Genomic DNA, 57671 nt, shown 5'->3' with positions numbered 1-57671 from the left:
TCGGCACCTACAGCCGAACCAGCAGCGGTCTTCTCGCCGGCGCGTTTCGCCTCAACCAGCGCGAGGAAGCCAGCGCCCGCCACGAGGCGCTGATGCAGCTCGAGCGCGTCGGGCTCGGCGACAAGCCTTTCGAGCTCGCCGGCAATCTTCCGCTCGGCAACCAGCGCATCCTGGAGATCGCGCGCGCCCTCGCCGCGGATCCCGCGCTGCTGGTACTGGACGAGCCGGCGGCCGGCCTGCGCCGCCAGGAAAAGGTGCGACTGGCGGAGCTGCTCCGCTCGCTGCGGGCGGATCACCTGACCATCCTGATCGTCGAGCACGACATGGAGTTCGTGATGTCGCTGGTCGACCGCATCGTGGTGCTCGATTTCGGCTCCAAGCTCTGCGAGGGCATCCCGAGCGCGATCCGCAGCGATGAACGGGTGCAAGAGGCCTATCTCGGAGGCGTCGCGTGAGCCGGATGTTCTCCATGACCGACGTGACCGTCTGCTACGACAACGTCGAGGCCGTCCGCAACGTGTCGCTGTCGGTCGACGAGGGACAGATCGTGACCGTGATCGGTCCGAACGGCGCCGGCAAGACCACGCTGCTGATGGCCGCCATCGGCCTGCTCGCATCGCGCGGCAGCATGGTATTTCGCGGCAGCGACATCCGGAAGATGTCGGTCGAGGATCGCGTCGAACACAGGCTCTGCCTCGTTCCGGAGAAGCGCGAGCTGTTCTCCGACATGTCGGTCGCCGACAACCTTCTGCTCGGCTCCTACAGCCTGCGCGACCGCTCGGGCGTCCAGAAGACACTGGACGAGGTCTATGATCGCTTTCCCCGCCTGAGGGAGCGGCAACGCCAGGCCGCCGGCACGCTCTCAGGCGGCGAGCGCCAGATGCTCGCGCTCGGGCGCGCTCTGATGGCAAAGCCTGCCCTGCTGATGCTCGACGAGCCCAGTCTCGGCCTTGCGCCGCTGATCGTGCGCGAGATCTTTCGCACCATCGCCTCGCTCCGCGACCTCGGCGTCTCGATCCTGCTGGTCGAGCAGAACGCCCGCGCCGCGCTCGAGACGGCCGATTACGGCTACGTGCTGGAGACCGGCGAGATCGTGCAGTCGGGCCCCGCCAAGGACCTGATTCACGATCCCCGGCTGATCACCGCCTATCTCGGCGGGCACTGACACCAAAATATCGAAAACAACCCCATGCACAGTCGCCGGCCGGTGCCGGGCGTTATTTCGCTTTTTACGAAATCACCTTGACACGTCGGGCAAATCAGGGGTGTACTGCCATCATCGCAGCGCAGGTCCGCTATCCGACCAGACGAGGGCGGCGTTGGTTTGCGAGCGGGTTCTCGAGCAGCACGGCGCGCAGCCATTCGCGGAAGCTGACGACCTCGGGACAATCTGCGGTGCCTTCAGGCGCAATCAGCCAATCCCCCAAACCGGATCCCTCGTTGAGCCGGTCGCAACGATAGCCCGGATGGTGGCCAAGGCCGCGGACGATCAGGAGGTCGACCTTGCCCTCGACCAACTCGTGCAAGCCCGCGGGCTGCAGCACCTGCAGACCGATTTCCAGATGCGCACTGCGAAACTCCGCCAATTTGAGGCGGCGCAGGTCGAAGCTGCCATGGACCCCCAATTGCAGCAGCACCGCAGCCGCCGGTTTCAATTGCGAGGTCGCGTCCGCGATATGGCGAAAGCCTTCGGAGATTCCCGGCAAATAGGCCTGCCCGGCCGCAGTCAGGATCAGTTGCTTATGCAGCCGCTCGAACAACTGCACGCCGAGACGCGCCTCCAGCGCTTTCACCTGCTGCCCCACGGCGGCAGGCGTCACGTGCAGCTCGTGCGCGGCCAGTTTGAAACTGAGATGCCGCGCGGCGGCCTCGAAGGCACGGAGCGCGTTGAGAGGTGGCAGGGCGTAGGTCATCGCGCGGGAGTTTGACACCGACAGGCGGTGGCCTTGCAATAGATTTTCTTGCGTTGAACCGCAGCAAACATGCTTTGCGCCGCGGCGACACCGCCGGATACGGTCAGGCCGCAATCCGGAGACACCCATGCCCGCAGCTCACATCGTCAGCCACAATCCCGCGACGGTCCACCCGCCCGCCGGCGGGTACTGCATGGGACTTGAACTGACGCAGCATCGCCGCCTGCTCTTCATCAGCGGCCAGGTGCCTGAGAGATGCGACGGAACCGTGCCCGAGGGCTTCGAGGCCCAATGCGAGCAGGCCTGGCGCAATGTCATCGAGGTGCTCGCCGCCGCCGGCCTTCGCGTCGAGCATCTGGTCAAGGTCACCACGTTCCTGACCGATCGGGATCAGCTCCTGGCCAACCGCACCATTCGTCGCAGGATGCTCGGGGAGCATCAGCCCGCGCTGACGGTCATGATCGCCGAGACCGTCGACAGCAAATGGTTGCTGGAGATCGAGGCGATCGCCGCCGCGTGAAACCAGCTTCCTCGACTTCGCAATGATCCACTGATTCAGGTGTCCAATGGCCGAGACCATCCATCCGTTCTATGAGCAGTATCGCGGCGCCATGGAGGCCGCCATGCGCTATCGCCTCGACCTCGCCGAAGCGATGTTGCGCGAGCGCGCGCATCTGACCGATGTCGATCGAATTCGACAGGAGGTGATGGACGAATTCCAGATCGTGCTCACCCAAATGCCCTATGTCGGAGGTGCGGCAAGTCGCATGAGTGATTTCTTCATGCGTCTCACCGGCTTCATGGCCATCAGCCGGGTGCTGCGGCGGCACGGCGTTCCGCCTCCGGTGATCGGCGAAATCGAACGGGAAACCTACAAGGCGCAATTGCTCGGGGAGCCCGAGGCGGAGCGCCTTGCCTCAGGGCGTCAATTCATGTCGTCCGAGAATCGGGCCTTGCTGCGCGAACAGGCGATAGACAGCGCGACAGAGAGCCATCAGAGGGAGTTTCCGGAAGATTTCGTCTACGATTTCGTCGAACCAGGCCCGGGCGACGAGTTTGAATTCGGCATCAATTACAGGGCTTGCGGCTTTTGCAAATTCGCGGCTCGCCATGGAGACAAGGAAATCCTGCCGAACATTTGCGGGCTTGATTTCGACGCCTATGCAACGCGCGGTATCCGCCTGGAAAGAACGCAGACATTGGCTGGCGGCGCGAGCCACTGCAATTTCCGATTCTCGCGGCTCCCGTCGGATTGAAGCGCAACGGTCTGGGTCTTTATCTCATCACGCGGCTGGCCGCACCACCCGCGTCAGCATCGGAAAATGCTTGTTGCCGCCCGCGAAGGGCGGAAACTGGACGAAGTCCGCGCGCATCCGCTTGATCACGTCGGAGCCCAGCGCGCGCGCAAGGGCCTGCGGGCTATCGAACATCAGCCTGTTGCGCTGCATGTACTCGACCCGCTGCGACGGCAGCCGGTCGACCCAATCGACCCGCGTGTAGATCTCGATCTGGCGGACGCCGGGGAAGGTCCGCATGATCGACGGATGATGCTCCAAATAATGCAAATTCCAGGCGTTCATGTCCTCGGCCCGTCCGGGATAATGCACGAGATAGCTGCACGGCGTCACCGTGCCGTCCGCATGCGTGGCGTCGTCGACCGGAAAGGCGCGCGTCATCATTGCCTGATGTGTCACGTCCAATCCGGCAAGGCTGGGCAGTCCGCGACCAGCCGCAAGACCTGCGAGCACGCCAGCGCTATCCATCGCGGCCTCGCACGCAAACAGGTTCGGAAACCGCAGCTGGAGCGCAAACACCGGCCCCGCCCCGTCGGCCTTGTAGGGATGATCGACCGATTGTTGCAGCGGCGTAAACAGCAGGCCCTCGGCCATCCCCGGGATCGACCCGACCATGGCGACCACAGCCGCAAGATCGTCCACATCAATTCGCCGCCCGCCTGTCGGATCGGAGAACGTCATGAACAGCGAGATCATGATGCCGCCGCCTCCTCGCCGGCTTGCAGATGCGACATGAGCGCCGCGCGAACGTCGTCGGGCCACGGGATCGCGTGATGGTCGATAAGCGACGTCGCGGCCAGGATCTGTTGCGCGCGCCAGCGCAGGCCATCCGCGCCCGTGACCACATGCGACAGATGCAGCGACGCCCGGCCGATCTTGACGATGTGCAGGCCGAACCTCAGGCGGTCGCCGAACTTCGACGGCCGTGAGAAATCACAGGTCAAATGCACCGTCGGCGTCCCGATCTTCCGGATCGTGATCAGCTCCGGCCAGGAGAACCCGATCGTCGACCAGAACTCCTCGACCACGCCGTTGAGGATGTTGAGGTAGGACGGAAAATAGGCGATCCCCGACGGATCGCAATCGCCGAACCTCAGCTCGCGATCGAACGAGAACGACGTCATCAGATCGCGACGACCGGGTGGCGGATGACGCCGACACCATCGACGCCGGCCTCGACCACGTCGCCGGGCCACAGCCATTCCTGCGGGCTCATGCCGGCACCGACGCCCTCAGGCGTTCCGGTCGCGATGATGTCGCCCGGTTCGAGCGTCATGCCCGACGAGATGTCGGCGATCAAAGCCGGAATGTCGAAGATCATGTATTTGGTGTTGGAGTCCTGCTTCATGACACCGTTCTTGGTCAGCCAGAGTCTGAGATCATGCGGATCGGGAATCTCATCCGCGGTCACGATGCAGGGGCCGAGCGGCGCGTAGGTGTCCATGCCCTTGGAGAAGATCCACTGCCCGGCGCGGCGATTGTCGCGCGCGGAGATGTCGATCATGACCGAATAGCCGAACACGTGATCCATCGCCTTCTCGACCTGGATGCGGGTCGCGGTCTTGCCGATGATGACGGCGAGCTCGACTTCCCAGTCGAGCTGCTGGGTCATGCCGGCATTGTGCTGGATCGCCACGCCCGGCCCGATCACCGAGGTCGGCGGCTTGGAGAACACGACCGGCTGCTTCGGCAGATCCTTGTCGGTGTCCAGGCTCTTGGCGGACTCCGCGACATGCGCACGGTAGTTCAGCCCGATGCCGAAGATGTTCTTGCGCGGGCGCGGGATCGGCGCCTGCAGCTTCACATCCTCGATCGGAACGGCCGCACCGGCCGGCAGGCTGCCGTTGGCGCTGTCCAGAGCCTGCTTCAACGCCGGCAACAACGTGACGGCGTTATCGATGAAGGACAGCATGTCGGCCGGCCAGGCGACGCCGCGTGACGCGCCGAGGCGCTCGACATCGACGACCAATCCGTTGACGACGACCCCAAGGCGGGCGCCGCCGGAGCCCAAGGTGTAGGTGACAAGACGCATGAAAGCTCGATCCGGTTATTCGGGTTGAATATTGCCGAGAAATGTCAGGCCGCGACCGGCTGATGGCCGGCATTGTCGCCATAGGCCTCTTCCCGGTAGAGGCCGAGCCCCTCGATGACGGGCAGATCGTTGAAGCAGAACAGGCAGGCGTCCTCGCTTTCCGAGGCGTTGCCGTGCTCATGCCAGACCCAGGACGGAACGCAGAAGATATCGCGCTCCTGCCACTCGAACCGCTGACCGCCGATCACGGAATAACCGTGCCCCTTGGCGACCTGGTAGACGAAGCTGCCGGTGTGGCGGTGCGACCTGGTCTTCTCGCCCGGGCGCAGCATCTGCATGCTGGCGCCGATGGTCTGCATCACATGGCCGCCGGTGACCGGATTGACGTAGTTCATCAGGATGCCGTCATAGGGCGATCCGTCGGTCGCGGCGGCATATTTCAGCAGCGACTCGTAGGTCGGCTCCCACTCATATTTGAACATCGGCGAATAGCCGTTCGACCACCGCGAGCCCGCCGGCCGAAGACCGGGATTGCCCCAGGTCTTGGTCATGTCGTCGACGGGGTAGCCGCACTCCTCTTGCTGGATCTTGGGGTGCACGACGAAGAAATTGGCCTCCAGCGCGTTGACGAGCGGAATGTCGAGCCCGTCCTGCCAGATGCAGACCGAACCGTTCGCCTCGACGCCATGCTCGTGCCAGGTGCCGTTCGGCGTCAGCACGAAGTCCCGCGCGCCGAGCGTCATCTTGTGGCCGTCGACGATGGTGTAGGCGCCCGCCCCTTCCATGATGAAGCGCAGGGCCGAAGCCGAATGCGCATGAGCCGATGCCACTTCACCGGGGTGCATGACCTGCAAGCCCGAATAGAGCCAGCCGACCGCGGCCGACACGTCGCGGCGACCGGGATTGTTGAGGTAGATCACCCGCCGGCCCGCCTTTTCGGGCGAGACCAGTTCCACGGAGCGCAGCACGTGCTCGCGCAGATCGCTGTAGCGCCAGAGCACCGGAACGGACGCCGACTGCGGCTGCCACGGCTCGATCTTGTTGGCGACCGTCCACAGCGCGCCCGCCTCGAACTTCTCGAGATCCTTGTAGTAGGCCTTGAGCTCCGGAGTGTCCTCGACATTGGCCCGGCCGATGATGTTCTCGCCCATGCTGTCCTCCAACTCCTGTCTCGTGACGTCCGGTTTCATGTAGTCCCGTCGCTATATCCACCGCTGTCGTCCTGGCGAAAGCCAGGACCCATAACCACCGCATTCGATTGTGAAGGGGATCGTGGCCCCGGATCGCTCGCCGATGACCAGTCGGGGTAATGGGTCCTGGCTTTCGCCAGGACGACGGTGAGGAGAGTTCGCGCTTCGTGGCGTTCCATCACTCCGTCCTGCCGGGAATTGACACGAAGTTCGCCTGCTCCGCGACATCAGCTGCCTGAGCTTCGCCTTCCGCAAGACCGAGCGGCGCCTGCGGACGGCGGTTGACCCTGAGATCGAAAATATCGAACCGGTTGTAGTGCCCGACGATGTCGTGCATCTGCTTCGGCTGGATGCAGCGCTCGAGATCGATGTCGGCATAGACGATGCCTTCATCGTCGATCAGCGGCTCGCCGACGAGACGGCCGTCCGGACCGATCACGCCGGAGAATGCGCTCGACTTGCGCTGCAGGCGCGCCCGCGCATCGGGCACGACGGTCTGCATCGCCGCAATGATCTCCTCCGACACGGTCGAGCAGGACACGATCGTGAAGATCTTTCCTTCGAAGGAATGGGCAATGGCGCGCAGCTTGATCGCTTCCGCCATGTCGTAGTCGGGCGGCGCGACGGGCAGCGAGATGTAGCTCGCGACGTGAACCAGCTCGCCCTGCCCGAGCAGCGCAAAGCGCGCGAGCGTGTTGGTGTTCTCGCCGCAGGCGAGCCCGCCGAGGCGCCCGATCTCGGTGTCATAGACGCGCAGGCTCGATCCGTCGCCGCCGGTCCAGGTCAGCTTCTCCGCCCAGGTCGGCACCAGCTTGCGGTGCTTGCCGAGCAGCGTTCCATCCGGGCCGATGAACACCAGCGTGTTGTAGATCGCGCCGAGCGACACCGGGCTGCGCTCGTTGACGCCAAGGACGACGTAGCATCCGGCATCGCGCGCGGCCTTGCGAACGATGTCGATCTCGGGGCCCGGCACCAGCACCGATGCCTTGACGAGCTTCTCGAACCAGGCGCTTCCGGTGACGGGATCGGTGATCCAGTTCCAATAGGGATAGCCGGGCACGAACACTTCAGGGAATGCGACCAGCCGCGCGCCGTTCGCCGCCGCCTCACGCACCAGTGAGGCGCCTTGTCGGCGGTGGCGCTTGCATTGAGATATACAGGTGAAGCCTGGACGGCGGCGGCTCTAAAGCGCGGCAGCTTCAGCATTGGCCCTACCCTGTCGCTGGCTTAGTCGCCGTCCGGAGCAGACGATCTACAAAGTCGGACGGCACTCGCAGCGTTGACTTACTTTACATGTAAACGTATGCTATCGCATATTTCTGGAGGGTGCAATGGCTGAACGGTCTTTTGCTCGTGAAGTCGAGGATCTCCGGCTCGGCGACGGCGACACCTTCCGCGGCGAAGGCATCCTCGCCATCACCAAGGCGCTGCTGCAATCCGGCGTCGCCTATGTCGGCGGCTATCAGGGCTCGCCGATCTCGCATCTGATGGACGTGCTTGCCGACGCCAAGGACGTGCTCGACGATCTCGGCGTCGTGTTCCAGAGCTCCGCCAACGAAGCGGCGGCCGCGGCGATGCTGTCGGCTTCAGTGATGTATCCGCTGCGCGGTGCGGTGGCGTGGAAGTCGACGGTCGGCACCAATGTTGCCTCCGACGCGCTGGCCAACCTCGCCTCCGGCGGCGTCACCGGCGGCACCATGATCATTGTCGGCGAGGATTACGGCGAAGGCTCCTCGATCATGCAGGAGCGCACCCATGCCTTTGCGATGAAATCGCAGATCTGGCTGCTCGATCCGCGCCCCGACCATGAATGCATCGTCAATCTGATCGAGAAGGGCTTTGAGCTCTCGGAAGTCTCGAACACCCCCGTCATGCTGGAGGTGCGCGTCCGCGCCTGCCACATGCATGGAAGCTTTGCCTGCAAGGACAATGTCAGGCCGGCGCACACCATCAAGGACGCGCTGAACAATCCGAAGCGCGACGTCGGCCGCATCGTGCTGCCGCCGGCGGCCTACGAGCATGAGCAGGAGAAGATCAAAACGCGGATGCCCGCGGCCATCAACTTCGTCCGGGACAACCGGCTGAATGAATGGATGGGACCGAAGCAGGGCAAGGTCGGCATCATCATGCAGGGCGGGATGTACAACAACGTCATCCGCGCGCTGCAGTATCTCGGGTTGTCGGATGCCTATGGCAACACCCAGATCCCGCTCTACGTCATGAACGTCACCTACCCCGTGATCGACACCGAGGTCGCGGAGTTCTGCCTTGACAAGGACGCCGTCCTGATCGTCGAGGAAGGCCAGCCGGAATATCTGGAGCAGGCGATCAATACGGTACTGCGCCGCAGGGATATCCAGGCCCGCGTCCACGGCAAGGACGTGCTGCCGATGGGCGGCGACTATACCGCGCAGGTGCTGCTCGGAGGCGTGCGCGAGTTCCTCGAGAAGACCGACCCGCGACTGCTCGGCAACCGGCCGCCGGCGCCGGACGCGAGCCCCGTGCTCAACCATCCCGAGGTCGAGAAGCTGAAGCACGTCGTGCCGGCGCGTCCGCCCGGTCTTTGCACCGGCTGTCCGGAGCGGCCGATCTTCGCCGCCATGAAGCTGGTCGAAAGCGAGCTCGGCGAACACCACGTCTCCGCCGACATCGGCTGTCATTTGTTCTCGATCCTGCCGCCGTTCAACATCGGCGCCACGACGATGGGTTTCGGCCTCGGCCCGGCCTCGACCTCGGCCTTCAACGTCAAGGCCGACAAGCGCTCGATCGCCGTGATGGGCGACGGCGGCTTCTGGCACAACGGGCTGACCAGCGGCATCGGCAACGCCGTCTTCAACAAGCATGACGGCGTCTTCGTCATCGTCGACAATTACTACACCTCGGCGACCGGCGGTCAGGACATCCTGTCGTCGCGCGCGGTCAGCAAGCGGCGCAACACCAACAACTCGATCGTACAGGCCGTGAAGGGCATCGGCGGGCAATGGGTCCGGCAGATCGACCGCACCTACGATGTCGGCCGGATGCGCGACACGCTGAAGGAAGCGCTGACCACCAAGGAGCAAGGCCCGAAGGTCATCGTCGCCTCCTCCGAATGCATGCTGAACAAGCAGCGCCGCGTGAAGCCGCAGATCAGCAAGGCGATCAAGGACGGCGTCCGCACCGTCAAGGAACGGTTCGGCGTCGACGAGGATGTCTGCACCGGCGACCACGCCTGCATCCGCCTCTCCGGCTGCCCGTCGCTCTCGGTCAAGCAGCTCGACGATCCCCTGCGCGACGATCCCGTCGCGGCGATCGACAATTCCTGCGTCGGCTGCGGCAATTGCGGCGAGGTCGCGGATGCAGCCGTGCTGTGTCCCTCGTTTTACCGCGCCGACGTCATTCACAATCCGACCGGCTGGGACAAGTTCAAGTCGGGGATCGCGATGGCCGTGATCGGCTGGCTGCAGCGGCGACGCGATCGCCGGCGGCCGGCGCTCGAGGCTTTGGCATGAGAATTTGGACATGAGAGACGAGACCGTCCAGTTGGCGCTTCCTGCCGCGGGTGATGCGACCGAACGGCCGATTTCGATCGCGATCGTCGCGATGGGTGGCCAGGGCGGCGGCGTCCTCACCGACTGGATCGTCCAGCTCGCCGAGAACCATGGCTGGGTCGCGCAGTCGACCTCGGTGCCCGGCGTCGCCCAGCGCACCGGCGCCACGATCTACTATATCGAGGCGATGCCGCCGCTCGATGGTCGCAAGCCGATCCTGTCGCTGATGCCGACGCCCGGCGACGTCGACGTGGTGATGGCGGCGGAATTCATGGAAGCCGGCCGCTCGATCCTGCGCGGCCTGGTGACGCCGGACCGCACCACGCTGATCGCATCCAATCACCGGACGTTTGCGATCGGCGAGAAGATCGCGCCGGGCAACGGCATCGCCGACCAGGGCGCGGTGACCGGCGCCATCGGAATTGCCGCCAAGACCGAGATCATCTTCGACATGAATGCGCTGGCGATCGCCAACGGCAGCGTGATCTCAGCCGCGATGTTCGGCGCACTCGCAGGCGCCGGCGTGCTGAGCTTCAGCCGCGACAGCTATCTCGACGTGATCCGCGCCGGCGAGAAAGGCGCGCAGGCCAGCATCCGCGCGTTCGACGCCGCGTTCGACCGGGTACAGTCGAAGTCTCCGGAGGTTGCGGCACCTCCGCCATCGGAGACGGCCACGACGCCCTCCTCGCCGGCTGTTCTGGATCCCCGTCTTGCCGGCCTCGCCGCCCGGCTGACGCAGGAATTGCCCGCGGCCGCGCAGGCCATCGGCCGCGCCGGGCTGAAGAAGGTGGTCGATTTCCAGGACGTCGCCTATGGCGGCGAATATCTCGACATCCTCGGCAGGCTCCACGCCGCCGATCGCAGCGCCAATGGCGCCGAGCGCAATTTTGCCTTCACCGAGGCCGCCGCAAAATATCTCGCCAACGCCATGACCTATGATGACGTCATCCGCGTGGCCGACCTCAAGACCCGATCGGCCCGCCGCGCCCGGATCGAGGGCGAGCTCGAGCTGTCCGAAGGCCAGGTGCTGCAGACCACCGAGTTCATGCATCCCCGCATGGAAGAGGTGATGGGCATGCTGCCGGCGGGATTTGCCCGCTGGCTTGGCGACAGGCCGGGCCTGGTCGGCTGGCTCGACCGCCGCGTCAACAAGGGACGACGGGTCAAGACCTACTCGCTGCCCTGGTTCGTCGCGCTCTATGCCGTCGGCGGACTGCGCGGCATGCGCCGCCGCTCGCTGCGCCATGCGATCGAGACGGCGCACCGGGACGAATGGCTCAAGGCCGCGACAGAGGCCGTGCAGGCGAATTATCAGTTGGGCGTCGAGATCCTGCAATGCCGGCGCCTGGTCAAAGGCTATTCCGACACCCACAGCCGCGGCCTGTCGAAATTCGACAAGACGCTGGCCGCGATCAAGCTGGTCGCGCCGCGCGAGGATGCCGCCGACTGGGCGCGCCGGCTGCGGGAAGCCGCGCTGAAGGACAGCGCCGGCAAGGAACTCGACGGCGTGATCCAGACCATCAAGAGCTTCGCATGACGTCGTCGGCCCTCAAGGAAAGCACGGCTCCCGCCTTCGGGCAGGTCGAAACCCGGCTGTGGCTGCAACTGCTGTCGCTGCATGGCGAGCTGTTTGCGTCGTTGAATTCCATGCTGAGCTCGGAGTTCGGCTTGTCGCTCGCCAAATTCGACGTGCTGGCGCAACTCGATCGTTACCCGGAAGGCCTCGCGCTCGGGCAGTTGTCGCAGAACCTGAAAGTGTCCGGCGGCAATGTCTCGGGCCTGGTGCAGCGCCTGCTGGCCGACGACCTCATCAGCAAGGCGATGTCGAGCGAAGACCGCCGCTCGTTCATCGTGCGCCTGACGCCGAAGGGCGCGGCCCTGTTCAGGAAGGCCGCCGACGTGCATAAGAGGCACCTGAGCGAACGGCTCGAAGGCATCCCAGCGCGGGAGCTGGAGGCGGCACTGTCGATGTTGCGGTCGCTCTCCTCGAAACTCGGCAGCGAAAGCAAGAAGCAGGGTCGCAAGACATAATGGCCAAAGACTCCAGGAGCAGATGGAAATCCGGTCCACCGCGGACGCGGGATCAGCTGCAGAGCTATATTCCCTATCTGTTCAACCGGCTCGCCAACCGCTGGAACCTGGATCAGAACCGCGATCTCAGCGAGCACAACATCAACAACGTCGTATTCCGGACGCTGTCGGTGCTGTTCATCTACAAGACCCTGACCGTCAACGAGATCGCCGTGCTGGCCGTCACCGAGCAGTCGACCGCGAGCCGCATGGTCGAGTCGATGGTGACATCGGGCCTCGTCAAGCGCGAGATCGCGGAAGAAGACCAGCGCCGCCGCGTCGTCGGCTTGACGGCGGAGGGCGAGGCCCTGCTGCGCAAGATCTGGCCGATCATGGAGAACAATTACGAACGCCTCACCGTCGGGATCGATCGACGAGATCGAGGTTTGCGCCCGCGTGCTGGCCAAGATGGTCGAGAACATCCGCCAGAACCAGATCTGATCCGCAGCGATCATGGGCTGAGGCCGGCTAGGCTGGTGCCGCCGCAGACATAGAGCACCTGGCCGGTGACGAAGTCCGAGCGCTCGTCGAGGAAGAAGCTGATCGCATGCGCGACGTCCTCGCGCGTGCCGAGCCGCCCGACCGGAACGTTGCGTGCCATCTTGTCCTGCTGCTCGGAGCCTTTCGGGACGATGCCCCAGAAATTGTCGGTCAGGATCGGGCCCGGCGCGACCACGTTGACCGTGATCCCGCTCGACGCCAGCTCCAGCGCCCAGGTCCGCGCCATGCCGTGCACGCCGGCCTTGGTCGCCGAATAGGCCGAGCGCGTGACCGCGCCCATCGCGGCGCGCGAGCTCACGAACACGATCCGCCCGAACCGCCGCGAGCGCATCCCGTCCATCGCGGCCTGGGTCAGCAGCATCGGCGCGCCCAGATGCAACTGCGCCAGCGTCAGGATGTCCTCCGGCTTCGCATCGGCCAGCAGGTTCGGCAGGATGATTCCGGCATTGTGCACGAGGCAGTCGACCGCGTGATCGCGGGTGATCTCCTCGGCGATGGCCCGCGTCTCCGCGAGGCTGGTCAGGTCCGCGCGATAGGCGGTGAGCAGATCATGGGTCCACGCAGGTTCCTCAAGCCCGACCGAAACCACCCGCTGTCCTTCGGCGACGAGCTTCTTCGCCAGCGCCTCGCCGATTCCCGAATTGCCTCCGGTGATCAATGTGGTGCGGGTCTGGCTCATGATCGGCTCCCTGCAAGCGGCACGGGTCACTCCTGCCGCCGCTTGAGGTCGCGAAGGTCGAAGAACGCGCCTTCACGCATCAGCTTCGCGACGACATCCTTCAATCCGCCGCGCTGGATCTTCTCGGTCGCGGTCAGCGGCAGTTGATCGACAAAGCAGATCCAGCCCGGCGCCTTGTAATAGGCCATCTGCTCCAGGCTCCAGCGCACGATCTCCTCGGCGAGCGCGCGGTCGGCCCCCGGCTGCTCCGCGATGATGACGGCCGCGACCTCATCGCCACGCACCTGGTCGGGAGTCGCTGCGACCGCGGCCTGCCGGATCGCGCCATGGCGGTTGAGCACGGACTCGACCTCGACCGCGGCGATGTTCTCGCCGGAGCGGCGGATCACGTTCTTCTTGCGGTCGACGAAATGCAGATCGCCATCGGCATCGCGCGAGACGATATCACCGGTATGCAGCCAGCCGTCCTTCCAAGCTTCAGTGGTGGCTTCCGGATTCTTCAGGTATTCCCTGAAGAAGCCGTAGCGGGGATCATCCCCTGCCCGCCGCACCAGCAGCTCGCCCGGCACGCCCGCCGCCGCATCGTTGCCGCCGTCGTCGACGATCCGAACCTCGACTTCGGGCGCCGGACGACCGAAACAGCTGGTGCCGACCTTGCGCGGCTCGGCATTGGCGGCGATCACGCCGCCGCTTCCGGTCTCGGTCATCGCCCAGGCCTCGAGCAGCGGGAAGCCGAAGCGCGCCTCGAACGGCGCGTGCAGCAGTTTGTCGACGCCGGCGCCGAAGCCGAACCGCACGGTGTGCGCACGATCTTCATCAGATGGCGGCGCGCTCATCAGCATCGAGGGCATGACGCCGAGATAATGCAGGCAGGTCGCGCGGCTGTCGCGCACCGATGCCCACCAGCTGCGCGGATGGAAGCGATCGAGCATCGTCAGGCAGCCGCCGACCGACATCATCGCCATCAGCGACACCGCCATCGCGTTCATGTGGAACAGCGGCAGCGGCGTGATCATGCGCTCGCCGTCGCGCCTCAGATCGATCAACCCGCCGACGTCGCGATACCAGTCTCCGGAATACAGGAAGTAGGTGTTGGTCAGCACGCAGCCCTTGGGCTGGCCTGTTGTCCCCGACGTATAGAGCAGCGCGCATTCGCTCGCACCGTCGCCGGCGCTCGCCGGCCGCGCGCCGCCGAACGGGGCCGGAACATCGCCGTCATCGGTCACAACCGGAATCGGCCGGCGGCCTGGCGCGCCGCCGTCTCGACCTCGTCGTGCCGCTTGGCGAGGACGAAGGCGGCATTCATCTCGGAATGCGCGATGATGTATTCGAGCTCGCTGACCCGCAGATCGGGGTTGATCGGCACCACGGAGACCCCGAGCGCGTTCAACGCGAACCACAGCTCGATGAAGACCGGCCGGTTCTGCAGCAGAAGCCCGACCCGATGGCCCGCACCATAGCCGCGGTCGGCAAACGCCGCGCGCCACCGCTCCACCCGCCCGAGCATGGCTTCGTACGTGATCTCCCCGGCGGCGATGCCGTAGATCCCGGCCGTCTCCGGCAGCACGTTGAGAAAGCCGGCTCCCCCCCGGCGGAGCGCGGTCTCGCGGAAGCGGGCATAGACTGTGGTCGCTGTGGTCAAGACGCACTCACATGAAAAGCTGGATATTGCCGAACGGCGCGTCGAAATTCACGAGATCGATGCGCTTGAGCTTGATCTTGAGGCCATCGCCGACCTGCACGAGATCGTGCGAGGCCCATCCTGAAAAGCGCTCCAGCGTGTCGCCGCGCGTTTCGGTGTAGATGAACGACGTCCGCGCCTTGAAGATGCCGGCCGCCGGATCGCAGGCAATGATCTGCGGCGCCTGCAGCAGATGATGGCAGCGGCTCTTCGGCTTCTGGCTGAAGGTGCGCTCGCCGGCCAGCCGCTCGATGCGCACCTTCATCAGCAGCAGGTCCTCGTACATCAGCGACGGCTGCAGCACCGGATCCTGCTGTTGCCATTCCAGCGGCATCCAGTAGCGCCCCTCCGGGTGAAACAGGTCGAGCCAGGCCTGCCACTGCATCGTGTCGAGCAGATCGGCTTCCCGATAGACGAAATCGGTGATGGTTTTTTCGCTGATCATTCCGCGGCCTCGACCGGCTCGACCATGTCCATGGTCATGAACTTGGCCCAGGCATGAAACTGGTTGCGCATCTGCCGTTCCGACGTGCCGTTGATGACCGCGGTGACATCAGCCTCCTCGCCGCTCTCATAGAGCCGGCGCAGATTGACCCACTGGTTGCCGTTGGTCTTCAACCCTTCCTGCGCCCGCTCATACATCTCGAGATCGTCGTGCCCGACGATCGAGGTCGGCGCATTGATGAAGCGGTTGTACATCAGCGCGCGCTCGTAGAGCTTGTCGGGCGCGCCGACCAGACGATAGACCCAGCTCTCCACCAGCGTCCTGTCCACCGCGATCGGGATGAAGTTGCGCAGGATCTGCACCGCGCCCTTCACCATGATGTTCGGGAAATAGACCGTGTTGTGCCGGACTTCGCCGAGAATCTCGTGGGCCCGCTTCTCGCCATAGGCCGCCACCATCCGGCCGAGATAGCCCTCGATATCAGAATAGTTGGAATGGATGGAATTGGCGACGCCGGTATGACCATGGCCGTTGGGCCAGATCCGGATGCCGCTCTGCTCGTAGAACTCGTACGGGCTCATGAACGGCCCATAGAGCTGCACCGCCATCGGCGTTTCCTTGGAGTCGCCCTGTTCGCGCTGCCAGACCTTGATGGCGGTGCCGGCCGAGCTCTCATGCGCCACCATCGGATGGCAGGTGTCGGTCTGGTTCTCGACCAGCATCTTCCAATTGCAGGTGTGCATGTAGCGGATCGGCGCGGCCTCGACGGCGAGCTTCCCCTCCGGCGAGCGGTCGACCATGTTGTCGATGGTCGAGAGGCTTTCGCCGAAATAGTCCTCGAAGCCGACGCCGGTTTCGCTCAGGCGCGCGAAAATGAAATCGCGGTAGACGACGACGTTCTTGATCCGCGACAGCCCATTGTTCGCTTGGGTGTCGGTGAATCCGGTGCCCTCGTAGCCCTTCTTCAGCGGGATCGCCAGCAGCGAGCCGTCGGTCTTGAACGACCAGGCGTGATAGGGGCAGCGGAAGAACTTTCCGGTGTTGCCGCACGGTTCGGAGGCGATCTTGACGCCTTTGTGCGGACAGCGATTGTAGAACAGGTGGATCGAGCCGTCGGTGTGGCGGCTCGCCACCACCGGCTGCCGGCCGACATTTGCGGTGATGAAGTCGCCGGCCTTCGCCAGCTGGCTGGCATGCCCGACATAGATCCAGCTGTTGGGAAACAGATGCTCCATCTCGAGATCGAAGATCTCGGGATCGACATAGACGTCGCGATGCACCTCGGCCTCGCGCACCAGCCCGCCGATCGCGCGGGGATTCTTTCCATATTTCGCCATGGCGCCTCTTGCCTCCGCTCAGAGATCCAACACCAGCCGTTCCGACTTCGCACGCGACACGCAGATCTGCATGACCTTGTTGGACGCCTTCTCCTCGTCGCTGAGAATGACGTCGCGATGATCGGGCACGCCGGCGATCACGCCGCACTGGCAGATGCCGCAATCACCGCGCTGGCAGTCGTAGAGCACGTCGAGCCCGGCCGATTCCAGCGCCTGGATGATACTCTGATCGGTCGCGACGTGATGACCTGCCCCGTCGACTTGAGTTCGACCTCGAACGGCTTGTTCGGCGACGTCGGCTGCTCCGCCTTGAACAGCTCGAAATGGATGCGGTCCGCCGGAATGCCCCTGGCGAGTGCCGCCGCCTTCACCGCGTCAATCAGGCCGGCCGGGCCGCAGACATAGACGTGAGCGTCCGCCGGCGCATCGCCGAGCACTGCTGCGATATCGAGGCGGGACTCGTCGCTGTCGTAATGAATCGCCAAACCGTCCGAGCAGATCGCCTGCAACTGCGGCAGGAACGCCAGCAACCCCGGCATCCGCCCGGCATAATGCAGGCGATATCGAGCCCCCTGCGCCTTCAGCTCGGCCGCCATCGACAGGATCGGCGTAACGCCGATGCCGCCGGCAACCAGCAACGCCGGCGCGGATCCCTCGTGAAGGCCGAAATTGTTGACCGGCGCGCTCGCCCGGATGACGTCGCCGACCTGAAGGGCATGCATGAACTGCGAACCGCCGGCCGACGTCTCCTCACGGAGCACCCCGAGCGCAACCGCGCCCTCGGGCAGATCAGGCAGCGCCATCAGGGAATACGGCCGGTCGCCCCCGCCCGGCAGCAGCACGCGAATATGCGCGCCCGCTTGCCAGTCCGGCACAGCACCGCCCTCCACGTCGAACACAACGCTGCGAATGACTGGCGTCTCCGCAACGACCGACTGCACTCTGAGCTTGAGCGGATGCGCGTCCATTCGGGCATCTCATATTATATGAATTTGCATATTTTTATACATGTAATAATTGGCTGTCAATCGTCGAAGCAACGGGATGTCGGTGTCGCAAAGGAAGGCCCGCGCCCGGGCCGGCGCGGGTCCTCCGCGGCGAGCGGAGCGCGCAATCCATTCGGCAGGCAAGACGCCGTCGATCGCTGGGTGGGAAAGACCGCGAGATGCGCACGACGCATGAGCACGGCTGTCCCGGTTGGTTCAGGCTGCAACGTCCGTGGGGTTGCTCAGCAACCGACATCGTCGGCGATCGCGAGCGATCGCCATTGATGCGTTAGCGTTCGAGCGGCAGCGATGACCTGCCTGCGGTGGCTTCCGCTAAAGGGACGCGCGATCGCTACGTGCCGCCTGGCCCGGCATACGAGACCGCGAGCGTCGCCAGGACGGTCCTGTTGCTGATCTCGAGCTTGCGGAAGATGTGATGCAGGTGAACCTTGATGGTACCGTCGGCCACTTTCAAACGGCGGCCAATCTCCTTGTTCGACAGGCCTTCCGACACCAGGTTCATGATCTGACGCTCGCGCTCCGTCAGCATCGCGAGATACTTCTCCGGCATCGCGGTTTGCGAACAGGAGATGGCCTCCTCCCCCGAGGGCGGCGGCAGCATCTTCTGGCCGTCCGCGACCTGACGTAATGTCTGGATCAGGGTCTCAGGCTCCTCGTCGTGGAGAATAACGCCGTACGCACCGGCCGCTGCCAGCATCGCCAGATCGCGATCCTCAATGGAGGTAGCCAGAAAGACGAAGCGCACGGCAGGCGCTCCGCAATTGCCAACGTCGATCGTTGCCTGCTCAAAGATATCAGGCATCGACATGTCCAAAATGGCTATGTCGGGCGCTAGACCCCTCACTGCGTCGAAACAACTCGCAGTATCATTGCAACGAGCGACAACCTTGAAATCACGTTCTGCTTCGAGCAGGCAATTCAGACCCAATAAAACAACTGGATATCTGCTAGCAATCACCACACGACTGAAATGCATTTACGACCGATCCTCAATCCCTCCAGTTCAGCTCGGCGCCCAATCGATTAATAAGCTACTCCAATCTTAAGCTTTTTCGTAAGGTTTTGTTGTCGCGGGGGACCCGTGAATTTACTGCCCTGAAGTGTGTCAATGGACACATTTCAGCAACGCATAATCGCAAGTCCAAAATCACTCACCCAGAGCGGGTGCCCATCGAAAGGTGCTTGGCGCGCGTCCCACGAGGTCCGCCGGCTCGTTCTGATGACGATCGACATTTGAAACGCCGAGCGTCATCTCCGGCAATGACTATAACCAAAGGTATATAGGGATATTGGGGATTAGCATCTAACATTCTTAAATATTTAGAGTGGGCTCAGACTTTTTCGACCTCAGATTCGCCCGTTCGATCGGACAAGTCCGAGGAAGCGTTTTGAATACGACTTCTTTTTTAGCTGGGTGATGAGCAACAAAATGAGCCGGCTTCAGCCGACCCGCCCATTGTTTCATTGTAGCGTCCGGGAGAGTTTCCATGAGACGACGATATCCTTTTGCTATTGTACTTGTTGGTGAAAATAGTCTTCGTAAAGAAGGTCTTGCAAGAATTCTGAACTCGGAGAGTTTTCAAGTCCTGACTTCGATATCCGACGCCGACGATTTGCTTGGCGTCGCCACGCCCCACAGGGCCGCAGCCAATCAGCCATTGCTGCTCCTCATTGTTCACACCGGCGACGATTTTCGCCCGACAATCGAGCAAATCGAGTCCTTCACACGCCGCCACGCCGATGGACGCGTAGCCGTCGTCGCGGATCAATATCGTGTGAGCGACCTGGCTGCCGCGCTTCGGGCAGGCGCCACGGGGTACTTCATCGACGTGATGAATTGTGACGCGTTCATCAAGTCCATCGAACTCGTCATGATGGGTGGCACGGTCTTTCCGCCGGCGTTCCTGACGTCCGCACTCGACGCCGAGGAACGCGACGCAGACGATGCACCCGTGCCTCATGACGACGATCCTGCTGCCGCGGAAGCGAACGACAGGCTCGCTCGGCAACTTTCGCCGCGGGAAATCTCGATTCTGCAGTGCCTGATCGAGGGCGATTCCAACAAGTGCATTGCCCGCAAGATCAACATTGCCGAAGCCACGGTGAAGGTTCACATCAAGGCGATCCTTCGCAAGATCAGGGTTCAGAATAGAACGCAGGCAGCGATCTGGGGCTTGCACCATCGCCCAGCGGCCTGGTCGAATGGCCACGGTTCGTCGCACCAGGCCACCGATGCCGAGCGGCCTCTCCCGCCGAAGCGAGAAATTCCCAAGGTCGCAAGAGCGAGCCGGCCGGCACCACTTGGCCCGATCGAGCACACGACGAACTATTTTGAAGTGCCCCTCACGAACGGCCACGGCCACAACGGCATGAGCTCGAAGATCGACGGGGCGATCCGGCTTCGCAAATAGCCGAAGCCTTCCCGTTTGATGTCCCGCCGGGTAATCCCGGCGGGATGTCGCGCGAACTGAAAGCCGCACAAACGGACGCGATGCGCGATGACCGATGCCGAGGTCCGCGCCAACGCAGCCGACGATCGCGCATCAACGTATCGGCCGCCGCCGCAGCTAACCGTGGGCGTTGATCGCTCGTCGCCGTCGACGAGCGATGCGGAGCGATTGCCCGAGAGAGGCAACCTCCTCAATGGCCCCGCGGACGGGCAGACCTTTGTCGCTGGCGTCTTTCGGCGAGCAACGACAGCAGACCGCCGAGCACCAGAGCAGCGAGGAACGTCAGCGCGAACAGCAGCGGACCGTTGGGACCGGAGGGGATCGTCACCGCCTCCGCGGGCAGCAGCGTTTGACCCGCAGCGAACCTGACCATGTCAGTCGCCGGCGTGCCGTCCTGGTTGTCGGACGCGACATCCTTCTCCGCGCCCTCCACCACCTCCTTCAGACGTTCGAGTTTGGCTTGAGCGCTGAGATAGGTGGGATGACGCGGACCCAACACGGCCGAAAGCCCGGCCAATTCCCGCTCGGCCGCAGCGTACGCCTCGGTCGTCTGCGCGCGCAGCCGCCCACGCAGATATTCGGACGCTACCCAATTCGCCAGGTTGGCCGCGCGCTCCGGGTTCGACGTGGTCACGGCGATCGCGATCAAATAGGACCGCGGATCGTTGGTAACGGTGATCTGTTTCATGAGGCGCGTGATCGCGAGTTCGCGCGGCGTTGAGGTGTGATGAGCCCAGACATGGGACAGCGCGCGCTCCAGGCGGCTCGGGCGCGTGTATTCGGGGTCCTGGTCGAGCCGCAATGCCGACACGACCGCGCTGGCGGTGCCGCGCGACCGGATGATGCGCGCCGAGCTGTCCACGACGGCAGTCGCATCGACGGCCGCTGTCGATTGCAGCCTCTCGCCGGCCATATTTTCGTTGCGAACAAAGTCGAGCTGAATGATGCTTCGCCGGTGTATCGCGGTGCCATAAACATGAACGCGACCAGGAAGGCTGCCAGTGCCAGCACGACGGTTCCCATGACGAGCCGTCGCTGCCTCCATACGACACCCAGCGTATCGCGCACGACCTGCTCATAATGCATACGTGGGGCGCTGATCGCACCTGTCTCGACAAACATGTCCTGATCTCCCGAACGGGAACGGGTCCCCGATCTTTGCGAGTGGCCAAAGCGGCCGGCCTGTAGCCGATGGCTCAGTGACGTCATCGTATGAAAATCCTGAAAGTGGCCCGGTTGAAAAGCGCGCCGACCAGCGCACGGGCCTGAAGGCGGTCGGCTACCCTGAGCAGATCCAGAAACAGGCGCTCGCCGTCGGATTGGTCGGCCGGTTCTATCCGGCCATCGCACCCGTCGGCCTTTCGGTCGACAAGGGCGCCGACTATATCGAGCAGACCCCGCTGATAGGAATGGCGCGAGACTGTGCAGCCGAGCAGCCGCGCCTCTCGCTTGCATCGGATTTGCGCCGGGGCAAAGCTGCGCGTAGCCGTCCTAAACATCGGCAAATCGGCTTCGGTGTCGCCGATCGCAATCGTCTCGGCGTCCGGTCCCAGGACCCGATCGCGCAGGGCCGCCAGGCCTGTCCCCTTGTCGACGTCCTTTGCCACCACGGTGGTATCGCTCGTGGTTTGACGGAAGCAAAGCCGGTCGAGCCGCAGCGTCGTGATCAGATCGCGCACGATCAGCGTTGGCAGCGGGACCGGAACGCCCTGCCCGACGGTAAAGCGGCGCATCCGCGATAGCAGGCTCTGGGGTTTCTTCTCGATCATGTAGGCCCGGATGGAATATCTGTGACGCTCGTCGAGAAATACGCCGGGAAGTTGCCGCAGCGCTCTCCTGAGCTCATCGAGCTGAACCAGCGTGTTCTGATCGATCAGCGGCAGCCCGTGTCCGGCAACGGCATCCCACAAATACGCGCCGCTTTCCGCCACGCCCCCGGCCAGCCCGTAGGCTTCACAATAGTCCTTGACCTCGTAGACCGACCGCGCCGTGTTGAGCGCGACCGAGCAGCCGTGCTTCGATAGCAGGGAGAGCGCCTCGATGCCGGCCGCCGTCGTGGACGGATAGCCGAAGATGCGTCGATCCAGGACGCCGTCGATGTCGAGGAAGACGAGCCGCGAGTGCCAGGACGCCGCTCGCGACGGCCGACACCGCGCACCGCAGAACTGAGCGGTCTGCACGGTCAGGAAATCCCACGCGCCGAGGAAGCGCCGGTGCTGCTCCTGTTGTTGCTTGCCGCACTGCACGACACTGAAGAGATTCTCCTGCGCGGTCTCCATTGCCCACAGTCCGGCGAGCAGCTTGTTGATGAAGAGCCGATCTGCAACCGACGTGTCGCCGGAATGCTCGACGTAACGGCGGAGCAATCGATCCTCCTCGTCGGGCGACAGCTCGAAGCTCAAGATGGCGTCCGCGAGGTCGTAAGCTGGGTCGACGCTGTTCAGCAAGGTCTTGCCGAGGCCATGCCCGTAATAGCCCGTCTTCAACAGACCTGTCCTGTCCCCGATCCACTTGCCAGCTTCCATGTTGCCATCGATCAGCGTGGGATACGGGCAATGCAATTGATAGAGGCGCTGCTGGATCAACGACCGCATCGGTACATCGAGCACGAAACTGCCATACGCGCGACCGAACGCCTCCGCCAGCAGCGTCCAACCGTTCTCGTGCACGGCCTTGCCCGCAACACGCGACTTCGGCAGGGCCATGAGACGGGTGCGCGCAGCAACGTAGCAGGCCATCCTGTCGATCCAGGAATCGCGATTCAGTCCGACATCCGTCGCAGCCTGCTTTTGCGGAAGCCACTCACTGTAGAGGATGCCGTCACGCAGCCCGAGGACCGGCGCAACGAACTCGGACAGCCGCTGCGCGACAAGGAACGCCGGGTAACCGAGGTATCCCAGCCCAACGCCCTTCGCCACGAAGTGACGGACCTCGCGATCGCCTTGCGCTGCCTGCAGCTGCACCTTGAATATCCGCTTCAGCGTCGCGCCGCGTTTGCCGCTCGCGCCGTGCTGCTGACTGCCATCGAGCTCCTCCGCCCACCAGCTATCAAGAATCTGGACGTCGGCGAACCCACGTGGCGCAAGATATTCGGCCAATCGTGCCTGAACGATCCGGGGATCAAGCAGCTGCTGCTTTCGCCAGCGCTCCGGCTCGAGCGTGATCACCAGGCCGTCAGGCAACATCGCGGCCCAGCCGGGCGTTGCCGGATGCGTCGGCACCAGCACCCTTATGCTGGAAAGGTCGAAGCCCGCCTGACGCGCGATATCGACAGCCAGAACGATCGTGCCTCCCGAATTCGGAGGGTCGTCTACAATGACGAGCGTGAAGCCCTTCCGGGCGTACTCCGACAACTGCCTGCGCTCCCGCTCGCTGGGTCCCTTTTTCGGTTGCACGGTGAGCGCGGCGATCCGGCTGTAACCTTCCGCCTTGAAGAAGGAGCACAGCAGCGCGGAAAAATAGGTGCCAGCCGTTCGCAAACCCAGGACGAGAACCGGCTGCGACCTGTCGGCGCTCTCCCGCATAAACTGCCGTCCCAGCTCGAACACATCGTCAGGTGTGAGATCGAGCCGATTGAATGCGGACGGTATGCCGAGGCGAGCGTCGCGCAGACCGGATGGGAGCCGCCGGCGCAACAACGCCGACAGCTTCCCGACGACCCCTGCGAACGGCGCCGCATCGCCGTCCGATCGCATCAGGTCGGCCAGGAGGATGTCGAGCCCGTTCTGCCACTCCTCGCTCCAGCGGCGAAGCTCGTTCTTGTGACGCAGCGGGATCTTCTGCGCGGCTCTGTCGGTGGTCCGTAACGCGAGCCGTCCGAGCCGGGTTTTTGCCAGCTGCGGGGGTAAGCGCAGCGTGTGGCCGCGCAGATATTCGTCGACGCCATTCAACAGTGAGCACGAAAGCAGATATATGTTTGTCGCAACGTCCCGCGCCTGCCACCCCGGTTCAACATCACCGAGCCGATCGAGCTCGGCGGCAAGTCGCTCGCTCGCTTCGCCGACCGTCAGATGAGGATCGAGGCACCAATCATAGGCGGAATAGAACTTGGTCTCGGCCGGCAGCGGGTCCAGCGCCACCGTCGATCGCCCGATTATCGCCTGCCTCTCCAGCATCAACATCGCTATTTCGGCTCCGATTCCCTGGAGGTTACGCCGCCGAACCCGCTTCGATTTCGGACAGATCGTGTCCGGCGTATTGATCGATCGCACGTGCATAGACCGCCATCAGCGCGTGGTAGTTGGCTTCGGCGGTGAAATACCGGTCAAACGTCTCTCGCGCAGCGCGGCGCATCTCAGTCAATACCGATGCCTCGGACCAGAGCGAGCGCACACATGCCGCGAGATCGTCCGCGTCGCCCGATGCAAAGCACACGCCGTTGTGCCCATCGACGATGTCCGCCATTGCGCCATGTCGGGGAACGATAACGGGCGTGCCCTTGGCGAACGCCTCGATCACGACGCGAGGGAGTGCCCCCTCGTAACATTGCGACGGCAGGATCAATGCCGCGGCGCCGCCGATCAGTTCGTAGACGTCCTCGTGGGCCACGCCGCGCAACCAGTCGATCGCCGCGTTACGCGCGGCCGCCTCGCGAACCAGCCCGTCAAGTGGACCGTCGCCCACGATCTTCAGCGGCACCTCCAGCCCTTGCCAGGCCTCCAGAAGCGCTTGAATGCCCTTTTCCTCGGAAAGCCGGCCGACATAGACGGCGTAGCCGCCATCGCCGACGCCGACGCGCGGCTCGGGAAAGAGGAAGTTGGGCTTGACCACGATCTTTTCCGCGGGAAGCCCCCCTTCGATGAACTTCCGGCGACTGAATGCACTCAGGGCGACGTACGCATCGACGGCGTGTCGCCAGGTCCCCAGCATGCGATGCGCCCCAAGCATCGTCGCGACGGTCGCGCTCGCCGCTGTGCTATGCCGGTAGCAGTTGTGCGCGACGCCACGCCACAACGTCGCCTTGCCGAGGCAATCCTCACAAGGCTTGCCATCGCGGAACAGCAGCGCATTGACGCAAACAAGACGGAAATTGTGCAGCGTCTGCACCACCGGAACGCCCTCGGCATGCGCGGCGTAATAGGCGGCCGGAGACATCAGTGGAAACGTGTTGTGGAAGTGAACGACCTGCGGCCGATGCGAACGGATCAATTGCCGCATCTCGGCTATGGTCTGCCGGCTCCAGATCGTGCGGCTCGCGAGCTGCAGGCGCCCCATGTCGTCGATCGAGTCGTTGGAGAGGCAATACTGCGTCACCTCGTGGCCGTGCGCCCTGAGCAGCGCGACCTCGGCGGCGACGCATTGGTCCTCGCCGCCGGCGAGCTTGTAGAAATTGTGCGCCACGAGAATGTTCATCGACGTCCTCCTGCAGCTGCAGCTTCCGCGGCGGGCACCGTCTGACCGGACGCCGCGACGGGCGGCATCGGCAAGCGGCAAAGCTGCCCGTTGCTGACGGCCGGCGCCTGCCGCGCGAATTGCCCCATCAGGCGCAAGACACTCTCCAGCCGCTGCCACTGGTCGAGCTCCTCCAACTCCCAGGAATGTCCCCAGAGATGGAAGACGCCACCGCGCGCGACGACCTGAGACAGCAGCGATTCCGCAAGCGCGGGCCAATCCGCCGTGCGGCCGTGGCGGATGTAGCGCCAGAGGTTGCCGAAGGCCATCCGCTTGATCACGTTCCTCGCCAGCGCGGCACGGCGGTGCGGAAACGCCTGGACGGTCGTCGGTATGTGCAACAGGCCGGCCAGCGATCGCGGAAAGTCGATCGCAAGAAGCTCGACGGTGCGCAGGCCGATATATCCCGCTCGCTGGACCATGTGCACATGCTCCTTGCGATAGCGGCCGATTGGCGGGCAGAAGCACTCGCAACGAACGCCCGTGCTGTCCTCGATCCAGGACTTGGAATCGGCGATCTCCCGCGAGGCCGTTTCCGTCGTCACGGACGTCAAATCGACATGGTTGAGCGTGTGTGCACCAATTTCGAAACTTTTGCTGAGCTCGCGCAGCTGCTTGGCGGACATGGTCGGTCGGTCGCTCGTCGTCGCCGGCACGTAGAAGGTGCCCTCCAGTCGATATTTCGAGAGCAACGCCGCCACGCGATGATCCAGCGGATGGCCGTCGTCCCAACTGGTCGTGATGTAGGCCGGAAACGTCATAGCCTGCCTCCGACCACACTCAGGCGATGGCGCATCCGCACGTTCGCCTGTGCGGTGGCGAGCATCCGATCGATGCGGGGCATCGCGATGCTTCGCTGAATCAGGCGGAAAAGCCCGCGCGGCGACCATCGCAGGTCGAGCAGATTGAGCTCGGCCCGTGCGAACGCGCGGATTTCCGCGATCAGCTCCGGCTCCCGCTCCGGTGCTTCCATCATGGTCAGGAAGGCCGACAACGCGTTTTCCGCGAACGTCCTCTTGCTCAGGGCCACACGCCGATCGATGGTACGAATGTCAGTCGCCACATCGCAAAGCAGGACACCCAGATCGTAGGCCGCTGGGTCACTTCGGTTGAGTACGGCGCCGGCGCAAACCGGCCTGTCGGCGTCGACGAGCGTGAGAATGCGATGCGCAGGATCGTAGAGGATGTTCTGAAGGCAGAGATCACCATGCGCACTGCCCGCGGCCCAGTGCGGCTGCAACACGGTGACGAGAACCCGAGCCATGGCCGCCAGCACCTCGGGAGGTTGATCGCTATGGGCGGCAAGGGACTTGTTGAGGTCGGTGCCGGCAGCCATGGTCATCACCAGGGCCGGCGGCGCTTCGGAAACGTGAAGCGGCAATGGCGCGCGTAGCGTCCAGTCATGAACCGTCCTGCCGTCGACCGAGCCGTGCAGCCGCACCTGGGCGTCGAACTGCCGCCTTGCCGTTTCGACCGCGGCCGGCTCGTCGGGATAGAGCTTGACCGCCAGATCGCGATATCCTTGCCAGACCGCATCGTCCCTGTGGGTACGGATGCCGTAGATCCGGCCCTGGAATCCCTGCCCGATCTGCCTGATGTCCCATTCGACAGCCGGGTTCGGTTCCGCCAGTTGTTGCAGGACCTGCACGATAGGAGCGCGGACGTGATCCGCAGGACCGGGCCGGGCCGCGATCGTCAGGAATGCGGCCCAGCGCGCCACCGAGCCCGCAACGCTGCCGGCCAATATCCCGTAAGCCGCTCCGATCAATCCCCATTCGACGGTAAATGCCCAGACCGCCGCCGCCGTGACGACCGCTCCGGCCGACGTCGCGAACACGACCGCACGCGGCCGTTCCATGCTTGCCATTGCGTTGGAGGCCGACGCCCCGGCGGCAGTCGCAAGCACTGCCAGCGCCAGGATCGTCACCACGCTACCGCGCCCGTCGTATCCATGATCGTGGTAGACCACGCTCATCAAGGTGTCGCCGCTGAAAAGAATCACGACCCAGAACAGCGACATGATGCCGACAAGCAGAAGCGCGTCGCGCGTTGCTTGACGGCGCAGTCGCTCGACGCCCCCCTCCTTGAAAGCAAGGACCGAGCGCGGCGTCAGCGTGTTGCGGAATGCGCTCAACAGCGGGTTGGCCAGAGACGCGATGCTGTTGCAAGCCGCAAAAATGCCGGTCTCGACGAGGCTGATCAACAGCGGCAGCACCCAGTAGCTGACATAGCTCTGGATCGTGACAGCCATCTGTCCGGCACACAGCCATTTGCCAAGTCGCCAGCTCTCCGCGGTCGCCTGCCGCACGCGGCCCGTCGGAACCGAGAAATTCCGTCGCGCCAGGTAGAACCAGACGATGCTTGTCAACGCGCAGGCGCTCCCCAGCGCGATGCAGGCACTGACAGCGGACATCCTGTCGGTCCATCCGAGCCAGGCCAGCAAAGGCAGTTGCACCGCCGCCACCCCGGCGTCCAGGATCAGCGCATTCGCCACATTCAAATGCGCAAATGCATAGGTTCGATTGAACTCCCGCTGCAATGCGAACGGAACGGTCAGCACCAGCGTGCAGACCAGCCAGGTCAGATCCTTCCCGGCCCAGAACCCGATCATCACGCCGGCCGCGATTGCCAGCACGACAATGGCGGCAACTGACAACCACGCGTTATGCAGCAGCGCGAGCCCGGCATGCTGCGCGGGGCTTCGCGACGGGCGGTGCCGCTGAATCGTATACGGCATCAGGATGAGGGCGTCCTGCACGGCCAGCACAAATCCCAGCACGGACAGCCCGATGGCGTAGATGCCGAGTTGGCTTGGCTGGGTAAAACGACCGACCAGCACCGTCGACAACAGGCTGGTGCCGCTCACGACCGCCTGGTCCGCCAACGCCAGGACGTGCGTTCCGAAGATGATGCGGGAGATCGCCGCCCACGCTGTGGCGCTCCGGCTTGCGGGTTCTTGCACAACGTGGGGCTTCGGATGCGGCAGCGGATTGCGGTCCACACCAAGCACCAGGGAACGGTCTTTCACTCGGATTTTCCGCATTCCAACCTTCGACTTACCCGCCTCACGCGACGGCATCGCACCGGTCGACTTTCGACTTCGCATGGCGTGTTGCAATAGCTCACCCGCCGCAAGGCAGGAGAATCCCGGGACGATGTAGGCGTAGCGCCGCCACAGACGCTTCGGCTCCGAGCACAGCCGGAACAGCCATTCGAGGCCGTGACGCTGCATCCACAGCGGCGCCTGACGCTTGGTTCCCGCGAGGAAGTCGAACGCCGCGCCGACGCCGACCATCACCGGCGCCTCGATCTGCTCGCGATGCGCCGCCATCCACCGCTCCTGCTTCGGCGTGCTCAGGCCGACCCAGACGATGTCCGGCCGCGCGGCGTTGATCATGTCAACGATTGCGCGGTCCTCCTCCGGCGTCAGTGCGCGAAACGGCGGCGAGAAGGTGCCCACCACCTGCAGTCCAGGAGCGGTACGAACCAGCGTTTCCTTCAGCTTCTCGGCGAGGCCGACATCTCCACCGTAGTAGAACTGGCGATAACCCCGCCTTGCGGAAAGCGCGGTCATCGCTCGCATCAGGTCCGGCCCATAGACCCGTTGCGTGCGCTTCTTGCCGACAAGGCGCAGGAAATACACGAGCGGCATGCGTCCGGGGTCACCATTCCGGCCTCATCGTGGATCTTGCGCAGCGACGGATCGCTCCGGCACTCCATCACGCCGTGCACCCCAGTGACGCAGACATATTCGCGGCGCCGCTCCTCGATCCAGCTCTCGAGCGTCGCGACGGCGTCGTCCATGGTAATCGCGCTCACGCCGACACCGAGCACGTCGCCACGATCAAGCGCTGATTCGGCCCTGGCGATCACTGGGGCATCTTCCACACGAGCTTGTCAGCCTCGCGCGGATCCGACAGCAGCTTGTCGAAATAGTCGATGGTCTTGCTCAGTCCTTCCGTCACACTCACGACCGGCGCCCAATGCAGAAGCTCGCGCGCGCGGGAAATGTCGGGCCGGCGCTGGCGCGGGTCGTCTTGCGGCAACGGGCGGAACTCGAGCCTGGAGCGCGATCCCGTCAGCGAGATGATGAGCTCGGCGAGCTGGCACATGGTCATCTCGGTCGGATTGCCGAGATTGACCGATCCTTCAATGTCCGTACTCGCGTTCATCAACCGTGTCAGGCCATCGATCAGATCGTCGACGTAGCAGAACGATCGTGTCTGCATTCCCGTCCCGAAAACCGTGATCGGCTCGCCTCTGAGCGCCTGCACGATGAAGCTGGACACGACGCGGCCGTCCTGCGGATGCATGTTCGGGCCGTAGGTGTTGAAGATGCGCGCAACGCGAATATCCAGCCGATGCTGCCGCCGGTAATCGTAGAACAGCGTCTCGGTGCAGCGCTTTGCCTCGTCGTAACAGGCGCGCGGTCCGGCGATGTTGACGATGCCGCAGTAATCCTCGGTCTGCGGGTGGACATCCGGATCGCCGTAGACCTCGCTGGTCGACGCCTGAAGGATACGGGCATGCAGCCGCTTGGCGAGGCCCAGCATATTGATCGCGCCGAGCACGCTCGTCTTCGTGGTCTGGATCGGGTCGCGCTGGTAGTGAATTGGCGATGCCGGGCACGCGAGGTTGTAGATCTCGTCGACCTCGACATAGAGCGGGAAAGTGACGTCGTGCCGCATGACCTCGAACGCCGGCTCGCCGAGAAGCGGCTCGATATTCCGACGCATCCCGGTGAAGAAATTGTCGACGCAAAGCACCTCGCATTCCTGCTTCAACAGTCGCGCACACAGATGTGAGCCGAGGAACCCAGCTCCCCCGGTGACCAGAACACGTCTTTTCACGCTGCGTCTCCGCCAGTTTGCATGTTCGCCGGACAGTCTCCGGCGTTGCTGATCTTGCGGGAGCGAAGAGGCTGCCAACAGTCGCGCTCATGGATAAGCCGCAACGAATAGGAGCTATCCGGCGCGAATCGAGGGGTACCACCAGCGAAGTACCGCCGACGCGCGTCTCATTAGCCCCTGTTTTTCCGCACTTGGCCCACGCAACCACTAGTCTTGACGGCGCCGGCCATGGAGCGTCTGCGCGCATCCAGCTGGCAACGCGTGGAGTTCTCCGTGGATAGTGATCACCGACCGATTGCTTCCGGCACCGGCCCGTCGACGCCGATCCGCCGCTTGCTGACATCGTTGGCGGCGGCGTGCGTTTCCGTCCTGTTGTGCTCCGGCGTTGCGCCGGCAGGCCAAACGACCTACCGCCTTGCGCCGGGTGATCGCATCACGGTGACCATCTTCGGGCAGCCTGAACTCTCGGGTGACGTCCTGATCGATGATGCCGGCACCATCAGCCTCCCCCTTGCCGCGGCGATCGAGGTCAAGGACCTGACCGTGTTTGAATGCCAGGAACGGATCAACGATCAGCTGCTGGCCGAAGGACTTCTTCGCACACGATCGGTCGGCGTGCGCATCGCCGAACTGCGGCCGCTCTATGTGCTGGGCGACGTGCGGCTGCCTGGTGCCTATCCATTCCGCTACGGCAGCACGACGCAGAGTGCAGTGGCACTCGCCGGAGGATACGGCCCCGTCGACGCACTGCGCCAGACCGCACTCTCCGACTATCTGTTAGCGGAAGAGCGCGTCCGCCAGCTCACCAACCAGAAGCGCACCATGCTCGTCCGTCAGGCTCGTCTCGAGGCGCAGCGCGACGGAAAGGACAGCTTCTCTCCGCCGGATCTCGGCAACGCGGCCAACGACAAGGAAACGCTCCGGATCATCGCAAGCGAGCAGGACATCTTCCGGGTCCAGTCTGCGATCCTGCAGGGCCAGATCGACCTGCTTCGGTCGCAGAAACCGCTGCTGAAGGAGCAGATCGAGGCCAACAGCGAACAGGGTAATGCCGGGAAGAAGCAGCTCGACCTGATCCGTCAGCAAATCGATCGATATGCCAACCTTCTCCGGCAAGGATTGGGGACACAGAACAACGACTTCAACTACCGCGTCCTCGAGGCAAACCAGGAAGCGGCAGTCTGGCGATCGCTTTCGGACGTCTCGCGGCTGCAGGTCGATGCGGGAAACGTGGATTTCAGGATCAAGGAGGTTGACGCGGCATTCAAGCGCCAAGTCGCGATCGATCTGCAGCTGACGCGCGATCAGCTCAACGACCTCGAGATCACGCTGCCGGCGGCCACCGCAGTCCGCGACGCCAGATGGCGGAACGTCGGCGGCAGCGCCGGTGCCAAGCATCTGATCAGCATCACGCGCATGCGCAATGGTCACGCCGTCGTCTCGGACGCCGACGAGACGACGCCCGTCGAGCCTGGAGACGTCATCGAGATCAAGAACGAGATGCCGGCCGGCATGACGTCGAACGACCAGGCCGCCGCGCAACCGCTTGGATCGCGATCCTCGGGGACTGAACAAGCCAACGGCCAGGACTCCACCAGTCCGATTGCCAGATAGCAGGTTGCGCCGCCATACGGACTGCCGCCGATGAATTGCGACTGCGCCTCCGGGAGCCATGACAACACCCGCCTCAACCGCGCGCGCCTTGGCTCCGAGGACAGCTACGTCCTCCTGGCATGTTGCGTTCTCACGGGTTATGCGCTGCTGGGAAACGTCTCTGCCTATTTTGGCCACCGGCCGATCCTCGTTGGTGAATTGACCTTCATCGCGGGATCGCTTGCTCTACTTCGGCCACGCCGCCTGATCGCCCTGCTCGCATCTGCTCCCTGCAACCTGCACACCAACCTATCGCGCGCCCTCGCCGGCCGGCGCATGCCGAGGCTCGCGGTCGGGCTGACGGCGTTGATCTGGCTCGTCTCGGCGCAGCCGGCGCTCTGCGGCCCCGTCGAGGAGCCGTGCCCGGCCGATGCCATTCCGATTCTGCCGGACCAACCGATCCAGCCCGCCGTCGATCGCGCCGAAATAGGTGCGGCGTTCTGTCTGAAGAACGGCATTCATCGCAGCCAAGCTGTCCGGCCGCGCAAAAACCAGCGCTTTTATGGAGAGGGCCGGACAATCCTGAATGGCAGCCGCGTTCTCACCGAGTTCAGCCGCGAAGGAACTTACTGGGTTGCCAGTGGCCAGACCCAGCAAGGACGCAGGGTGGGATCATGTGTCAAGTCGATGCCAGCTTGCAATCTGCCCGAGGCCGTCTTCGTCGACAACGTTCCGCTCACGCAGGTGCTGACGAAGAACGACGTCACTTCCGATCGCTTCTACTTCGACCATTCAGCCGGAAAGATATTCCTCGCCATTGACCCTTCGGCTCATACTATCGAAGTCACCGTCGCAGCGTTCGCATTCGACAGCACCGCACCCGGCATCCTGATCAAGAACCTCATCATCGAGAAATATGCCAGCGTCGGCCAGAAAGGTGCGGTCCAGGCCCAGGACGCTATCGGCTGGGTGGTCGAGAACTGCGAGCTTCGGCTGAACAGCGCGGCAGGGATCGCGGTCGGTTCCGGCACCCGGATCCGCGACTGCGAAGTTCACCACAACGGCCAGATCGGGATCACGGGCGTCGGCCACGACGTTGTGATCGAACGCAATCGCGTGTTCGAGAACAACACGCGCGAGTTCAATCCAAATTGGGAGGCCGGGGGCGTCAAGCTTGCAGTCAGCTCAAATGTCGTCATGCGCGACAATTTCGTCTACAACAATCGCGGCCCAGGCCTGTGGTGCGACATCGAGTGCCGCGACGTTCTCTACGAGGCAATGTCGCCGAAGGAAACAGCGAAGCCGGAATATTTCACGAGATCTCGTTCGCAGCGGTGATCCGCAATAACAAGCTTCGACACAACGGCCTCGGCAAGGGTGGGTTCTGGGGCAACAATCTCCTGATTGCCGCATCGCAAGGCGTCGATGTCTACGGCAACGAGCTGGTCGTAAGTCCCGGAAAGTGCGGCGTCATCCTTGTCGATCAGGGCCGCCGCACCAAATCGGGCGAGCTCTACAAGACCCGCGACAACCACATCCACGACAACGACACGACGTTCGAGGGTGCAGTTTGTGCCGGCGCCGCCTCCGACGTCGGACCTGACAACGCAAACGCCGATGTCATCGAGAACGGCAACAACCGGTTCGATCACAACATCTATCGCATCTCACGTGGCGGCGCGCCGGTCAGATTCGCATGGGGACGTGCCGTGCTCGATTGGGATCGATTGCAACACGCCGGGCTCGAACAACACGGTAGCCTCCTCGTCCATTGACAGGAATCGGACCGCGACTTGTACGCCGCGCGCATCGACTGTTGTTTAGTTGGCTTCTGCGATTTTGGACTACCACCACGTTTCAATCGGGACTTTGAAACGGTCCGGCTAAGGTTGGCATCCGACGTTGCTCAATCCCTTCCGCGACTGATGTAGCTCAGGCAGCTACCGAGAGAACATGGAGGCGCGACAATGCGAGGCAGGAAAACGGCGCTCGTCACGGGTGCCGGTGGGTTCATCGGCCACCATTTGGTCAAGTACCTATCGGGCACGGATACTTCGTCCGTGGCGCCGACATCAAGGCTCCCGAATACGAAGAGACCGCCGCCGACGAGTTCATGATTGCCGACTTGCGTGACCGCGCGGAGTGCCTGCGTGTCACGAAAAACATCGACGAGGTCTATCATCTTGCCGCCGACATGGGCGGCATCGGCTATATCAGCACGCAGCACGCAGAGATCACGCTCAACAACACCCTGATCGATGCGCATATGCTGCAGGCCGCACAGCTCAACGAGGTCAAGCGCTTCCTGTTTTCCTCGTCCGCCTGCGTCTACCCGCAGCATCTGCAGTTAAATCCGGACGTGGTTCCGCTGCGCGAGGACGATGCGTTTCCGGCCGATCCGGAAGAAGGATACGGGCTCGAAAAGCTCTATACCGAAAAGCTCTGCCAGTACTTCACCGAGGACTGGAACCTGCCCACGCGTGTCGTCCGCTTCCACAACGTCTACGGTCCGCTCGGAACCTATGACGGCGGTCGCGAGAAGGCACCCGCGGCTCTTTCGCGCAAGATTGCTGGTCTCCATAGCGGAGACGAATTGCAGATCTGGGGCGACGGCAAGCAGACACGCTCGTTCATGTACATCGATGATTGCGTCGAAGGCATCCATCGCATCATGCAGTCCGACTATTCCCGTCCACTAAACCTTGGCACCGACGAACTGGTGACGGTCGACGAACTGGTCGACATCATTGCCGCCATCGCCGGCAAGTCCGTGATCAAGCGTCACGACACATCGAAGCCGCAGGGCGTGCGCGGCCGCAACAGCGACAATTCGCGGTTAAGGACGGTCCTCGGCTGGGAACCAAGAACGACGCTGCGGCAAGGCCTCGTTCCCACCTACCGCTGGATCGAAGGGCGAGTTCTCGGCAAGCCGGATCTCTCCAACATCGCAGCCGCATAGCCGTGGACGTCCTCCGGCATTGGAGCCGGAGGACGCTTTCCATTCGATAGAACGGAAGCAAGTACCAGCATGACGGACCAGGGGCTGAACCTGCGCCAAGCGAGCCGCGCGGACCTGCACTCCGGCGACCAACGTGGCCTTGGGTTGGTCCGTCGAAATCACAACTGGATCGTGACAGCCTGGCTGATCAGTGGCGATCTTGCCGCCGCCCTGGACGCGGGCTGCTGTACCGGCTTGCTGGCACGAGCGGCCGGGCTGCCGGCGCCGCAGCATCTAGGGGTCGCAGTGCTCCTCGCCGTTTTCGCGTTCTTCGTAACCGGGCTCTACAACGGTCGGAGGCCAGAACCCTACCAGCGCTTCCGGCAGCGTGCCCTCGGCGTCGGCATCGTCGTGGCGGTGTGGAGCCTTGTCACGGTAGCGCACCGCGGCGGCGAGAGCATCGCCCATGTCATCTTCATCCAGACCGCCTATGCGGGCTGCCTCCTGGTGATCAGCCACTATGTGGAAGTCGCACTGCGAACTCTGCTGATAGATTTCGGCCTGTGGAATGCTCCAACCATCCTGGTCGGTCCGGTCAGCCAATACCGAGACGCTGCACGATATTCGCGGCAGAATTGGCTCCTCAAGCGAATGCTGGATCTCGTACTTGCTGTTCCGCTGGCGTTGCTCGCGCTGCCCGTCGTGACGCTGGCCGCGATATTGACCAAGTTGATCGACCCAGGTCCGGCTTTCTTTGCCCAAGAGCGCATCGGATACGGCGGAAAGCTGGTGAAGATGCACAAGTTGCGGACCATGTATGCCGACAGCAGTCGGCTGCTGGAGGAGCATCTCAATCGTGACCCGCATGCGCGCGCCGAGTGGCAACAGTTCTTCAAGCTGCGGAACGACCCGCGCATTCTGCCGATTATCGGCAACTTCCTGCGCCGCTCCAGCATCGATGAACTGCCGCAGCTCTGGAACGTCATCCGTGGCGACATGAGTCTGGTCGGCCCTCGCCCGCTCCCCGCTTACCATATCGAACAGCTCGATGAGGAGTTCCAGTCACTGCGCTCCACCGTTCTGCCGGGACTCACCGGACTGTGGCAGGTTTCGTCCCGCAGCGATGGTGACCTGCAAGTTCTGAGAGAGCAGGATCTCTCTTACATCCGCAATTCGTCATTCTGGCTGGATGTGTTCATCATGCTGCAGACCCTGCCGGCCGTGCTGGCAGCAAAGGGAGCTCGCTAGCCGTCCAGCCCATGCACCTGATCCGGCTTTGGAGCCATGAAGCGCATTCAACGCAGCGGACGGAAGAACTGTTTACGATGGTTGCCGCGTGACCGCCATGAATCACGGTCGAGGCGCGGCACGCGTTTCAGCCTGTTTGAGCCAGGCGACAGCCAGGAGGAAGGCCCGTGATCGTGAGCTATTGTCGCGTTGGTCCACGCGAACCCATCGAGCGACTTGACGCCCAGAAGCGCGACCTGGCCGCGCTCGGGGCGCAAGAGCACTTTTGCGAGAAGGCCAGCGTCTTCGGAAAGATGCCGGAGCTGGAGCGTGCGATCGAGGTCACCCGGAAAGGGGACGTGATAGCGATCACGAAACCCTATCGCGTGGCGCATTCGACCCGGGGCGTGCTGGCGCTCATCGAGCGGCTGGGCCGCAAGGGCGTCGGCCTTCGCATTCTCGGTACGCCGATTGACACGAGTACCACGACCGGACGGATGATCCTCGGGTCGGCGCCGCTTTGGTCGCTTGGCGCTTCCCCGCTGCGGTCCGTGCTATGGGATCTGAGCATCGGTAGGTGGCGCGGACGGTGACGGCCGCTTCCAGCGTGCGGCGAGACGCCACTTAAGATGCCGAAGCTTTGCACATCTATTTTGACAAGCTGCTCGGTGTATCCAGTCCTGGAGACGCTATTCGCTGCCCGGCGAATGCGGGTTCTCCCGCCCCAGGCCGATCAGACGACCACCGGAACTGTTTTCGCGGTCGCCAAGACGGCGGCTGCCGCGGGCCCCTCGATACGCAAGCTCGATGTACTGCCGTGCGACGCGAAAACCATCGAACTGTTGGGCCATTCGACGGGCGCCGGCCGACAGCCGTAACCAAAGAGCGTCGTCATTCAGGACGGATCGGAGCGCAATCGCCATCGCATCCGGGTCTGTATCGGTCACAAGCCCGTTCACGTCGTTCACGAGAACGTCCCGGCTGAGTCGTGAGGAACCGACAATAGGCGTTCCACTGGCGATCGCCTCCATGACAGTTGCAGACGCGACGGGGATCGCATAGCGCGTCGGGAAAGTTGCGACCCTGACCCGACCGTGCAGCATCCGCACGGTCTGCCCATCCGCGGACCCAAGGAGAGTAACGCGCCTGCGAAGCCGGTCTGGGAGAGCATCCACCGCGGCTTGTGTCGGTCGAGTGATATCGCCTGCAACGTAGAGGCCCACTGACGGATCGTCGAGCACACCGAATGCCTGGATCGTGGCGACGGGATCCTTGTAGGGCGAGGTCCCGGAATGAAGGATCGCCCGCTCGCGCCCGGCGAGGTCGCCCCCACGGTAAGCCTGAAGCTCAATGCATTTGGGGATCACGGCAAGCTCGCGCCGTGGCATGCCAAGATCGCGGACGAGTTCATCGCGAAGCTCCGTCGTCGTCGCGACCACGTAATCGCACCGTCTGGTGCTGAACCGCCGAATGCTCCGCCACAATGGAGCAAGCCGGCCGCTGCGAGGTTCGAGATCGTGGACAACCTGGACGATCGTGCCGCGGAGCGGGACCGGCACTGCTTCGCTATGGACAACAAGATCGGGCCTATAACGATCAATGATCCGCTTCGCGCCCAGCCAGGCCGCGGCGGAGGCAAGCCCCGTCAAGGGCGTGCGGCTCAGGGCAACGATCGGGAGATCGAGACGAGGACCCAGCAGGCGCCGGTACTCTTCATGGCTCTGGAGGCTTCCGACAACAATCGTCACCTCGTGATCAAGATCAGCCAGAGCTTGAGCAAGCGATACGATGAAAATATTGACGCCGTCGGGGCAGTCGAGAGCCTCGCGCCGAGTGAGGACAACACGCATACAACCTCTCCCTCTGTGATTTTGGATCACAGAACGCACAGGCGCAACCATCGACGGAGGGGTACTCCATACGCCCGGACCTCCTGCCCTGACGGAGCCATCTGGTGCGCGGCGGTGCTTGCGCTGCTCCGGCCGTTGAAATCATGCACTCGGCTAACTCACGGGGCATGGCCGGGAGGAAAGCCCGTCGCGTTGGCGCTTGGGGACGGCTCCGGTGACCACCCGAGCATGGAACCCGCAAACGGCGAACCTGGTACCCCCAGCGAAGTACTTCCGAAAGGCATTCCGGTAGCCCGTGTTTCTCGGCAACAGGGCGTACGCAACCACTAGTCTCGGGCTCTCGGGATCTCGGGCCGACAACATGACCAACGCGAGCCTGCGCCACGATGTATCGATCCTTCACGGGCCACGGCCGGATATCGACAATTCCCGCAAGCCGATCCCGCGCCGCGGCGTTTGCGCGGACGATCCTGCAAGGCGGGCGAGAACCGGTTCTGGCCGGATCGAGGTCCAGTTTCTCGCTGATCCCGGCTGGCGCCATCTGCGGCGGCGTCACGAGAATTCTTGCGTAGTGCGGATGTTGGAATCGGGAACGGCGGCCCACGGGCATACGAAGGGTGAACCACCAAGATGAATACTCCGATCTGTCCTCAATGCAGGCACCAGGGAGACGCTTGCGTGCACTGGCAGGCGCCCCGCTTCCTGCGCTGCCGTGAATGCGGCACGATATTCCGTGATCCCTATCCGGACGAGTCGGAGCTTGCGAGCTATTACCGCGAAGGATGGAAAGAACCTGACCGAAACCCCGTCGAAACCGGCGCTACGGATGAAGCTGTCGCCCGATGCCTCGTGGATTCACTGACAGATACGCTGGGCGTACGTGGACTCTCCGGCATGCGCATCCTGGATTTCGGTGCCGGCCGCGGCGCAATGACTTTCGAATTGATGAAGCGCGGCGCCAAGGTCGCCGCTGTTGAACCGTTCGGATATCAGTTCCTTGCCGAACGCGGCATTGCAGTTTACCGGGATCTTGCAGCTATCCCCGATGGATCGAGCTTCGACGGGATCGTATCCCTCGAGGTCATTGAGCACCTTCGTGACCCCAGCGCCGTGCTGGCAGGCTTGTACGAGCGCTTGTCACCGGGCGGCTGGCTCCTGATCACCACTCCGAATGCAGCTGGCTTTCCGGCACGGCTGATGGGTCAGCGTTGGCGCGAAGCGGCAAGGCCAGGCCATATCGTTTTCTTCACTCCCGCAGCGCTCGCCAGGATCCTGAAGAAGAATGGATTCAACCGCGTCCAGCGTCAGCGCTGGCATGTTCGGTACCCCGAGGCCTCTCCGTTACGTGCGCTTCTTCACGTCGGGATGCAGAAGCTCGCTGTCGACGGAGGTTTGCGTATGGTCGCCTACAGGCCGTAAGCAAGGGGGTGAATTCCTGAATTGTCATGACCAGCCCTCTCCCACGTTCACCATCTGCAGGTCTGGGCGACCGCTATACCCTCGCGCTCTGCTGCGCCTTGGCGGGATATGCGCTGATGGGAAAGGGTTTCGCCTATTGGGGCTATCGGCCGCTTTTCGTCGGCGAGATCGCTTTCCTCGCCGGGGTGTTTGTGCTGTTGCGGTCAGGTTGCCTGTTGGCCGTATTCGCATCCGGACCGAGCCTGGTCCTCGCGGTGGCCATGGGCTGGGCCTTGTTGCGCACATTTCCGTATCTTGACATCTACGGCTTCGACGCATTGCGCGACAGCGTGATCCTCGTCTATGGGGTCTTCTCCTTCGTCGTCGCAGCCCTTCTGATCGAAGACTTTCGCCGTATCGATACGGTCATTGGTTACTACCGGAAATTCCTGGATATCTACGTTCCTGTCGTCCCCATCCTGTTTCCGCTCAGCTTCTATTTTGCAGACTATATACCGGATGTGCCCGGCACCGACGTCGGCCTGATCTGGCTCGGCGCCGGCGAAGTCGCGACACACCTTGCAGGCGCGCCGTGTTCGTTCTCGCGGGCTTGCGCAAACCAACTCCGATCTGGACGGCCAGTCTCATCGCGGGAGTGGTTGTCATCAGCGCCGTTAGCCGTGCAGCCTTTCTGGCATTTGCCGTGCCAGTCACTCTGGCGGCGCTGGCGGTCGGTAAAGTGCGCCCGCTCCTCGCCGTCGTCGCGACCGGCGCAGTGCTCCTTGCCGCTTCCTATGCGATCGAGATGAGCATCTCCGGCTACCAGGAAGCCCGCGTCTCGACCGAACGGCGGATCAGCGTTGCGCAAATCGTCGAGAATATTTCCAGCATCGTCGGCCAGGGTGGCGCCCAGACCGAGGACACCACGCAATGGCGCGCGAATTGGTGGCGGACCATCGTCGACAAGACGGTGCATGGACCGTACTTCTGGACCGGCCGCGGATTTGGGGTGAACCTGGCTGTCGAGGACGGGCTTGCGAGAGCTAACAGCGAGCGGCCCCTGCGCAGTCCGCACAGCGCCCATATGACGATCCTGGCACGCGCGGGGGTGCCGGGGCTTGTGCTGTGGGTAGCTTTCCTCGCCGCTTGGTTTGGCACGCTGCTTCGCGCCATGGTGCAGGCCCACAGCCGAGGGCACACCGAATGGGCCGCACTGATGCTGTTTATCGCCTGCTACGTCTCATCCTGCATCATCAACGCTTCGTTCGACGTCGCGCTCGAGGCGCCGATGCAGGGGATCTGGTTCTGGTGCCTGATCGGCTTCGGTATCGGCACGACGATGCTCTACCGCTATCTGCTGGGGCAGGACGAATACGAAGTTGGAACCGGCGCTCTCAAGCATGCCCATGAATGACAATCTCAAGCGCTCTCCGAAGGGGTAACACCGATGAACCCAGTGGCGCGAAGACCTGTCCGCTAACATCGACCACGCACATGCACTCGTGGGGTTGAAGCAATGTCGGCGGAGACAGAGATTTTCGACTATATCATTGTCGGCGCCGGGGCCGCGGGGTGCATATTGGCCAATCGACTGGCCTCCACAGACGGCTGCACCGTTTGCCTGCTCGAAGCCGGCCCGCCGGACTACAGTGTCTTCCTGCGTGTCCCCGCCGGGGTCTATAAGGCCGCATCAATTCCCAAATTTGCATGGCAGTACGAAACGGAGCCGAACCCGGCAACGGCGAACCGTGCCATACCGATCCCGCAGGGCAAGACGCTCGGTGGTTCGACTGCCATCAACGGAATGAACTACAACCGGGGCCATCACGACGATTTCGATGGTTGGGCCCGACGCGGCAACCGGGGCTGGGGCTACGCCGACGTACTGCCGTACTTCAAGAAAACCGAACGAAGAATCGGGACCTGCGACACCACGTACCGAGGTGTCGAGGGAGCGCTGCCGATCACTGACTGCGATTGGAAACACCCGATTTGCGATTCATTTATTGAGGCTGCGCGCAACCTCGGACTCCCGCACAATTCCGACTACAACGGCGCAAGGCAGGCGGGTTTCGGATACTATCAGCGCTACATCGAGAACGGCTGGCGCGTAAGCGCCGCGCGGGCATTTCTGCGACCCGTTGCCAAGAAGAAGAACCTGGAGATTCGGACCAGGGCCCAGGCCACCGCCGTGCTGTTCGAGGGAAAGCGAGCGGTTGGTGTTCGGTACGCCCAAGGACCTGGCCAGCCCGCTCGCGAAGTGAAGGCGCGTCGCGAGGTGATCCTCACCGCCGGAGCTGTGAACACGCCGAGGCTGCTGCAGATTTCAGGGGTCGGCTCACCGGCATTGCTTGCAGGCCTCGGGGTTCCGGTGCTGCATGACCTGCCTGGCGTCGGCCAGAACCTGCAAGACCACTACATGATCCACTTCATCGTCCGGGTGAAGGGCAAGACGGTAAGCGGGCGCGGCCTGAATCTGCTTCGGGAAGGCACCAAATGGATCCTCGGTCGTCCGAGCGTTCTCGCTCTCAGCCCGTCGCTCGTGTACGGCTTCGCCAATTCGCGGGATCTCTCCTCCACGCCGGACGTTCAGATCGACGTTGCCATCGGGAATTATTCCAATCTCCGGGAGCGCTTTCCCGTCCTCAAGCCCGGTTTCTATCAGCTACGGCCGCACAGCACCGGGTTCGTCCACGCGAACTCGGCAGATCCCTTCCGTGCCCCAATCATTCAGCCCAACTTTCTCGTCGACGAAAGGGACCAGCGCGTTGCTGTCGACGGCATCAGGATGATGCGGCGGCTGCTCGCCGCCCCCGAGCTTCAGCCCTACTACTACGGAGAGGAATTGCCCGGTCCTTCGGTCACGGACGACGCCGAGTGCCTGCAATTTGCGCGGGAAGCCGGACTGACGTCGTATCATCCGTGCGGGACGTGCCAAATGGGCCCGCAGGACAACCCGGCGTCCGTCGTCGATGATCAGTTGCGTGTCCACGGTTTGGAGAACCTGCGGATAGCCGACGCTTCGATCATGCCCACCGTGCCCTCCGCCAACACGTCCGCGGCCGTCTTCATGATCGCAGAAAAGGCCGCGGACATGATACTGGGACGGCATTCGCCCGCAATGCATTCTGATCCCTCCGACCGAGTCCAGCGTCCTCAGCGCGCCTTGATGGCGTAGATCGCAATCCCGAGGCCCTGCTGGTCAAAAGGTGAATGGAGGACCTGTCCTTGAAGAGACGAATCCTCGTTGCTTCCGACTTTAACGCGAAAGATCGAGCCCACTTCGCATCGTCCTACGAGTTCTGCCGTATCGTCACCGAGTGCGATCATGCAGACCTCGTCGCGCCTGGTATCGACAACTACCTGACGAAATATCTCAGCGGCATTCTGCCATCCCATGACAACCAGAGCGTCCAGCGCGACTTCAACAGGCTGGTCAACGGTGTCCGCAAGGGGGTCGGACTGAAGAACGCGCCGACCGTTGAGCGGGTCGATCTCGACCAGAACTACGACGTCTTCTTCTTTGTGGCCTGGAGCCCGCAAAGTTTCGTTGAGCTCTCGCGCATCCGAAACTGGCGCAGTCGATGCAAGATCGCCGTCGCATATCTGATCGAGCTCTGGTCCAGCACACTCGAACAGGACCGCCAATACCTGAGACTGTTGGACCAGTTCGACCACGTGTTCCTGCTTCACAGCGCAAGCGTTGCGCGCCTTTCGGCGTACACGCGCACCCCCTGCTCCTTTCTGGCGACGGGCGTCGATTGCCTGATTGCCACACCGTATCCGTCGCCCCCCGAACGGGTCGTCGATATTTATTCGATGGGCAATCGTGCAGCGGGGCCACATCGCCAATTGCTGGCGCTGGCTGAACGCCGCAATCTCTTCTATCTCTATGACTCGCTCTCGAGCGGCAATTCCCAGGTCAAGGACTGGCGCGAGCATCGGCTGCTTCTTGCCAATACGATCAAGCGCACCCGTTACTTCATGGGCTTCAATCCCGCGGCAGTGGCGGGCGCAAACTCGCAAAAGGTCGCAGGTGAGCAGGTCCTGCCGTCACGTCTGTTCGAGGGCGCCGCCGGCGGCGCCGTCATCCTTGGAAACGCGCCGCAATGCGCCGAGTTCAGCGAATACTTCGATTGGCCGGATGCGGTGATCGAGGTATCTCCGCAGACAACCGACATCGCCGCCGTAATCGAGGAACTGGATGCGCAGCCGGAGCGGATAGCGCGCGTGCGCCGGACCAACGCCGTACGCAGCCTGCAGCGACACGATTGGGTCTACCGCTGGGAGCACATCCTGTCTGCTATCGGAATGGAGCCGCTTCCGCAGCTCCACGATCGCAAGTCCAAGCTCAGCGAGGTCGCGGCCGCCGCCATGTCGCCATTGCCGGCATGACGCACAGCCTGAGATGCCCGCACTTCCGGCCGTCGTAAGAAGCAGCGTAAATTTTCCGCTCGCGACCAATGATGTTTGTGGTCGCCATCCGGCCTACCCCCAAAGAGTGAATGTCGCGCGGCAAGAACTGGCGTCTAATGCATCCAGAGGTTTGAGCCATCGTTCACCTTGGAGAACCGGGCGTATGCGCACGATTCGATCTGAATCACCACATGTGCAGCCGGTGATCTCGACACCACCGGAGACGTCGGACGTCATCTCGATGCATTTCGAGAATGTGCGGCGTGTGTTGGCGGAAGTTCAGGTGCACGCAGTCCGGAGACTGGTCGATATTTTTCGCGAGGCTCGCGACCGGGGCGCCTTCATCTACATCGCGGGAAATGGCGGCAGTTCTTCGACCGCCTCTCACTGGGTAAATGACCTCGGCAAGGCGACCAAACGCTCGGGCTGCCGACCGCTGAAAGTCATGTGCTTGTCCGACAACGTGTCCTGGTTCTCGGCTCTGTCGAACGACGAAGGCTACGAGCGGGCATTCTCCGGCCAGCTCGAGAATTTCGCGACGCCGGGAGACGTGTTGGCCTGCATTTCCGCGAGCGGCAACTCCCCGAACCTGGTTCGCGCGGTCGAACTGGCTCGGGGGAAGAAGCTCACCACCGTAGCACTCCTTGGATTTGACGGCGGCGCGCTGAGAGGCCTGGTCGATGAGCCGGTGTGCGTCGAGACCGAGAAAGGCAAGTACGAGCTCGTCGAGGACGTCCATTCGGCGATCTGTCACGCGGTCACAAGGTGCCTCGTTGCCGACAGACCGGGTCTGAACTAATGGCCGCCCTCGACGGCACGTCTCGCCCAGCGCTGATCGAAGGCCGGATCTATGATCGGCCGACACAGGCGGTCATCCTTGCCGGTGGCCGCGGCACCCGAATGCAGCCGATCACGAATGATCGGCCCAAGCCGATGGTGCCGATTCTCGGGCGCCCTTTTCTGGAGTACCAGATCGAGCAATTGCGCGACCAGGGCTTTGAACGGGTCCTGCTCCTTCTCGGGTACTTGCCAGAGGTCGTACAGAGCCATTTCGGCGATGGTCGTGACTGGGGTGTGCACATCGAGTACTCGATAACGGAACCCGACCAATTGACCAGCAGCCGAGTTGCAACTGCTCGGCACATGATCGATCCCTGCTTCCTGCTGCTGTACTGCGACAACTACTGGCCGATGCAGATGGACCGGATGTGGGCGCGGTTCCGCGAGGCCGGGAAGCCCGGTTTGATCACCGTCTATAACAACAAGGATCGTTACTCCCGAGGCAGCGCCCTGCTCGACCACGACGGTCACGTAAGCGTATTCGATCGCTTGCGCACGACGCCCGGGCTTCAGCAAGTCGAAATCAGCTACGCGATCCTCACAGACCTCGCCCTCGCGCTGCTGCCCGAGCAGGACACGCTGCTCGAGGAGGCGCTCTATACACCGCTCGCTCAACAGGGGCGGCTCACCGCTTACGCGAGTGATCACCGCTATTACAGCGTCGGCTCGCTGGATCGGCTACCAGCGACGGAAGCTTTCATGCGACGCAAACCGACCGTGATCCTCGATCGCGACGGCGTGCTCAACCGCAAGCCGCCGCAAGCGCAGTACGTACGAAACTGGAATGAGTGGTCGTGGTGCCCCGGCTCGCTGGAAGCACTCCGGCTCCTGCACGAGCGCGGTTACCGCACGATCATCGCCTCGAACCAACCCGGCATCGGCCGCGGCGTCATGAGTGAAGCCGACCTCGAAGCCGTACATGACCGCATGAAGCGAGAGGTCTCGCAGGCGGGAGGACGGATCGACGCGATATACTACTGTCCGCACGGTTGGGAGGACGGCTGCGAGTGTCGCAAGCCGAAACCCGGTCTCCTCTACCAGGCCCAGCGTGACTTCCACCTCGACCTCACGCGCACGCTGTTCGTTGGTGACGACGAGCGCGACGCTGCCGCAGCGTCGGCAGCCGACTGTCCCTTCCGCCGCGTGACCGATGCCTGCTCGCTCCTCGACCTCACCCGACAAATGCTGAACGGAACCCCGGAATATGCCTGACAACAAGCGCATCCTGATCACCGGCAACAATGGCTATATCGGATCGGTCATGGCGCCCTGGCTCCAGCGCCAGGGATTCGACGTGGTCGGTCTCGACACCGGATATTTCTCTGCCTGCACACTCGTCCCCGACCTCGGTGAGGTCCCGACGATCCGTCAGGACCTGCGCGAGGTTACCGCCAAGGAGCTCGCCGGCTTCGACGCGGTGATTCATCTGGCCGCACTCAGCAACGATCCGATCGGCAATTTGAACGAAGCCTGGACGCGGGAGATCAACTCGCAGGGGACGATCCGGCTTGCGAAGCTGGCGAAGCAGGCGGGCGTCACGCGCTTCATCTTTTCATCCTCTTGCATCATGTACGGGACCTCCGAAGCGGCGGTCGTCGACGAGAATGCGCCGCTCGCGCCGCGCACCGAATATGCTCGCTCCAAGGTCGAAGCGGAGACGGCGTTGCGCGCCCTCGCCGACGATCGTTTCTCTCCGACGTATTGCCGCAACGGGACCGTCTACGGCCTGTCGCCGCGAATGCGGTTTGACACTGTCCTCAACGATTTCATGGGCAACGCCTTCACGACGGGCCGCATCGTGATCCAGAGCGACGGTACGCCCTGGCGGCCGGTCGTCCATGTCCAGGACGTTGCGCGCGCGTTTCAGGCGGTGCTCGAGGCTCCGTTGGAGACTGTCCATAACCAGGCCTTCAACGTCGGTGCTGACCAACTCAACCACCAGATCCGCGATCTTGGGCAGATTGCTGCGCAAAGCGTTCCCGGCTGCGAGCTCGCGAGCGTGCCGCAGCCCGGAGCTGATCAGCGCACCTACAAGGCGGATTTTGCCAAGTTCAAGCGAACCTTTCCGGAGTTCAGCTTCCGATGGACGGCAACGGACGGAGCCAGGGAGCTCTATACCGCGTTCCAAAGAATCGGCCTCAAGCATGGTGCGTTCAAGGACAAGCGCTTTACGCGTCTCAGCTGGTTACGACATTTGCTCGACAGCGGATCAGTCGACGAGTCGCTCAGGTGGACGGAGATCAGCGCCAACGTGAGTCGAATTCGAGCCTGAGTCTGGAACGGTTGGGAGGCCGAACGCAGTGGAAACTTTAACGACGCGGGAACGGGAACTCGGGCATACATCCGTCGTCCCTAACACGGAGCTGATCCGAGCCGCCAACGCCAGCTGGCGTCCGACCGATATCGTCATGACGCGGACCCCGCTGCGCGTCAGCTTTGCGGGAGGCGGCACGGATTTGCCGGAATTCTACGAGGTTGAGGAAGGCGCGGTACTGAGCGCGGCCGTCGACAAATACGTCTACGTCACCGTGAAGCGCCACAGCGACCTCTTCAACGAGCCGATCCGGCTCAACTACTCACGCACCGAGCAGGTCAATACGATCGAGGAGATCGACAACAACATCGCGCGTGAGTGTCTCAAGTTTCTCAACATCGAGCCTCCGATTTTCATCAGCACCGTTGCCGACATGCCAGCCTCCACCGGCATGGGCGGATCGAGCGCCTTCGCAGTGGGATTGCTCCACGCGCTCCATGCCTTCCGTGGCGAGCGCGTCACTGCCGGCCAGCTGGCCGAGGAGGCCTGCCATATCGAGATGGAGGTTCTCAAGGAGCCGATCGGAAAGCAGGACCAATACGCCGCAGCGTTCGGCGGCCTGAATCTGCTGCGGTTCGCGCGCGGCGGCCGCGTGACGGTCGAGCCGCAGCCGGCCCGAAACGGTTCCGTTGCCTATTTGTTCAGCAGCATCATGATGTTCTGGACCGGTCATCAGCGCCCTGCCGCCTCGGTGCTCACCGAGCAGAGAAGCAACACGTCGCGAAACCTGGACGTTCTGCGGCACATGCGCAACGACGCCTTCGAGTTTCGTTCCATCTTCTCCGGTCAAAACATCGAGCTCGAGCAGGTGGGCGGGGCCCTGCACCGCGGCTGGACGCTGAAGCGGGGTCTTGCTTCCAAGATCTCCACCTCCGAGATCGATCGCTACTACGCACGGGCCATCGAGGCAGGCGCCGAAGGTGGCAAGCTCTGCGGCGCCGGCGGTGGCGGCTTTCTCATGTTCATCGTGAAGCCGGAGAAGCGCGAGCGGGTGCGCCAGGCGCTCTCGGACCTCCCCCTGGTTTCGCTCGGGTACGAGGTGCACGGCTCGCGAGTGCTGTACCCGGTCGGGTGACGCTGGTCTTGGAGGATTAGATGATTTTCAAGACCACCGAGATCGAGGGCGCATGCACGGTAGAGCTCGAAAAGCGAGCCGACAGCCGTGGCTTTTTTGCTCGTGGCTGGTGCAGCCAGGAGTTCGAAGATCACGGCCTACCCAGCCGGATCGCCCAGATGAACATCTCCTTCAACCGCCAAAAGCACACGTTGCGCGGCTTCCACTACCAGGTCGCTCCCCATCAGGAGGACAAGCTTCTGCGCTGCGTTCGCGGCGCCGTGCACGACGTGATGCTCGATCTGAGGCCCGACTCGCCAACGTTCATGCATCACATCTCGGTCGAGCTAAGCGCTGAAAACTACCGCATGCTCCTCGTCCCGAAAGGATGCGCGAACGCCTTTTTGACCCTCGCGGACGAGACCGAGGTCACGTACCTCGTGTCCGAGTTCTACACGCCGGCCGCCGAGCGGGGTGTGCGCTGGAACGATCCGGCGTTTCGCATCAGGTGGCCCGCCGATCCCGCCGTCATCTCGGAGAAGGACTCCAGCTGGCCCGATTTTGTGGACGAGCGCCGGCTCGTCGCGACTGCCGATGAGAGGTAGACAGCATGTTCATCGTCGATCGCGAACTCGAGCGGCTGCAACGGAGCGGCACCCCGATCAGGGTGGGAATGGTGGGTGCCGGCTTCATGGCCAAAGGCATCGCGCGTCAGATGCTGCAGTATACCAAGGGCATCGAACTCGCGGCGATCTGCAACCGCCACCTCGACGAAGCCCGCAAGGCCTACGCCGAATCCGGCGAGAGCAACGTCACACAGGTAAGCCGCGTGGACGAACTGAATGACTGCATCGCCCGGGGCCGGCGCGCGATCACCGACGATCCAATGCTGCTTTGCAACGCTGATGGGATCGATGTGATTCTGGAGGTCACCGGCACGATCGAATTCGCGGCCGGTGTGGTGATGCAGGCGATCGCCCGAGCCAAGCACGTCGTCATGATGAACGCCGAACTCGACAGCACTCTCGGCCCCATCCTGAAGACTTATGCCGACCGCGCCGGCGTCGTCATCACCAACACGGAAGGTGACCAGCCGGGCGTCATCATGAATCTGTACCGGTGGGTGAAGGGATTGGGTATCAGGCCCGTTCTGTGCGGGAACATCAAAGGTCTGCACGACCCCTACCGCAATCCGACAACCCAGGAAGGGTTTGCCAAAAAATGGGGAATGAAGGCCCCGATGGTCACGTCCTTCGCTGACGGCACCAAGATATCCTTCGAGAATGCGATCGTTGCCAATGCAACGGGAATGCGGGTCGCGAGGCGCGGAATGCACGGACCGGTCGTGGAGGCCGGCACCCCGATCCAGGAAGCGGTCAACTGGTATCCGGTCGATGAGCTTCTCGAGGGTCCCGGCATCGTCGATTATTGTGTGGGAGCGATGCCGAACCCAGGCATATTCGTACTTGGGACAACGAACGATACGGTCGAGAAGCACTACCTGTCGCTCTACAAGATGGGAGCAGGCCCCCTCTATTGCTTCTACTGGCCCTATCATCTTTGTCACTTCGAAGTCCCGTTCACCGTTGCCCGCGCGGCGATCTTCGGGGATGCGACCATCACTCCGCTCGGCGCCCCACATGTCGATGTGGTTGCTGCGGCCAAGAGGAATCTCAGGGCTGGCGAGGTCCTCGACGGGCTTGGTCACTACATGACCTACGGCTTGTGCGAGAACGCGCAGGTCGTTCACGCCGAGCGCCTTCTTCCGATCGGTCTCGCCGAAGGTTGTCGTCTTCGGCGGAATGTCGCGCGAGACCAGGTGCTCGCATACGACGACGTCGAGATTCCGGCGGGCCGAATGTGCGATGCGCTTCGCCAGGAGCAAGACACTCTCTTCTTCGGCAGGCCGTCATTCATACGCCCCGAAGCTGCCTGAGCCGGGATCGGCTTCGCACGGTTCGGCCGCGCGTGATTTGAGCAGGACCGCCGCATCGACATGCGGCGGCACAGAGAAAAATAATCAAGTCAACTCAATACGTTACCGTGTCACTGCAGAACGCCGGAATCGGTCTCGCAGTCTGCCGGGATGCGCTATGCCGGACCAGTCCGGTTCCGCCGGTAGCGCGCAGGGCTGCCCGTATGCGGCGCTCCGCTGACAACGATCGCCTGTCGCAATTCGTGCGGCAGGCAACCAGGACCGCGAGCGAAAGTCGCGCCCAATTCGATCTCTTAGGTCAGCATCGAAATGATCGACTGCAGCTGATCGGATGCCGACGTCACGAGCCCGTCGAACGACGTCTGGCCGTGGGCTGCCGCCCGCAGGATGCATTCGGCAACGGCCGCCTTGAGGCCGAACACGGATTGATCGGCCGGCACGCTTGCCATCACCGTCTCTAGCGCATCGCGCATCGTCTGGATCAGTTCGGCGCTGAACTTCATGGCTATCCTCCGCACGCTCAGGATAGACCCGGCGCGCCATGCCACCACTCACAAGCCCGCGATTCCAAATTGCCTTTTCTTAATGCGATGACAGATCGGTGAACCGGCGCGGCGCTAGAGCTCCTTCTCGGCCAGCTTGCGGAAATCGTCAGGCACCGAACGAGCAACCTCCAGCGCCGCCGAACCGTATCCGATCGCATCCCAGCCAAAACGATCGCGGACCTTGTCGACGGCACGGTCCGCCGCCCAGCGCGCCATCCCTGCCCGGCTGCCGGCGCGCAGCGCTTCATCGGCCAGTCCAAGCGGAAGCTCGAGCGCAAGATCCCAATGCTCCTCGAGGTGCGACACCGAAATCGCCAGCAGCGAAATGAACTTCTCGTCCGGATGGTCGGCAAGGGCGGCGCGCACCAGACTCTCGGCGAGTCGGGCGAGGATCATCGTCGTGCACACCGGCGCATCGAGCGTCATCGAGCGCGTCACCGATTTCAGGTCGGCAAAGCGAACACGCACCGTCACGGTTCGTCCGGGCCGCGATTTCGCCCGTAGCCGCGTGGCGACGCGGTCGGCGAGATGAAGCAGCGTCGGCCGAATGACCCGCTCGATCGCGGGCTTTCGGCCGAGCGCCGGTTGCGCTTCTGCCGAGCGCGCGCGCCGATGCGGCTTGAGTTGTCGCGGATCGCGGTTCCAGGACAGCGCCGCAAGCTTCTCGCCCGCCGCAGGACCCAGCAACCGGGTCAGCGACTGCTCCGACAATCCAGCAAGCTGGCCGATCGTCGAGACGCCGATCGCGTCCAGCCGTGTCCGGGTGACCGGCCCTACCCCCCACATCAATTCAACCGGCAATTCGTGAAGGAAGCCGAGCTCGGCGTCGGGATCGACGACGACAAGTCCGTCGGGCTTGGCGACTTGCGAGGCGATCTTCGCGAGGTGCTTGGTGCGGGCGACGCCGACGGAAATCGCAAGGCCTAGTTCGGTGCGCACGCGCCGCCGGATCGCTGCGGCAATTTCAGCGGGCGCTCCGAACAGGTGCGTGCAGCCGGCAACGTCGGCAAACGCCTCGTCGATCGAGATGCGCTCGACGAGCGGCGTGAAGTCGCCGATCACCTTGATGGCCGCATCACCCAGCCGCTGGTAGTCGCTGAAGTGGCCGCCGACGAAAATGAGCTGCGGGCAGAGCCGACGAGCTTCCCGTCCCGACATGCCACCGTGCACCCCGAAGGCCTTGGCCTCATAGGACGCCGCGAGCACAACCCCGCCCCCGACGGCGATCGGCTTGCCTTGCAGCGACGGTTCAAGCAATTGCTCGACCGACGCGTAAAATGCGTCGAGGTCCGCGTGAAGGATGGTGGCTACGGCTGCCATCTCAACCCGTTCATCCCTGACCTGACCCAGACCGCCCGGGTTTGGACGCTACGACGGCCATAGGAACAAATCAAGAACATTGTCAAGCGGGTCAACCCGGAATTTGCCGCAAGCGCACATGGCCCCGGCGATGCCGCTCCGTCAACGGACGTTCGCATTGGCGCTGACCTTGGCTCGCGCGATATCGGAGCGAGTTGCCGCGGGGCGGTTGGCGGATCGCCCGGGCATCCCGCGCGACGACGCACGGTTCGCGTATCCCCGCCGCACCGGCGTGCAAGGGCCGGATGATTTGACCGACCGGCTTTTTCGGGTAGATATCCCGGAATGACCGACCCCTCTCATCAGGTGGACTTCCAGGCCGCTGCCTACCTTTACAAATGGCCCTCTCTCGGCAATTCCAGGCGAGAGGATCGCGCGCCGTATATGATCGTCAACGGAACGCTCGACCAATGCATTCGGGACTTCATGGGCAAGCCCGAGAAGACCCGACATCTCTACGAGATCCGGACCAAGTCGCAGCCTCCCCTCGTCCCCGATGTGCTGTCGCCCGAGCACGTGATCGAGCTCTCCAGGCTTCGCGAGTTTCTCTGAGTTCGCCGGTCGACCTGATCCTGGCGCTCTCATCCGCGGGCAGACTTATCCATCTGTCGTGCGCCTGAAGGCGGATTGTTTGCCCGCTGGCGAGCCGCTACAGTCGCCGGGCTCTCCGACTGACGGGCGTCCGCGACGGCATGTTTGATCCGCTTCGACCTCCACTGAGGTTCGCACGTCGCCGGCACGGCAGAGCAACGGCTGCGCGACCGCTTGATGGGACATCGAGGGGCGCCACATGAGATTCAACCTGGCGATCCTGAGCGTGCTGGCCGCAAGACCCGAGCAACGGATCCCGCTCGACGAGGTCAGCCGCGAAGTCAAACGCATGATCGCGGCGGGCGATGCGGCCACGAAGTTGAAGCGATCCTCCGAGCTTGGCGACGCTGACGTGTTCCAATCCGGATGGGCCGCGATCAATGAGACCGGGCTGCAGATCACGGAGTCCGGCCTTGCGCTATGGCACTCGCTCGAAGCGTCGCGCGTCGAACAGGAACGCATCGAGCAGGAGCTCGACGAGCCGGAGACCGGCGAACCGCAGGCCGAGCAATTGGAGATTGTTGCGGCCGACAGGCGCGATGCGAACGGCAATGCTGCGGTCGAGCAGCCCGGCGACATTGCCCGGCAACTGCCTCGCCTGATGGAAGAGCTTGCCGGTCGCGCGACCTCGAACGCAAGCCGCCCGACGGCGCCATCCGACCTGCCCGCACCCGCTTCGATGGTCCCCGAGCCGGCATTCGGCTCCATTCATCGGATCGATCGAAACGATTCCCGGTTGTCGCAGCTTGCCGCCTGGCTCGGCGCCAGCATGCCCAGGCTCGGCCGCGCGCGCAAACGGCGATCCGCGGTCGAAGGACCGGATCGACGCACCCAAAGCCGCGGCGGAATGACCGGGCTGGCCGTTGCGTGCCTCAGCCTGATTTCGGTCGTTGCGTGCGTTGCTGCCGCGATCGCACTCGGCCAGATCTCCTCGTTGAAGTCGGACAATGCCGCGCTGCGTCGGGAGCTGGTTCCATTGAGGGACCGTCTCGCAAGGCTCGAGCAGGACGCCGCGAAACGCGAAGCCGCCGAGCAGGACGCAGCGCAAGACAAGGCCGACGCGGAAAAGGCTGCCGACGCCGCCAACGAGCAGGCCGCGCTCAACCTCTCGCGCGAGGAAATTCAGCTGGTCAGGGAATACATCAAGGCTGCCCCTTCAATCGGCGCGGGGGCGCCGCCGATCAATGTCGGCGATCCCATCACCGGCGGAATGATTCCGCTGCCGTCTGCGCTGACGCAGAAAGTTCCGCGGCTCGTCGGCGCGCGATTTGCGACCCGCAACGGCGCCATCATCATCAGCACGCGAAACAGCCGCCGGATCGATGCCGTGCTGCTGGCGAACTGAGCATCGGCTCATGCTCGCATATGCAAGCAAAGCACTGGTCAACCCTGCCTATCGCTGGCGAAACGAATGGTTGAACGACATGATTAGCGGGCCGACAATGTACTCAAGCGCGGTGCGCTGGACGGTTGGTATCATAACCGTTGCTGGCATGCCCGGGTAAAGGTGAACATTAGGCATCGTCGAGAGCTCGTTCGAATCGACGCGCACGAATGCCGTATAGTACGGATTATTTGTTTTGGGATCCGTCAGCCGGTCCGCCGACACCTGAATAACATCGCCATGGACGATCGGCACGATGCGCTGCTTGTACGCTGTCAGATGCACTTCTGCCCGCGTGTTTGGATGCACGTCGCTGATGTCCTCCACCGCGACCTGTGCTTCGATCGTCAATCCATCCTGTTCCGGCACAATGTCCAGGATCTTGTCTCCTCGCTGAATGACTCCTCCAACCGAGAAGACATTGAGCCCGACCACTTGGCCGCTGTAGGGAGCACGAATTTCCATTCGACTCAGCACGGCTCTCGCATTCATCGCCTTCGGGATCACTTCCAATATCTTGGCCTGAGTATCGCGCAGATCTTTCGTGACCTCTGTCATCCGATCGTTGTCGAGCTGGGCCATTTGCTGCTCCTGCTCGGCAATTGCCTGACGCGCTTTCGCGATGTTGGCATTGGTATCGGCGATCTGGCCCTCCAGGCCGTACCCGGTGCGTTCCAGCTGCAGGATACGCGGGCGCGCAATCAGTCCACGATCAACCAGAGGCGCGATATCTTTCGCTTCGCGATGGACAGAGTGAATCTGGTCCGTAAATGCCTTGACCTGCGCCTCGGCACCGACGATCTGCGAGCCTAGCTGATTGATTTTCTCGCGAATGACGCTTCGCTGCCCGGCGATCGCCGCCAGCCGACTCTCGAGCTGGCTGACCTGCCCTTTCCAGACACTCTTGAAATAGGGATCCTGGGAATGAGCCTTCAGATCAGAGGGCATCACCAGCTCGGATCCGCGATCAAGCTCCGTCAGGAGGCGGACTTCCGTCGCACGGAGCACGACAAATTGCTGCGTCAAAACCTCGTATTCCGCGCGGGCCTGTGTCTCGTCGAGTACAATGAGCAGATCGCCGGCGCGAACCTTGTCCCCTTCCTTCACGTGCAGCTCTTTGATGATGCCACCGTCCAGATGCTGGACGCTCTTGCGATTGCCGTCGACCTTGACGACCGCATTCGCCACCACAGCACCATTGAGAGGCGCTGTTGCCGCCCAAGTGCCGAGGCCGCCGAAGAAGATCATGATGATGATCCAGCCGGCGAGTGCGACGTGCTTGATCGAATCGCTTGGGAGGCCACCGGCACTGCTCGACGCAACTGCGGTGTTTGTCGTTCGATACTTGAGAGTTGTGTCAAGAATGGCCATGGAAGAGAGCCTAGTTCCTGGCGCCTTGCACTGCGTGCATGGGCACGGGGCGGGTTAGCCGCGACATGATCTCGACACGAGGTCCGAACATCTCAACGGCTCCTTCCCGAAGCACAAGAATCTTGTCGACGACGCCAATGGTTGCCGGCCGGTGCGAGATAATGACGACAGTCGTTCCGGCCTTCTTCAGCTGGACGATGCAGTCCGCAAGCGCCGCATCGCCCTCAGCATCGAGATTCGAGCTCGGTTCATCCAGGACGACGAAACTGGGGTTGCCACAAACGGCGCGGGCAAGGCCGATGCGCTGGCGAAAGCCGCCGGACAGGATCGCTCCGCCGTCGCCGACCTCGGTGTCATAGCCGTCCCGAAGCCTCACAATCATCTCGTGAACACCTGCGAGCTGAGCCGCGAGAATGACCTCATTGTCCGCGGCTTCTCCAAACCGGCTGATGTTGGCCGCAACCGTATCCGCGAACAGTTCAATGTCCTGCGGCAAGTAGCCGACGTGGTCGCCAATGGACTTCTTCACCCAGCTCGAGACGTCCGCGCCGTCCAGGCGCACGGCGCCGGCCGACGGCGTCAGCACGCCGACCAAATGACGCGCCAAAGTCGACTTGCCCGCGCCAGACGGACCAATGATGCCAAGCACCTCGCCCGCTTCTATCGCGAAAGTCACGCCACGCAGGATGGGCTTGTAGGTTCCAGGGAGCACAAACGATACGGCTTCGACTGACAAGCTGCCCTTGGGCCACGGCAAGCTCAGCCCTGCCTCGGTGACTGGACTTGCGGAAAGCAGCTCCCGAATCCGCACGAATGCATCGCGCGCCGACACCAGGCTCCGCCAGGAGCCAACAATCTGCTCGACCGGCTGCAACGCGCGCCCCAACAGAATGCTTGCGGCAAACATCGAACCGATCGTCGTGACCCGCTCAATGACGAGATAAGCACCGAGACCCAGAATCAACGATTGCATGGCGAGCCGAAGGAATCGGATGAGGCTTTGAACGGCAGCGCCACGGTCGCTTGCGGCTACTTGGCGCTCCAGCATGCGGTCGCGGTCGCGGCGCCAACGCCGCAGCAGGCCCGCTGTCATGCCCATTGCACGCACGACTTCGGTGTTCCGCAGGCTCATTTCGGCGAAGTTGTAGCTGCGTGCCGCGGATTCGTTCGATTCGGTCAGCGGCAGCCTCACCAGCCATTCGCCGAGCAGCGCCATCAGCACGAGCGTGATCGAGCTGGCGAGTGCAAAGGCGCCAAGCCAGGGATGCAAGACGAAGATCACGGCGATATAGATCGGCGCCCACGGCAGATCGAAAATCGCGTGAATTCCAGCACCAGTCACGAACTGGCGAAACGTATCGAAGTCCCGCAGCGCCTGACTCCGCGAGCCGCCGGCGCCGCCGGAACGATCAATGGTTGCCGTCATCACCCGCGCGGCGATCCGCTGATCCAAGCGGATGCTGGCGCGGGACAATACCCGCGCGCGAACCGCGTCCAGTCCAGCGAGGGCCATGAAAGCCAGAAGCAGCGCGATAGTGAGCATCACCAGCGTGACCTCGCTGGCGCTCGAGATCACGCGGTCGTAGACCTGCAGCATATAAAGTGGACCTGCCAAATACAGCAGGTTGATCGCCAGGCTGAAGATCCCGGCCACCACAAAATAGCTCCGGCACGTCTGCACCAACAGTAGGAGCTCGTCTGGCCTTCTAAAACGGACGTTCACTCAATCCGACGGATACCCGCCCCTCTCGTCAATGTCCTCGTTACCAGGAAGCGCTCGCGCTCGGGCTCCGAGGCACCTGCGTTCGAATACCTGCAATGGCGAGGCGGCCCATGCGCATATGGACCGCCGAGCGCTGCAGCACCAAATCATCGCCCCATCCCGTATGGGCTCGATGCCATTTCAAGACCCGTTTCACATCAGGTGCAGATACCCGTCTGGGGTGTTCGGCGTCACGCCCAAGAGACCAAAATAGTTTCCCTCGTCGACAACCGAGGTCACAAACGCCTTCTGCGAGTCGACGACCATGTTGTTCGACGTGGAGTCTGTCGTTGCATTCATTGCCGCAAAGATTTCGCTGCCGGATGGTATGCCAGGAGCCCCGGTCTGCCAGGCGGCACTGCTCGCCTTCACCGTCGTGCTAAACCCGTCTTTCCCGGGCTCGCTCGAATTGTTGTAGTTGATTTGTGAACGAGAAGTAGCCGTTGGCATCAGTCACCACATCGATCGTATCGATGGTACCGTTGCCGTCCACATCACCCTTCAGTTCGATGGTAATATTCGCCATCGGCGTGTCCGATCCGTCGAACACACCATCGGCGTTGAGGTCATTGAACTTGAACCCGTGGATCGAGCCGTTCACATAGTCGGCGAAGTTCAGCCCGGTCTGGTCGTGACCCGAGGTGCCGACGATGGTGTAGCCGGCCTTACCCAGGCTCTGCACGTAACCTGATGGGTTGACCTCGTAGACCTTGTCGCCGGCC

The 57671-nt window shown here is 63.0% G+C and carries 52 protein-coding genes and 3 pseudogenes (1 of these 55 running past the window's edge); 29 read left to right on the top strand and 26 right to left on the bottom strand.

Features of this window, described 5'->3' with window-relative positions:
• A protein-coding gene (locus ALC15_RS21350) for a branched-chain amino acid ABC transporter ATP-binding protein/permease (RefSeq protein WP_050628958.1) crosses the window boundary here: on the top strand, positions 1-455 show its final stretch. 1315 nt of this gene lie to the left of the window's left edge; only the last 455 of its 1770 coding nucleotides appear in the window; its start codon lies off the left edge, out of view; the stop codon is at positions 453-455.
• Complete coding sequence (locus tag ALC15_RS21345; protein WP_050628957.1) at positions 452-1165, top strand: ABC transporter ATP-binding protein; 714 nt, start codon at positions 452-454, stop codon at positions 1163-1165. The genes ALC15_RS21350 and ALC15_RS21345 overlap by 4 nt, the downstream gene beginning before the upstream one ends.
• Positions 1166-1295: 130 nt before the next feature.
• Here ALC15_RS21345 and ALC15_RS21340 read toward each other — a convergent pair whose 3' ends face one another.
• The gene (locus ALC15_RS21340; RefSeq protein ID WP_050628956.1) at positions 1296-1913 is read right to left on the bottom strand and encodes a LysR family transcriptional regulator; all 618 of its coding nucleotides are present in this window, start codon (positions 1911-1913) and stop codon (positions 1296-1298) included.
• Between the two features lie 127 nt (positions 1914-2040).
• On the opposite strand from ALC15_RS21340, the gene ALC15_RS21335 reads away from it, so the two are divergent.
• Positions 2041-2433: a RidA family protein gene (locus tag ALC15_RS21335; RefSeq protein ID WP_050628955.1), complete on the top strand. Its 393-nt coding sequence runs from the start codon at positions 2041-2043 to the stop codon at positions 2431-2433.
• Positions 2434-2479: 46 nt separating this feature from the next.
• On the top strand, positions 2480-3169 hold the full coding sequence (locus tag ALC15_RS21330) for an L-2-amino-thiazoline-4-carboxylic acid hydrolase (RefSeq protein WP_050628954.1): 690 nt from the start codon (positions 2480-2482) through the stop codon (positions 3167-3169).
• A 27-nt stretch (positions 3170-3196) separates the two neighbouring features.
• On the opposite strand, the gene ALC15_RS21325 is transcribed toward ALC15_RS21330, so the two are convergent.
• From ALC15_RS21325 to ALC15_RS21305, 5 genes are all read right to left on the bottom strand, one after another.
• Complete coding sequence (locus ALC15_RS21325) at positions 3197-3904, bottom strand: EthD family reductase (RefSeq protein WP_050628953.1); 708 nt, start codon at positions 3902-3904, stop codon at positions 3197-3199.
• On the bottom strand, positions 3901-4332 hold the full coding sequence (locus ALC15_RS21320; protein ID WP_050628952.1) for an acyl-CoA thioesterase: 432 nt from the start codon (positions 4330-4332) through the stop codon (positions 3901-3903). The genes ALC15_RS21325 and ALC15_RS21320 overlap by 4 nt, the downstream gene beginning before the upstream one ends.
• Positions 4332-5240: a fumarylacetoacetate hydrolase family protein gene (locus ALC15_RS21315; protein ID WP_050628951.1), complete on the bottom strand. Its 909-nt coding sequence runs from the start codon at positions 5238-5240 to the stop codon at positions 4332-4334. Before ALC15_RS21315 ends, ALC15_RS21320 begins: the two co-directional genes overlap by 1 nt.
• A gap of 44 nt (positions 5241-5284) precedes the next feature.
• Positions 5285-6391: a cupin domain-containing protein gene (locus tag ALC15_RS21310; RefSeq protein ID WP_050629009.1), complete on the bottom strand. Its 1107-nt coding sequence runs from the start codon at positions 6389-6391 to the stop codon at positions 5285-5287.
• Between the two features lie 217 nt (positions 6392-6608).
• A complete protein-coding gene (locus ALC15_RS21305; RefSeq protein WP_244486191.1) occupies positions 6609-7544 on the bottom strand; it encodes a carbon-nitrogen hydrolase family protein in 936 nt (311 codons plus the stop codon).
• Positions 7545-7761: 217 nt separating this feature from the next.
• Here ALC15_RS21305 and ALC15_RS21300 point away from each other — a divergent pair, with 217 nt between their 5' ends.
• The 4 genes from ALC15_RS21300 to ALC15_RS21285 are packed head-to-tail and all read left to right on the top strand — an operon-like array spanning position 7762 to position 12524.
• The gene (locus ALC15_RS21300) at positions 7762-9921 is read left to right on the top strand and encodes a thiamine pyrophosphate-dependent enzyme (RefSeq protein ID WP_050628950.1); all 2160 of its coding nucleotides are present in this window, start codon (positions 7762-7764) and stop codon (positions 9919-9921) included.
• Between the two features lie 10 nt (positions 9922-9931).
• Positions 9932-11497 carry an indolepyruvate oxidoreductase subunit beta family protein gene (locus tag ALC15_RS21295; protein ID WP_050629008.1) on the top strand — a complete coding sequence of 522 codons (1566 nt, stop codon included), beginning with the start codon at positions 9932-9934 and terminating at the stop codon, positions 11495-11497.
• Positions 11494-11991 (top strand): MarR family winged helix-turn-helix transcriptional regulator, encoded by a 498-nt coding sequence (locus tag ALC15_RS21290; RefSeq protein ID WP_050628949.1) that lies wholly within the window; start codon positions 11494-11496, stop codon positions 11989-11991. Before ALC15_RS21295 ends, ALC15_RS21290 begins: the two co-directional genes overlap by 4 nt.
• Positions 11991-12524, top strand: coding sequence for a MarR family winged helix-turn-helix transcriptional regulator (locus ALC15_RS21285; protein ID WP_244486190.1), 534 nt, complete (start codon positions 11991-11993; stop codon positions 12522-12524). The genes ALC15_RS21290 and ALC15_RS21285 overlap by 1 nt, the downstream gene beginning before the upstream one ends.
• Here the strand turns inward: ALC15_RS21285 and ALC15_RS21280 are convergent.
• From ALC15_RS21280 to ALC15_RS21255, 7 genes and pseudogenes are all read right to left on the bottom strand, one after another.
• Positions 12482-13210, bottom strand: a complete 729-nt coding sequence (locus ALC15_RS21280; protein ID WP_050629007.1) for an SDR family NAD(P)-dependent oxidoreductase — start codon at positions 13208-13210, stop codon at positions 12482-12484. The genes ALC15_RS21285 and ALC15_RS21280 overlap by 43 nt on opposite strands.
• A gap of 26 nt (positions 13211-13236) precedes the next feature.
• Positions 13237-14852: pseudogene (locus ALC15_RS21275) on the bottom strand (ATP-dependent acyl-CoA ligase).
• 7 nt (positions 14853-14859) lie between these two features.
• On the bottom strand, positions 14860-15336 hold the full coding sequence (locus ALC15_RS21270; protein WP_050628948.1) for an aromatic-ring-hydroxylating dioxygenase subunit beta: 477 nt from the start codon (positions 15334-15336) through the stop codon (positions 14860-14862).
• Positions 15333-16673: an aromatic ring-hydroxylating dioxygenase subunit alpha gene (locus tag ALC15_RS21265; protein ID WP_050628947.1), complete on the bottom strand. Its 1341-nt coding sequence runs from the start codon at positions 16671-16673 to the stop codon at positions 15333-15335. The genes ALC15_RS21270 and ALC15_RS21265 overlap by 4 nt, the downstream gene beginning before the upstream one ends.
• 18 nt (positions 16674-16691) lie before the next feature.
• Positions 16692-16883, bottom strand: coding sequence for a 2Fe-2S iron-sulfur cluster-binding protein (locus ALC15_RS46390; protein WP_347336308.1), 192 nt, complete (start codon positions 16881-16883; stop codon positions 16692-16694).
• Complete coding sequence (locus tag ALC15_RS21260) at positions 16811-17641, bottom strand: ferredoxin reductase (RefSeq protein ID WP_244486188.1); 831 nt, start codon at positions 17639-17641, stop codon at positions 16811-16813. Before ALC15_RS21260 ends, ALC15_RS46390 begins: the two co-directional genes overlap by 73 nt.
• Before the next feature lie 370 nt (positions 17642-18011).
• Positions 18012-18482, bottom strand: a complete 471-nt coding sequence (locus tag ALC15_RS21255) for a LuxR C-terminal-related transcriptional regulator (protein WP_244486187.1) — start codon at positions 18480-18482, stop codon at positions 18012-18014.
• 685 nt (positions 18483-19167) lie between these two features.
• Here ALC15_RS21255 and ALC15_RS21250 point away from each other — a divergent pair.
• Entirely contained in the window at positions 19168-20091 is a 924-nt protein-coding gene (locus tag ALC15_RS21250) for a LuxR C-terminal-related transcriptional regulator (RefSeq protein WP_050628945.1), read from the top strand.
• Positions 20092-20320: 229 nt separating this feature from the next.
• Here the strand turns inward: ALC15_RS21250 and ALC15_RS21245 are convergent, their stop codons facing one another.
• The 6 genes and pseudogenes from ALC15_RS21245 to ALC15_RS21220 form a co-directional block, all read right to left on the bottom strand.
• The gene (locus ALC15_RS21245; protein WP_094193999.1) at positions 20321-21175 is read right to left on the bottom strand and encodes a hypothetical protein; all 855 of its coding nucleotides are present in this window, start codon (positions 21173-21175) and stop codon (positions 20321-20323) included.
• Positions 21176-21335: 160 nt separating this feature from the next.
• Positions 21336-24251, bottom strand: a complete 2916-nt coding sequence (locus ALC15_RS21240) for an HAD hydrolase family protein (RefSeq protein WP_050628943.1) — start codon at positions 24249-24251, stop codon at positions 21336-21338.
• 28 nt (positions 24252-24279) lie between these two features.
• Entirely contained in the window at positions 24280-25470 is a 1191-nt protein-coding gene (locus ALC15_RS21235; protein WP_210168597.1) for a glycosyltransferase family 4 protein, read from the bottom strand.
• An 8-nt stretch (positions 25471-25478) separates the two neighbouring features.
• Positions 25479-26282 carry a polysaccharide deacetylase family protein gene (locus ALC15_RS21230; RefSeq protein WP_050628941.1) on the bottom strand — a complete coding sequence of 268 codons (804 nt, stop codon included), beginning with the start codon at positions 26280-26282 and terminating at the stop codon, positions 25479-25481.
• Positions 26279-29325, bottom strand: a pseudogene (locus tag ALC15_RS41170) (WecB/TagA/CpsF family glycosyltransferase). Before ALC15_RS41170 ends, ALC15_RS21230 begins: the two are co-directional and overlap by 4 nt.
• Positions 29326-29390: 65 nt before the next feature.
• Positions 29391-30371 (bottom strand): UDP-glucuronic acid decarboxylase family protein, encoded by a 981-nt coding sequence (locus tag ALC15_RS21220; protein WP_050628940.1) that lies wholly within the window; start codon positions 30369-30371, stop codon positions 29391-29393.
• Between the two features lie 273 nt (positions 30372-30644).
• Between ALC15_RS21220 and ALC15_RS21215 the strand changes: the two genes are divergently transcribed.
• The 6 genes and pseudogenes from ALC15_RS21215 to ALC15_RS21190 all read left to right on the top strand — a co-directional run bounded on the left by ALC15_RS21215 (position 30645) and on the right by ALC15_RS21190 (position 36722).
• Positions 30645-31985 (top strand): polysaccharide biosynthesis/export family protein, encoded by a 1341-nt coding sequence (locus ALC15_RS21215; protein ID WP_157860926.1) that lies wholly within the window; start codon positions 30645-30647, stop codon positions 31983-31985.
• A gap of 30 nt (positions 31986-32015) precedes the next feature.
• Positions 32016-33302, top strand: a complete 1287-nt coding sequence (locus ALC15_RS21210; RefSeq protein WP_050628938.1) for a right-handed parallel beta-helix repeat-containing protein — start codon at positions 32016-32018, stop codon at positions 33300-33302.
• Positions 33299-33739 carry a hypothetical protein gene (locus ALC15_RS21205; RefSeq protein ID WP_050628937.1) on the top strand — a complete coding sequence of 147 codons (441 nt, stop codon included), beginning with the start codon at positions 33299-33301 and terminating at the stop codon, positions 33737-33739. The genes ALC15_RS21210 and ALC15_RS21205 overlap by 4 nt, the downstream gene beginning before the upstream one ends.
• Before the next feature lie 192 nt (positions 33740-33931).
• A pseudogene (locus ALC15_RS21200) lies at positions 33932-34923 on the top strand (NAD-dependent epimerase/dehydratase family protein).
• A 69-nt stretch (positions 34924-34992) separates the two neighbouring features.
• A complete protein-coding gene (locus ALC15_RS21195) occupies positions 34993-36150 on the top strand; it encodes a sugar transferase (protein ID WP_050628935.1) in 1158 nt (385 codons plus the stop codon).
• Between the two features lie 167 nt (positions 36151-36317).
• On the top strand, positions 36318-36722 hold the full coding sequence (locus tag ALC15_RS21190) for a recombinase family protein (protein ID WP_050628934.1): 405 nt from the start codon (positions 36318-36320) through the stop codon (positions 36720-36722).
• Between the two features lie 96 nt (positions 36723-36818).
• Here ALC15_RS21190 and ALC15_RS21185 read toward each other — a convergent pair whose 3' ends face one another.
• A complete protein-coding gene (locus ALC15_RS21185; RefSeq protein WP_050628933.1) occupies positions 36819-37979 on the bottom strand; it encodes a glycosyltransferase family 4 protein in 1161 nt (386 codons plus the stop codon).
• A gap of 678 nt (positions 37980-38657) precedes the next feature.
• Between ALC15_RS21185 and ALC15_RS21180 the strand changes: the two genes are divergently transcribed.
• The 11 genes from ALC15_RS21180 to ALC15_RS21130 all read left to right on the top strand — a co-directional run bounded on the left by ALC15_RS21180 (position 38658) and on the right by ALC15_RS21130 (position 49937).
• Positions 38658-39398 (top strand): class I SAM-dependent methyltransferase, encoded by a 741-nt coding sequence (locus ALC15_RS21180; RefSeq protein WP_157860925.1) that lies wholly within the window; start codon positions 38658-38660, stop codon positions 39396-39398.
• A 116-nt stretch (positions 39399-39514) separates the two neighbouring features.
• Positions 39515-40186, top strand: coding sequence for a hypothetical protein (locus ALC15_RS46380; RefSeq protein WP_244486185.1), 672 nt, complete (start codon positions 39515-39517; stop codon positions 40184-40186).
• Positions 40069-40791, top strand: coding sequence for an O-antigen ligase family protein (locus ALC15_RS21170; RefSeq protein ID WP_244486198.1), 723 nt, complete (start codon positions 40069-40071; stop codon positions 40789-40791). The genes ALC15_RS46380 and ALC15_RS21170 overlap by 118 nt, the downstream gene beginning before the upstream one ends.
• A gap of 102 nt (positions 40792-40893) precedes the next feature.
• Complete coding sequence (locus ALC15_RS21165; RefSeq protein ID WP_050628929.1) at positions 40894-42555, top strand: GMC family oxidoreductase; 1662 nt, start codon at positions 40894-40896, stop codon at positions 42553-42555.
• Between the two features lie 50 nt (positions 42556-42605).
• Entirely contained in the window at positions 42606-43772 is a 1167-nt protein-coding gene (locus ALC15_RS21160; protein ID WP_157860924.1) for a glycosyltransferase, read from the top strand.
• Positions 43773-43956: 184 nt separating this feature from the next.
• Positions 43957-44592, top strand: a complete 636-nt coding sequence (locus ALC15_RS21155) for a D-sedoheptulose-7-phosphate isomerase (protein ID WP_157860923.1) — start codon at positions 43957-43959, stop codon at positions 44590-44592.
• Entirely contained in the window at positions 44592-45845 is a 1254-nt protein-coding gene (locus tag ALC15_RS21150) for an HAD-IIIA family hydrolase (RefSeq protein ID WP_050628926.1), read from the top strand. The genes ALC15_RS21155 and ALC15_RS21150 overlap by 1 nt, the downstream gene beginning before the upstream one ends.
• Positions 45838-46905: an NAD-dependent epimerase/dehydratase family protein gene (locus ALC15_RS21145; RefSeq protein ID WP_050628925.1), complete on the top strand. Its 1068-nt coding sequence runs from the start codon at positions 45838-45840 to the stop codon at positions 46903-46905. The genes ALC15_RS21150 and ALC15_RS21145 overlap by 8 nt, the downstream gene beginning before the upstream one ends.
• 184 nt (positions 46906-47089) lie before the next feature.
• The gene (locus tag ALC15_RS21140; protein ID WP_158226490.1) at positions 47090-48022 is read left to right on the top strand and encodes a GHMP family kinase ATP-binding protein; all 933 of its coding nucleotides are present in this window, start codon (positions 47090-47092) and stop codon (positions 48020-48022) included.
• Between the two features lie 20 nt (positions 48023-48042).
• Positions 48043-48606, top strand: a complete 564-nt coding sequence (rfbC, locus tag ALC15_RS21135) for a dTDP-4-dehydrorhamnose 3,5-epimerase (RefSeq protein ID WP_050628924.1) — start codon at positions 48043-48045, stop codon at positions 48604-48606.
• Positions 48607-48611: 5 nt separating this feature from the next.
• Positions 48612-49937 carry an NAD(P)H-dependent oxidoreductase gene (locus ALC15_RS21130; RefSeq protein ID WP_050628923.1) on the top strand — a complete coding sequence of 442 codons (1326 nt, stop codon included), beginning with the start codon at positions 48612-48614 and terminating at the stop codon, positions 49935-49937.
• 293 nt (positions 49938-50230) lie between these two features.
• Here ALC15_RS21130 and ALC15_RS21125 read toward each other — a convergent pair whose 3' ends face one another.
• Together ALC15_RS21125 and dinB are read right to left on the bottom strand one after the other, a co-directional pair.
• Entirely contained in the window at positions 50231-50440 is a 210-nt protein-coding gene (locus ALC15_RS21125; protein ID WP_050424668.1) for a hypothetical protein, read from the bottom strand.
• Between the two features lie 114 nt (positions 50441-50554).
• Entirely contained in the window at positions 50555-51802 is a 1248-nt protein-coding gene (gene dinB / locus ALC15_RS21120; RefSeq protein WP_050628922.1) for a DNA polymerase IV, read from the bottom strand.
• A gap of 157 nt (positions 51803-51959) precedes the next feature.
• Here dinB and ALC15_RS45490 point away from each other — a divergent pair, with 157 nt between their 5' ends.
• From ALC15_RS45490 to ALC15_RS42040, 3 genes are all read left to right on the top strand, one after another.
• Positions 51960-52130, top strand: coding sequence for a hypothetical protein (locus ALC15_RS45490; protein ID WP_210168596.1), 171 nt, complete (start codon positions 51960-51962; stop codon positions 52128-52130).
• The gene (locus ALC15_RS21110; protein ID WP_050628920.1) at positions 52127-52393 is read left to right on the top strand and encodes a hypothetical protein; all 267 of its coding nucleotides are present in this window, start codon (positions 52127-52129) and stop codon (positions 52391-52393) included. The genes ALC15_RS45490 and ALC15_RS21110 overlap by 4 nt, the downstream gene beginning before the upstream one ends.
• A 238-nt stretch (positions 52394-52631) precedes the next feature.
• Complete coding sequence (locus tag ALC15_RS42040) at positions 52632-53777, top strand: hypothetical protein (RefSeq protein WP_050628919.1); 1146 nt, start codon at positions 52632-52634, stop codon at positions 53775-53777.
• 48 nt (positions 53778-53825) lie between these two features.
• Here the strand turns inward: ALC15_RS42040 and ALC15_RS21100 are convergent, their stop codons facing one another.
• The 4 genes from ALC15_RS21100 to ALC15_RS21090 form a co-directional block, all read right to left on the bottom strand.
• Positions 53826-55187, bottom strand: a complete 1362-nt coding sequence (locus ALC15_RS21100; RefSeq protein WP_050628918.1) for an HlyD family type I secretion periplasmic adaptor subunit — start codon at positions 55185-55187, stop codon at positions 53826-53828.
• Between the two features lie 10 nt (positions 55188-55197).
• Positions 55198-56871 (bottom strand): type I secretion system permease/ATPase, encoded by a 1674-nt coding sequence (locus ALC15_RS21095; RefSeq protein WP_430649184.1) that lies wholly within the window; start codon positions 56869-56871, stop codon positions 55198-55200.
• A 231-nt stretch (positions 56872-57102) separates the two neighbouring features.
• Positions 57103-57321: a hypothetical protein gene (locus ALC15_RS43395; protein WP_128089546.1), complete on the bottom strand. Its 219-nt coding sequence runs from the start codon at positions 57319-57321 to the stop codon at positions 57103-57105.
• A gap of 7 nt (positions 57322-57328) precedes the next feature.
• Positions 57329-57671: hypothetical protein (locus tag ALC15_RS21090; RefSeq protein WP_200914681.1), on the bottom strand; the 343-nt coding region annotated here is incomplete at its 5' end.

The organism is Bradyrhizobium viridifuturi, assembly GCF_001238275.1.
Lineage (GTDB): Bacteria > Pseudomonadota > Alphaproteobacteria > Rhizobiales > Xanthobacteraceae > Bradyrhizobium > Bradyrhizobium viridifuturi.
Note: the sequence above shows the minus strand (reverse complement) of the source record. Positions and strands in the feature narration are given on the sequence as shown.

Bases quoted from the DNA above. Each gene is read 5' to 3' on its own strand.
- ALC15_RS21340 (WP_050628956.1), bottom strand. From the start codon at position 1,913: ATGACCTACGCCCTGCCACCTCTCAACGCGCTCCGTGCCTTCGAGGCC.
- ALC15_RS21335 (WP_050628955.1), top strand. From the start codon at position 2,041: ATGCCCGCAGCTCACATCGTCAGCCACAATCCCGCGACGGTCCACCCG.
- ALC15_RS21330 (WP_050628954.1), top strand. From the start codon at position 2,480: ATGGCCGAGACCATCCATCCGTTCTATGAGCAGTATCGCGGCGCCATG.
- ALC15_RS21325 (WP_050628953.1), bottom strand. From the start codon at position 3,904: ATGATCTCGCTGTTCATGACGTTCTCCGATCCGACAGGCGGGCGGCGA.
- ALC15_RS21320 (WP_050628952.1), bottom strand. From the start codon at position 4,332: ATGACGTCGTTCTCGTTCGATCGCGAGCTGAGGTTCGGCGATTGCGAT.
- ALC15_RS21315 (WP_050628951.1), bottom strand. From the start codon at position 5,240: ATGCGTCTTGTCACCTACACCTTGGGCTCCGGCGGCGCCCGCCTTGGG.
- ALC15_RS21310 (WP_050629009.1), bottom strand. From the start codon at position 6,391: ATGGGCGAGAACATCATCGGCCGGGCCAATGTCGAGGACACTCCGGAG.
- ALC15_RS21300 (WP_050628950.1), top strand. From the start codon at position 7,762: ATGGCTGAACGGTCTTTTGCTCGTGAAGTCGAGGATCTCCGGCTCGGC.
- ALC15_RS21295 (WP_050629008.1), top strand. From the start codon at position 9,932: ATGAGAGACGAGACCGTCCAGTTGGCGCTTCCTGCCGCGGGTGATGCG.
- ALC15_RS21290 (WP_050628949.1), top strand. From the start codon at position 11,494: ATGACGTCGTCGGCCCTCAAGGAAAGCACGGCTCCCGCCTTCGGGCAG.
- ALC15_RS21285 (WP_244486190.1), top strand. From the start codon at position 11,991: ATGGCCAAAGACTCCAGGAGCAGATGGAAATCCGGTCCACCGCGGACG.
- ALC15_RS21280 (WP_050629007.1), bottom strand. From the start codon at position 13,210: ATGAGCCAGACCCGCACCACATTGATCACCGGAGGCAATTCGGGAATC.
- ALC15_RS21270 (WP_050628948.1), bottom strand. From the start codon at position 15,336: ATGATCAGCGAAAAAACCATCACCGATTTCGTCTATCGGGAAGCCGAT.
- ALC15_RS21265 (WP_050628947.1), bottom strand. From the start codon at position 16,673: ATGGCGAAATATGGAAAGAATCCCCGCGCGATCGGCGGGCTGGTGCGC.
- ALC15_RS21260 (WP_244486188.1), bottom strand. From the start codon at position 17,641: ATGGACGCGCATCCGCTCAAGCTCAGAGTGCAGTCGGTCGTTGCGGAG.
- ALC15_RS21255 (WP_244486187.1), bottom strand. From the start codon at position 18,482: ATGCCTGATATCTTTGAGCAGGCAACGATCGACGTTGGCAATTGCGGA.
- ALC15_RS21250 (WP_050628945.1), top strand. From the start codon at position 19,168: ATGAGACGACGATATCCTTTTGCTATTGTACTTGTTGGTGAAAATAGT.
- ALC15_RS21245 (WP_094193999.1), bottom strand. From the start codon at position 21,175: ATGGAGGCAGCGACGGCTCGTCATGGGAACCGTCGTGCTGGCACTGGC.
- ALC15_RS21240 (WP_050628943.1), bottom strand. From the start codon at position 24,251: ATGTTGATGCTGGAGAGGCAGGCGATAATCGGGCGATCGACGGTGGCG.
- ALC15_RS21230 (WP_050628941.1), bottom strand. From the start codon at position 26,282: ATGACGTTTCCGGCCTACATCACGACCAGTTGGGACGACGGCCATCCG.
- ALC15_RS21210 (WP_050628938.1), top strand. From the start codon at position 32,016: ATGAATTGCGACTGCGCCTCCGGGAGCCATGACAACACCCGCCTCAAC.
- ALC15_RS21195 (WP_050628935.1), top strand. From the start codon at position 34,993: ATGACGGACCAGGGGCTGAACCTGCGCCAAGCGAGCCGCGCGGACCTG.
- ALC15_RS21185 (WP_050628933.1), bottom strand. From the start codon at position 37,979: ATGCGTGTTGTCCTCACTCGGCGCGAGGCTCTCGACTGCCCCGACGGC.
- ALC15_RS46380 (WP_244486185.1), top strand. From the start codon at position 39,515: ATGGGAAAGGGTTTCGCCTATTGGGGCTATCGGCCGCTTTTCGTCGGC.
- ALC15_RS21165 (WP_050628929.1), top strand. From the start codon at position 40,894: ATGTCGGCGGAGACAGAGATTTTCGACTATATCATTGTCGGCGCCGGG.
- ALC15_RS21155 (WP_157860923.1), top strand. From the start codon at position 43,957: ATGCGCACGATTCGATCTGAATCACCACATGTGCAGCCGGTGATCTCG.
- ALC15_RS21150 (WP_050628926.1), top strand. From the start codon at position 44,592: ATGGCCGCCCTCGACGGCACGTCTCGCCCAGCGCTGATCGAAGGCCGG.
- ALC15_RS21145 (WP_050628925.1), top strand. From the start codon at position 45,838: ATGCCTGACAACAAGCGCATCCTGATCACCGGCAACAATGGCTATATC.
- rfbC (WP_050628924.1), top strand. From the start codon at position 48,043: ATGATTTTCAAGACCACCGAGATCGAGGGCGCATGCACGGTAGAGCTC.
- ALC15_RS21130 (WP_050628923.1), top strand. From the start codon at position 48,612: ATGTTCATCGTCGATCGCGAACTCGAGCGGCTGCAACGGAGCGGCACC.
- ALC15_RS21125 (WP_050424668.1), bottom strand. From the start codon at position 50,440: ATGAAGTTCAGCGCCGAACTGATCCAGACGATGCGCGATGCGCTAGAG.
- dinB (WP_050628922.1), bottom strand. From the start codon at position 51,802: ATGGCAGCCGTAGCCACCATCCTTCACGCGGACCTCGACGCATTTTAC.
- ALC15_RS21110 (WP_050628920.1), top strand. From the start codon at position 52,127: ATGACCGACCCCTCTCATCAGGTGGACTTCCAGGCCGCTGCCTACCTT.
- ALC15_RS42040 (WP_050628919.1), top strand. From the start codon at position 52,632: ATGAGATTCAACCTGGCGATCCTGAGCGTGCTGGCCGCAAGACCCGAG.
- ALC15_RS21100 (WP_050628918.1), bottom strand. From the start codon at position 55,187: ATGGCCATTCTTGACACAACTCTCAAGTATCGAACGACAAACACCGCA.